The following is a 57671-nucleotide window of genomic DNA, read 5'->3' as shown; positions in this document are numbered from 1 at the left end:
GGCATGAACGAAACGGGACTTGAACAGGGCCAGAAAACCAGGGGCAGCCGGCTCCGGCCGGCCAGCCCCTGGGCCGCCCTGCTCTGGCTGGTCCTGGCCTGGCCGGCCGCCGCCCAGGACGACATCATCCGGGTAGGCGGCGATCTCAACTATCCGCCCTACGAGTTCATCAACGAGCGGGGGGAGCCCGACGGCTACAACACCGAGCTGACCCTGGCCATCGCCGAGGTGATGGGCATGCAGGTGGAGCTCGAGCTCGGCCACTGGCAGCAGGTGCGCCGGCGCCTGCTCGACGGCGAGCTGGACGTGCTGCAGGGCGCCGTCTTCTCCCCGGAGCGGACCCGGCAGTTCGCCTTCTCCCCGCCCCATGCGCTGATCAACCACTCCCTGTTCGCCCGCCGGGGCGAGGCGGCCGAGGTCACCCTGGCCGAGCTGGCCGGGCGGGAGGTGATAGTGCAGCGCGACAGCATCATGCACGAGCAACTCAGCCAGCTCGCGCCCGATGCCCTGGCCGTGCCGGTCGATACCCATTCCGACGCCCTGCGCCTGCTGGCCTCCGGCCGACACGACTTCGCCCTGGTGGCCAACCTGCCCGGCCTCTATCTCGGCCGGGAGCTGGAGCTGTCCAACCTGGAGCCGGTGGGCCACCCCTTCCCGCCCCACCGCTACGGCTACATGGTGACCAAGGGCAACGAGGCGCTGCTGGCCCGTTTCAGCGAGGGGCTGGCCATCCTCAAGAACACCGGCCGCCAGCAGGCCCTGTACGACAAGTGGCTGGGCCCGCTGGAAAGCCCCGGCCTGCCCTGGAAGAAGATCGGCCTGGCCGCCGCCCTGGTTTCCCTGCTGCTGCTGCTGGGCCTGGCCGCCATCATGATCTGGAACCGGACCCTGCGCCGGGAAGTGGACCGCCGCAGCCGGGCGCTGGAGCGCCAGCAGCAGCAGTTGCTGCAGGCCGACAAGATGGCCTCCCTCGGCATACTGGTGTCGGGGGTGGCTCACGAGATCAACAATCCCAGCGGCCTGCTGCTGCTCAACCTGCCGGTGCTGAAGGAGACCTACCTGGACGCGGAGGAGATCCTGGAAGCGCACTACCACCGCCACGGTGATTTCTACTTGGGCGGCCTGCCCTACAGCCGCATGCGCGACGAGATCCCGGCCATGCTGGAGGACATGCTCACCAGTGCCGATCGCATCCGCCGCATCGTCGACGATCTGCGCGACTTCGCCCGCCAGGGACCGGGCGAGCTCAACGAAACCGTGGATCTCAACGCCGTGGTGGCCACCGCCATCCGCTTGGTCGACACCAGCATCCGCCAGGCCAGCCACCACTTCGAGGTGAGCTACGGCGAGGGGCTGCCGCCCTTTCGCGGCAACGGCCAGCGCATCGAGCAGGTGGTGATCAACCTGATCGTCAATGCCTGCCAGGCGCTCACCAATCCCGAGCAGGGCATAACGGTGAGCACCCGCTACCTGGCCGGCGCCCATGAACTCGGCCTGGAAGTCCGCGACCAGGGCCGGGGCATCGCCCCGGAGCACCTGTCCCGGCTGCGGGATCCCTTTTTCACCACCAAACGCGAGCAGGGCGGCATCGGCCTGGGCCTGGCGGTGTCCACCGGCATAGTGCAGGAGCACGGCGGCCGGCTGGAATACGACTCCACCCCCGGCCAGGGCACCACCGCCACCCTTACCCTGCCCGCGCTCAAAGGAAACCAGAGTGATCACCAATAACCGCTATCCCAGCTTCGGGGTGCTGCTGGTGGACGACGAAGCCCCCTTCCTGCGCAGCCTGAGCATCGCCCTGGAGCGCCAGGGCATCAACCACCTCTACCGCTGCACCGACAGCCGCGAGGTGATGGCCACCATCGCCCGGGAGCCCATCGGCCTGGTGCTGCTCGACCTGACCATGCCGCACCTGTCCGGCGAGGAGCTGCTGGCGCGCATCAAGGAAGAGCATCCCGACATCGGCGCCATCATCATCAGCGGCCTGAACCAGCTGGAAACGGCGGTGAGCTGCATCCGCCTCGGCGCCTACGACTACTTCGTGAAAACCATGGAGGAAGACCGGCTGATCGGCGGTATCCAGCGCGCCATCCAGGCCCAGGAAATGCGTCTGGAGAACCAGGAGATGCGCCGCCGCTTCCTCACCGACACCCTGGAAAAGCCCGAGGCCTTCGCCGACATCGTCACCCAGGACAAGAGCATGAGATCCGTGTTCCAGTACCTGGAGGCCATCGCCGCCAGCCGCCAGCCGGTGCTGATCTGCGGCGAGAGCGGGGTCGGCAAGGAGCTGATCGCCCGGGCCATCCACCGCCTCGGCAGTGCCGAAGGGCCCATGGTCAGCGTCAACGTCGCCGGGCTGGATGACAACGTCTTCGCCGACACCCTGTTCGGCCACCATCGCGGCGCCTTTACCGGCGCCGACCGGGCCCGGGCCGGCATGATCGAACAGGCCGCCGGCGGCACCCTGTTCCTGGACGAAATCGGCGATCTCAGCCAGGCCTCCCAGGTCAAGCTGCTGCGCCTGCTGCAGGAAGGCGAGTATTACCCCCTCGGCAGCGACAGGCCCAAGCGGCTGCGGGCCCGCATCCTGGTGGCCACCCATCAGGATCTGGCCAAAAAGCAGCAGGACGGCGGCTTTCGCAAGGATCTCTACTACCGGCTGCGCATCCACCAGGTGGAGATACCGCCCCTGCGCCGGCGCAAGGCCGACCTGCCCCTGCTGCTGGCCCACTTCCTGGCCGAAGCCGCCGAGGAGCTGGGCAAGGCGGTGCCGACCCTGCCCAGGGAGCTGCAGGTGCTGCTGGCCAACTACGCCTTTCCCGGCAACGTGCGCGAGCTGCGCGCCCTGGTGTTCGACGCCATGAGCCGGCACCGCAGCCATATGCTGTCGATGGAGGTGTTCCGCCAGGCGCTGGGCCAGGACAGCCCCACCCCGGCGGCGGATACGGCCGAGCAGCCGCTGTTCACCGAGGTACAGCCCCTGCCCACCCTGCAGCAGGCGGGCGAGCTGCTGGTGGCCGAGGCCATGCGCCGGGCCCAGGGCAACCAGTCTTTGGCCGCCCGCCTGCTCGGCATCTCCCAGCCGGCCCTGAGCAAGCGGCTGAAGAAAAGCGGCGGGGAGGACTGACTCTCCCAAACCCCTATAACCAGGGTTAAGGCTATAACCAGGGAATGACTATTATCTTATTGATAAAAAACGGATTTCATAAAAACCCCTGGTAATGCATAACCCTGGTTATACCCCCTGGCTCCCCATGCCACCTCCCGCCTCTATAAATTTAATCCTTTGGTAACAGATAGTTAGACAGAAAAACAAAACTTGGCATCCTACTTGCCTATACCCGGGATGCGGTACCGACCGTCCGCCTCCGGGCCTTCCGGCCATGGCGGCCCCAGTTCAGGCATCGACGAAGATGCCGTTTTGCTCTTCCACATCGGATATGGAGAATCCACCTGATGACAACCGACAAGAAAAAACTGTCCCTCACCAGCCGCGTGCTGCTGGGCATGGGCCTGGGCATCCTGGCCGGCTTTATCTTCCGCACCCTGCTGGCGGACGTGGCCCTGGTGCACGACTACCTGGTCAACGGCCTGCTGCACGTGGGCGGCAAGATCTTTATCGCCAGCCTGAGCATGCTGGTGGTGCCGCTGATCTTCGTGTCCCTGGTGTGCGGCACCAGCTCGCTGAAGGATCTGTCCACCCTGGGCCGCCTGGGCGGCAAGACCCTGAGCTTCTACCTGGCCACCACCGCCATCGCCATCACCCTGGCGCTGCTGCTGGGCAGCCTGTTCCAGCCGGGCCAGGGCGTGGACCTGACCACCGCCAGCACCTTTACCGCCAAGGAAGCCCCGTCCCTGGGCGAGGTGTTCATCGGCATGTTCCCCACCAACCCCATCAACTCCATGGCCCAGGGCAACACCCTGCAGATCATCGTGTTCGCGGTGCTGTTCGGCATCGCCATCAGCCTGGCGGGCAAGCCGGGCGAGCGTATCGCCGCCCTGTTCAACGACTTCAACGAAGTGATCATGAAGCTGGTGACCCTGCTGATGAACATCGCCCCCTACGGCGTGTTCTGCCTGATGGCCCAGCTGTTCACCACCCTGGGGCTGGACGCCATCCTCAACCTGGCGGAGTACTTCCTGGTGGTGGCCGGCACCCTGGTGCTGCACGGCGTGGTCGTCTACGGCCTGCTGCTCAAGACCTTTACCGGCCTGAGCCCGGTGACCTTCCTGAAGAAGATGGAAGACGCCATCATGTTCGCCTTTTCCACCGCCTCTTCCAACGCCACCATACCGGTGACCATGGAAACCGCCACCCGCCGCATGGGTGTGGACAACAAGGTCGCCTCCTTCACCGTGCCGCTGGGCGCCACCATCAACATGGACGGCACCGCCATCATGCAGGGGGTGGCCACCGCCTTTATCGCCCAGGCCTTCAACATCGACCTGACCTTCGGCGACTACCTGATGGTGATCCTGACCGCCACCCTGGCCTCCGTCGGCACCGCCGGCGTGCCCGGCGTGGGCCTGGTGATGCTGGCCATGGTGCTGAACCAGGTCGGCCTGCCGGTGGAAGGCATCGCCCTGATCATCGGGGTGGATCGCCTGCTCGACATGATCCGTACCGCGGTCAACATCACCGGCGACTCGGTGGTGACCTGCATCGTGGGCAAGAGCGAGGGCGCCATGGACCTAGCCCGTTTCAACGACCCCCACTCCGGCGAGAAGGAAGAGGAAATCCGCTTCCCCCGTCGCGACCGCGACACCGCCGAGGCTTCGGCCGGCAAGGCCTGATCGACCTCCCCCGCAAAAAACCGGCGCCCCAGGGCGCCGGTTTTTTAAAAAGGCAGGAAAACACCACCGTTTGCAGATGTGCACCTTGCCGGTGGAGCGCGGGCGGCCCGCCTGCCTTCTCGCGTAGCGCGAACCCTCGGATTGGCATATCACACCACCGATTTAAAAAGGCGCGGGGCAGAATAGACATCGCGGGTTGAGCCGTTCCTTCGCCCACCTCTGTGCCACCATCAGGCCGGCGGCCCGGTTGCAGTCCGGGGGAATAGCGGTCAGACTAACTCGTGGATGAAAATGTTGGCAGTGCCATCCGGAGCAGGATCGGCATTGCCGTCACCGGGCGGGCAAACCGGCCCGGCCCCTGCCAGCTTACCGATCTGACATGTTCTTAAGGAGAGTCTTATGGCCACAACACAGAACAATCAACAAGAGCTGCAAGAGCAACTGGATGCATTGCGCAAGGATTTTGCCGAACTGACCAGCACCCTGAAGGAAATGACCGCCAATTACGCCAGGGAAGGTGAAGAAAACGTCAAGGCGGCGGCGGGGCAGGCCCAGCAACAGCTCAAGCAATCCCTCTGCAAAGCCCAGCAGGAAGTGGAAAGCCGCCCCTATACCAGCATGGCCGTGGCCTTCGGTATCGGCCTGCTGCTGGGGAAACTCCTGGATCGCTGACCACCGAGCAGACCTTGATACCGGATAACAGGAGACGAGCATGGGCTGGCGTTCAAGAGTAAAGATCAATACCGCAGCGCTGATCATCGCGTTTTTATTGGGCATGCTTTCACTCGGGTTCGCCGGCGTTGCCATCTACTTCACCCTGCTCGACCACTACCCGGCGCATATCGCCGCCCTGATCACCGCCAGCATGCATGCCCTGGCGGCCTTGCTGGTGATCCTGGTGACCCGGCTCGTCACCACCAGGAGCAGGGCGGCACCGGTGTCCCCCCCGAAGCAACCGCAGGGCATCGATGATCTGGAAAACCTGCTGGCGGCCCTGGTCAGCCCGGAGCTCGGCAGGCTGATAAAGCAGCACCCGGGCAAGTCCGTGCTGATCACCCTGCTCGCGGGCCTGGCCGTGGGCTGCAATGACGAGACCCGCAGCGCCGCCAAAAAAATGTACCGGCGGTTCTTCGAGGAACAGGAATAACCGTCGCCCGTCCGGCTGTCCGCTCCCGACTTCTCGATGAGCCGCCCCCGGCTAGTCTTCATCCAGCTCGGCAAAGCGGCGGGCCAGGTGATCGAGCAGGGCCCGGACCGAGGGCAGCTGTCCCCGGCGGGACGGAAACACCGCGTGGATGATCTCCCGCCGGGGCTGCCACCGGGGCAGCAGCCGGACCAGGGCACCGCTCGCCAGATGATCGCTCACCATCATCACCGGCAGTTGCACCACCCCCACCCCGGCCAGGGCCGCGGTGCGCAGCACCATCATGTCGGTGGTCACCAGCCTGGGCTGGTGATGGAGCTGCACCTGGGCATCATCCGGCCCGAACAGTTCCCAGGCGTAGAGCTCTCGCGGATCGCTCAGGGCCAGGCTGGGCAAGGTCGTCAGCTCCTCCGGCAGCGCGGGAGTACCACAGCGAGCCAGCAGCCCGGGGCTGGCCAGCAGGCACTGGGCCCGGTCGGAGAAGGTGCGCAGCACCAGATCGCTGTTCTCGATGGGTGGCGGCCGAACCCGAATGGCCACATCGATGGCCTCGCCCACCGGGTCGACCCGCCGGTTGGTCGCCTCCAGATGCACGCTGACCTGGGGGTAACACTGCATGAAATCCGCCAGCATGGTCGCCACATGGGCGTAGAGAATGCCGAGCGGGCAGGTCAGCCGGACCACGCCGCGCGGCTCGGCCTGGGTCAGCGCCACCGACTCCTGCGCCGCCTCCGCCTCCACCAGCATCGCCTTGCAGTGCTGATAAAAGCTTCGTCCCACCTCGGTCACCGAAAAGTGGCGACTGGAACGATGCAACAGCCGGGCACCGAGCCGCTCCTCCAGCATGGCGACGCGCCGGCTCAGCTTCGACTTGGGCACGCCGAGGGCCCGCCCCGCCGGGGCGAAACCGCCGTGCTCCACCACCGCCGCGTAGTAATAGAAGTCGTTAAGATCCTGCATGCTTTGCCCTCCCTTATCGTTCCATATACAGAACGATGCTTCTTAAATCCGGAGTCTACCCAATTTTCGTCCCACGACTAGAATTCATGCTGACGTTTCGGCCCGGTGGAGAGGCACACCATCCGCCACCGGATCACCGACGACGCGACCGCCAGCGGGCGCCGGCGGCACCGCCCCGGCCCCTGACCACCGGGAAAAAGTGAAACCTGACAAGGAGCAAGACCATGAACAAGCCCTATGTTCGTCTGGATAAAAACGATGCTGCCGTGCTGCTGGTCGACCACCAGGCCGGCCTGCTGTCGCTGGTGCGGGATATCGAGCCGGACCGGTTCAAGAACAACGTACTGGCCCTGGCCGATCTGGCCAAGTACTTCCAACTGCCGACCATCCTCACCACCAGCTTCGAGCAGGGTCCCAACGGCCCCCTGGTGCCGGAACTGAAAGAGGCCTTCCCCGACGCCCCCTACATCGCCCGGCCGGGGCAGATCAACGCCTGGGACAACGAGGACTTCGTCGCGGCCATCAGGGCCACCGGCAAGAAGCAGCTGATCATCGCCGGCGTGGTCACCGAGGTGTGTGTGGCCTTCCCCGCCCTGGCCGCGCTGGAGGAAGGCTATGAGGTGTTCGTGGTCACCGACGCCTCCGGCACCTTCAACGAGCTGACCCGCCATTCCGCCTGGGATCGGATGTCCGCCGCCGGCGCCCAGCTGATGACCTGGTTCGGCGTGGCCTGCGAGCTGCATCGGGACTGGCGCAACGACATCGAGGGGCTGGGAACCCTGTTCTCCAACCATATCCCCGATTATCGCAACCTGATCACCAGCTACAACACCCTGAACTCAGGTAAATAAGCGGTCGCCCGTCCGCCGGGGCGCTACCCTTATCGGACGGGCGACAACATCTTTTGCCTCATCCCAATCAGGAGGTTCCATGAGCAATATCCAATGGTCGGCGAGCTTCGGCTCGTCCCGCGAATGCCCGCTGGTGAACGGGCAACGCCAGATCCAGCGGCTGGCCCCACGCATCGCCGACGTGGGCGGCATACCGGTGGCCCGCGCCGTTCCTTCCAAACAGCGGCGGCTGATCGGCGCCTGGTGCTTTCTCGACCACGCCGGCCCCGCCGAGTTCGCCCCCGGCGAGCCCGGCATGCGGGTGGGCCCGCACCCGCATATCGGCCTGCAGACCTTCACCTGGATGCTCGCCGGCGAGGTGCTGCACCGGGACAGCCTGGGCTACGAGCAGGTGATCCGCCCCGGCCAGGTCAACCTGATGACCGCCGGCCACGGCATCGCCCACACCGAGGAATCCCTGCCCGGCCAGCGGCAGCTGCACGCCGCCCAGCTATGGATCGCTCTGCCGGAGGCCGACAAGGACACCCCGCCGCGTTTCGATCATTACCCCCGGCTGCCCGCCTGGTCCGCCAACGGCGTCGACTTCACCCTGCTGGTGGGCGACTACCTCAGCCATAAGGCGCCGACCCTGACCTTCTCCCCGTTGCTGGGCATGGATCTGTACGCCGCCCGGCCGGCGACGGTCCGGCTCACCCTGCGGGAAGACTTCGAATACGGCCTGTTCGTGCTGGAAGGCAGCCTGGAGCTCGACGGCGAGCACTTCGCCGCCAACGAGCTGGCCTACCTCGGCCTGCATCGCACCGGGATCGAGCCGACCCTGGCGGCGGGCGCCCGGGTGCTGCTGGTGGGCGGCGAACCGCTCGATGAAGACATCTTCATCTGGTGGAACTTCGTCGGCCACAGCCAGGCGGAGATCGCCCGGGCCCTGGCGGACTGGAACGCGGGCAGCGAGCGTTTCGGGGAGGTCCACGGCTACGACGGCGCGCCCCTGCAGGCGCCGCCCCTGCCCTGACCCCGGAGGACCGCATCATGACCGAGCAACCCTCCCTCCCGGCAGGCGGCGTGTCGGTGCTGATCCGCCACCGGATACGCCAGGAGGCCATGAGCGACTACGAGCACTGGCTGAGAAAAACCATCGACGTGGCCGCCGGCTTTGCCGGCCATCAGGGCGTCAATATCCTCAAGCCGGCCGGCGGCCACACCCAGTACGATATCGCCGTACGCTTCGCCAGCCGGGCGGAGGCCGAAGCCTGGGTGCACTCCCGGGAGCGCCGGGCCCTGCTCGAAGAGGCAGAAGGCTACCTGGTGTTGCCGGACGAGGTGGACATCGCCACCGGTATCGACAACTGGTTCCAGCCACTCAACCCGCCGGTCAAGCAGCCGACCCGCTGGAAGCAGTGGCTGCTGACCACCCTGGTGATCTGGCTGCTGACCCTGCTGGTGCCGCCGGCCCTGTCGCTGCTGCTGTTCGAGCCGGTGCCGCTGCTGGGGCTGTGGGGCCTGCGCCACGCCATTACCGCCGCCGCCATCGTCGCCCTGGTTATCTATGTGATCATGCCGCGGCTGGTACGCCGGGTGTCCGGCTGGCTGTTCCGCTGAGCGTCGTCCGGGCCCGGTGACCGGGCCCGGACGACGACGGCGGGAGTGGAACGGAGCCCTGTCAACGCATAAAAATTCCCTAAAAATGCTTACACACCCATCTTTAGTCGAAAAATTCCGCTGAATTCGCTCAGACCACTTAAGTCTTGGGGCCCAAGTGTCATACAATGCGTGCCGGAAATTCAATCCAGCGGTTTTGGCCAGCGCCAGTGCCGACCAAAAGTTGGTACCATGCTGGACCGTTGACTCCCCCACCATATCAATCAGGGAAATAGGGAAATAATGACAACTAAAGCATCGACCATTGTATATACCTTGACCGACGAAGCCCCCGCTCTGGCAACCTACTCCTTGTTGCCCATAGTGCGTACCTTCACCAGCGCGGCCGGTATCGACGTTACCCTCAGCGACATCTCCCTGGCCGCCCGTGTGCTGGCCGCCTTTCCCGAGCACCTGACCGAACAACAGCGGGTGGTTGACGGCCTGGCCGAGCTGGGTGAACTGACCAAAGACCCGAAAGCCAACATCATCAAGCTGCCCAATATCAGCGCCTCCGTGCCCCAGCTGCGCGCCTGCGTGGCCGAGCTGCAGGCCCAGGGTTACGACATTCCCGATTTCCCGGAAGAGCCGAAAACCGACGCCGAAAAAGCCATCCGTGAAAGCTATTCCAAGATCCTCGGCAGCGCGGTCAACCCGGTGCTGCGCCAGGGCAACTCCGACCGTCGCGCCCCGGCCGCGGTCAAGGCCTTCGCCCGCAAGTATCCCCACTCCATGGGCGCCTGGAGCAAGGCCTCCCGCTCCCACGCCGACTACATGAACGGCGGTGACTTCTTCTCCAGCGAACAGTCCGTGACCAGCACCAAGGCCCAGACCGTGCGCATCGAGTTCGTCAACAAGGCCGGCCAGGTCGAGCTGAAAAAGGAACTGCCGCTGCAGCAGGGCGAAGTGCTGGACAGCATGTTCATGAGCAGCAAGGCGCTGCGTGATTTCTTTGAAGGCACCCTGCAGGACTGCAAGGAAAGCGGCGTGATGTGGTCGCTGCACGTCAAGGCCACCATGATGAAGGTGTCCCACCCCATCGTGTTCGGCCACGCGGTCAAGGTGTTCTACCGGAACGTGTTCGACAAGTACGGCGAGCTGTTCGACGAGCTGGGCGTCAACCCCAACAACGGCATGAACAGCGTGCTGGAGAAGATCAAGACCCTGCCCCAGTCCACCCAGGACGAGATCGAGCAGGCCATCCACGACTGCTACGAGCACCGCCCGGAAATGGCGATGGTGGACTCGGTCAAGGGCATCACCAACCTGCACGTGCCGAGCGACGTCATCGTCGATGCCTCCATGCCGGCGATGATCCGCAACTCCGGCCAGATGTGGGGCCGCGACGGCAAGCAGAAAGACACCAAGGCGGTGATGCCCGAGAGCACCTACGCCCGCATCTACCAGGAAGTGATCAACTTCTGCAAGACCAACGGCGCCTTCGATCCGCGCACCATGGGCACCGTGCCCAACGTGGGCCTGATGGCGATGAAGGCCGAGGAATACGGCTCCCACGACAAGACCTTCGAACTGACCGAAGACGGCACCATGCGGGTGCTGGACGAAAACGGCCAGGTGCTGATGCAGCACGACGTGGAAAAAGGCGACATCTGGCGCGCCTGCCAGACCAAGGACGCGGCCATCCGCGACTGGGTCAAGCTGGCCGTGACCCGCGCCCGCAACTCCGCCACCCCGGCGGTGTTCTGGCTGGACGCCGAGCGCGCCCACGACAACGAGCTGCGCAAGAAGGTGGAAGCCTACCTGCGGGAGCACGACCTGAGCGGCCTGGACATCCACATCATGTCCTACAACGAAGCCATCCGCTTCTCCATGGAGCGCATGAAGCGTGGCCAGGACACCATCTCCGTCACCGGCAACGTGCTGCGCGACTACCTGACCGACCTGTTCCCGATCATGGAACTGGGCACCTCAGCCAAGATGCTGTCCATCGTGCCCATGCTGGCCGGCGGCGGCATGTACGAGACCGGTGCCGGCGGCTCCGCGCCCAAGCACGTGCAGCAGCTGATGGAAGAAAACCACCTGCGCTGGGACTCCCTGGGTGAATTCCTGGCCCTGGCCGTGTCGCTGGAAGAGCTGGGCATCAAGGAAGGCAACGAACGCGCCAAGATCCTGGCCAAGTGCCTGGACAAGGCCACCGAGCTGCTGCTGGACAACGGCAAGTCGCCGTCCCGCCGCGCCGGCGAGCTGGACAACCGCGGCAGCCACTTCTACCTCGGCCTGTACTGGGCCCGGGAGCTGGCCGCCCAGACCGAGGACGCCGAACTGGCCGCCCACTTCGCCCCCCTGGCCAAGGCCCTCGGCGAGCACGAAGCCAAGATCCTGGAAGAGCTGAACGCGGTCCAGGGCCAGCCCGCCGGGCTGGAAGGCTACTACCACGTCGACCCGGCCGCGGTGGAGAAGGTGATGCGCCCCAGCGCCACCCTCAACCAGGACCTGGCCGCCCTGAACGGCTGAACCCGAGCCCGTCATCCCGGCCCGCAGTGATACCGCGGGCTTGAGACTGCTGACAAACCAGACCGAGCCCGGCACCGCAAGGTGCCGGGCTTTTTGCCGTCTGGCCCGGTCAGCGGCCGAGCCGCAGCAGATCGACCCGCCGGCTTTCCTTCACCCGCTCGTCGTCGGGCCATCTTTCTGGTAACGGATCAGCGCAACGGGCTGGCAGCCACTGTTCCTGTTTTTGCAACGAAGCGTACCGGATCGGGCTGCAGCCGGCGCGGGCGAACCATGAGATAATGAGAATCGTTATTGATACTATTCGGTGTTATTCCGCTCGCCGGGCACCTCATTTCATGGACATCACACGAAGGAGAATCGAATGAATCTGACAAAAACCTTGTCCGCCGCCGGCCTGTTGCTGGCCAGCCAACTGGCGATGGCCGCCGGAGAGCCGGCCCGGGTGGCAAGCTTCGACCACGGCAGCCTGGATACCCTGGACGCCCTCGGCCTGGGCGCCCGGGTGGTGGCGGTGCCCAAGCAGGCGCTGCCCGGTTACCTGGAGCAATACGGCGCCGGCGACTATGCGGATGCGGGCGGCCTGCGTTCACCGGATCTGACGGCGCTGAAGGCGGCCAATCCCTCCCTTATCCTGATCACCGGCCGCCAGGGCGACATGAAAGAACAGCTGGCGGCCATCGCCCCGGTGCAGGACATGAGCCTGCACGGCGACGGCTACTGGGAAAGCTTCAGCCACAAGGTGCGGGCGCTGGCCGAATCCTTTGGTGCCGCCGAGGCGGCCGAGTCCGCGCTGGCGGAGCTGGAGCGGTCCATCACCGCCCTGCGCGCACAGATCGACGGCACCCCGAGCGTGATGGTGGTCACCCACAACGACGGCCGGTACTCGCTGCGCACCGAGCCGGTGGTGGCCGAACTGCTCGGGCTCGCGGCGCCCGCGTTGCCGGCCGGGGTGGAAAGCATCACCAACGGCAACCGCACCTTCACCCCGCTGACCCCGGCCCAGATGGCCCAGGCCGGCCCCGACGCCCTGCTGGTGGTCGACCGCAGCGCGGCCATCGGCGGCGAGGCGCTCGACCCGGCGCAACTGCGCCAGGCGCTGGATGCCGAAGGCGGCGACGCCATCAAGCTGACATACCTGTCGCCGGCGCTCTGGTACCTGTCCGGTGCCGGGCTGCAAAGCGTGCGCCTGCAGGCGCAGGAAGTGGCCGAAGCGCTCTGAAGCCCCGGCCTGGAAGTCAGCAGGGATCATGACCGGAACGGACAGCCTTTGCCGTTTCGGTTAGCGAGATACAGGTAGCAGGGCCGGCGAATCTGCCCACCGAGATCTTCCACCTCAGCCGGCCAAAGCTCGCAAATGCGCATGCCGGATAACAAGTATTCCTTGATGATCCGGCAAGCCTCACATCATGGCACAAGTCATGATGAACACGACTCCCGACAGAGCACGAAAGCACGTCATTTATAGACTCGGGGCAGGAAACATTTCGAGATAATCAAGCGAGCAAGGGTTTCCGGATAAGAACAGAATAATAATTGACCAAGATTTCCTCTATGTATTTTCTTGACACAATCAAAACGGATAGTCTTGCAGCTGGACTAATTGAGGCTTGCTCGTACCGTTCAAAAAATGATCACACGTTAACCCTGCATTCGATGTAAGCACACTTCTTGATTTCTTTTGAATAAAATCTTTCGCCATTTAACTTAACACAACAGCCACAATCCCCCCTGCAATGGAAATCCACCCCTGCTTCATGAATGTGCCTTTCATGCACCAATATGAGTTAAAGCCAATGATAAAGGGCACAAAAAAAACACAACCCATTGATTTTCATGATTTTACGCCATGGCATGATATATGCTTAAATGATATCTCCTTTAGTTAAGTAACCTATATATGTTTTTTGGTAACTACTATAAACAACAGAGATGGAATCATATGAAAAAGACACTCGCTCCCTCATTCATAGCTGCAGCTCTTATGACGACTTCCTTCATCGCTGTTTCTTCGGATACCAAGCCAGGAGTAATTATATACGCCACTGGGGGCACAATCGCGGGAAGCTCAACTAGCAACACCGACACTACCGGCTACAAAGCCGGCTCGTTGGGCGTGGATATTTTAATTGAGGCTGTCCCGGAGCTAAAAGATGTTGCAATTATTTCTGGTGAGCAAATAGCAAACATAGGAAGTTCTAATGTAGATCAAAAAACCCTCCTTAAGTTAGCAAAAGAAATTAATGAAAAGTTAAAAAGTGATGATACTCATGGGGTTGTGGTGACCCATGGGACCGATACCTTAGAAGAAACAGGTTTTTTCCTAGACTTAACAGTAAACAGTGAAAAACCTGTAGTCATGGTTGGGGCCATGAGGCCAGCGACAGCAATTAGTGCCGACGGCCCCATGAATCTGTTGCAAGCTGTATCTTTGGCAGCAAGCGATATGGCGAATGATCGAGGAACCATGATAGTGCTGAATGACAGGATAGGTTCGGCATTCTATACAACAAAAACGAACTCAACCACTCTAGACACATTTATGGCATCCGACCAAGGCTTTTTAGGCACTTTCATTGGCAGCAAGCCGAAGTTCTACTTTGAACCTTCAACCCCTGTTAAAAAGCCGACCTTTGATATATCCAAGTTGGATGAACTACCGAAAGTCGCCATTCTATACAGCCATCAGGATCAGGATGTTGCTTTGCTAGACATGCTTGTTGACAAGGGAGCAAAAGGTATTGTACTGGCAGGAAATGGTAACGGTTCCTTATCTGAAAGTGTAAAAACCAAGGTAAAAGAGCTGATGGAAAACGGAGTACCTGTAGTTAGAAGTACCCGCACTGGCTCCGGATTTGTAACAGATAAAGAGGAAGGAATTGGTTCTGGTTATTATAATCCACAAAAATCTAGAATCCTGCTGACATTAGCTCTTTCAGAGAATGCCAACATGGATCAAATAAGGGAATATTTTAATTCGGAAGTTTGACAATAGTCATCACGTATCCGTGCTATATAGTTTAGCCACAGTCAAGATATAGCCACATTACTACAGCTTCCATAAATACGCCTTTAGAGTAAAAACTACTTTTCCTGCTCTAAAGGCGCCTGAGCTGTTATCAGGAAATTGAGAACAAAGAGGAAAAAGGTTTAGAGAGATCAAAAACACAAGCTCAGCTTCCCCAAGACTCTCCGGACAAAAAGCTACTGTTTTCCTTCTACCTGGCCTCCCGGCCGGTGGCGCGCGCGAGCAGCGACTTGAGCCAACCCTCGCCGCTGACCAGCACCACCCCGGCGATCACCAGTAAGGCCCCGGCCAGAAACTCCGGTTCCAGCGGCTCCCGCAGCAGCCAGGCGCCCAGCGCCACCCCGAACAGCGGCGTCATGAACGACAGCACCACCACCCGCGAGGCCAGGTAATGGCGCAGCAGCCAGAACCAGATCAGGAAGGCGGCGAAGCACACCACCACCGACTGAAAGGCCAGGCTCGCCAGGACCCGGGGGGTGGGCGAAAAGTGCAGCTGATCCAGCACCACCGCGCAGGTCAGCAGCAGCACGAAAGCCGCCACCAGCTGGTAGAGCAGGGTCTGCTTGGCCGACGCCTGCGCCAGCCGCGAGGTGCGGATCACCACGGTGGTGGCGCCCCAGGCGGCGCCGGCCAGCAACGCCAGCAGGTCGCCGGCCAGGCTGCCCTGCCCGCCCCCGGGCCCGAGAAAGGCCAGGGCGATGCCGCCCAGCGCCAGCAGTATGCCCGCCCATTGCAGCGCCGACAGCCGCTCCGACGACACCAGAAAGTGCAGCGCCAGGGCGGTGAACACCGGCGAGGTGTAGAGGAACACCACCGCGTGGGAGGCGGAAGTAAAGCGCAGCGCCTCCCCCAGGAACAGGTATTCCAGGGTGAACAGCATCCCCACCACCAGGCCCGGCTTCCAGCTGCCGTCGGCCAGTTCCAGCCGCTCCTTGCTCCGGCGCATATAAAGGAATACCAGCACGGCGGCGATGCCGGAGCGCAGGGCGAGCTGCAGCACCGGGGAAATATCCCCGGCGGTGGCCTTGATCACCACCTGCTGCAGGCCGAGGCAGAGGCAAAATGCGAGCATCAGGCCGACTGCCTGGGGATCCAGCGGTTTGCGGCTATCCATGGGTGGGCTCCGGGGTATAAAAAGTCAGGCGCCTATTGTGGCACTGTCGGTTTCAATGGATATAGCTAAAATATGACAGACGATAGCGGTAACCCGACAAGGTCGTGGCCCTGTGGCCTCAGGGAAAGATGGTGCAATACGGCTCGTCATGCCCGCAGGCGGGCATCCAGGGCAGAGGTAACAACCAGATGGCAGCAAACGGGAATAATCACGGCGCGGGTCCGTCGCCGGCCGGGCGGCGCCTGCACCAGCCGCCGTTCAGCGAGCAACTGCCCGCGCCCATCTACTTTCGCGCCGCCGCCATGCCGGCGGCGGCCAGCTACCCCCACCACCGCCACCCCTGGGGCGAATTCGTCTATTCCTACAGCGGGGTGATGGAAGTGCGGGTGGGCAATCGCCAGTACCTGGCTCCCTCCCAATACGGGCTCTGGCTGCCGCCCGAGGTGGCGCACCAGGGCTTCAACCGCCAGGAAGCCTGTCACTGCTCGCTCTATGTATCGGCCGGGCTGTGCCGGCGGCTGCCGGCCGTCCCCTGCGCACTCACGGTGACCCCGCTTATCGGCGCCCTGCTGGAGCAGTTGCGACAACGGCCGCCCCGCCAGCCCTATTCGGAGGAAGACGCCCGGCTGCTGCAGGTGCTGGTGGACCAGCTGGCCGCCACCGACTGCGCCGGCAGCTACCTGCCCGGCTCGGACGATCCCCTGCTCGGCCGGGTGCTGGCCATGCTGGAAGCCGAGCCGGGCGACCACCGCCCGCTGGCGGAGCTGGCCCGGGCCGTGCACAGCACCGAACGCACCCTGCTGCGCCGCAGCCAGCAAGAGCTGGGCATGTCGCTCACCGAATGGCGCCAGCGGCTGCGGGTGGTGCGGGCCATGCCATTGCTGGAAGAAGGCCGCAAGGTGGAGAGCATCGCCCTGGAGCTGGGTTACGCCGGCGCCTCGGCCTTTATCGCCATGTTCCGCCGGCTGATGGGCATAACCCCGGACGAATACCGCAGAAGCCGCCAGGCCGGAGGCTGAGACGCCGGGCATCTGACGGCCTTGCTGGCACGGGAGGCCCGGTATACTTCAGTCATTAGCGCCCGGTTTTTTCCGCCTCGGCAGGAGGGTGATGGCATGAACGACAAACCCAGGCTCAAGGTGTATTACAACTCGGCCTGTCCGGTGTGCAAGGCCGGCATCGAAGGGCAGAAAACGAAGGAGAGCCGCTGCGACATCCAGTGGAACGACGTGCACCGGCACCACCGGCTGGCGGCCGAGGTGGGCGCCGATCTCGAGCGGGTGCGCGAACGGCTGCATGTGGTGGACGAACACGGCGAACTGCAGGTCGGTTTCGACGCCTTCCTCGCCCTGTGGCGCAACTCGCCCGCGGAGCGCTGGAAGGCCAGGGTCTTCGGGCTGCCCGGGGTCAGGCAACTCGGCCGCCTGGGCTACAACCTGTTCGCCGCGGCCCTGTACAAATGGAACCGGGCGAACCGGCACTGGTAGGCCGCCGCCGCTTTCCTTTTCGGCGCCCTGCGTTTACTTTGTTAAACGACCGAACAATACACTTAACAAGGAGCCGTTATGTCCAAAAGCCTCGAGGATGTCATCGTCATGGGCCGCCACCCGGTGCCGGCCGAAACCATGGCCCCCAACCCGGATACCCTGGTCGCCGGCCACCCGGTGCAGACCCTGGCCAACCACTACAGCAGCGCCGACAACCGCTTTCACGTGGGCACCTGGGGCAGCGAGCCGGGCCGCTGGCGCATCAACTATACCGAGCACGAATACTGCAAACTGCTGAAGGGCCGGGTGATCCTGCACGACCAGGCCGGCAACCGCCTGACGCTCACCCCCGGCGACGACTTCATCATCCCCGCCGGCTTCCGGGGCGAATGGGAGACGGTGGAGTCCTGCGAAAAAATCTACGTGATCTACCAGCCCTGATGGCCAGGGCGGCGGAGCTGCAAGGGCGGGTGAACAGCTGCAGCCTGCCGTTGCCGCCCGACACCCTGGGTGCCGCCGTTCGGCAAGCGCTGCCGGACAAGCCGGAACTGGCGTAGCGACCGGCCACTACCTGAGCTGGCCGGATGAGGCTCCTTGGCACCGGCACACCTCGGAGCCGAAACGGGGCAACCGGAGAGAAAGCCCCGTTCGAGACTCACCCCTGTCCGGCAAGCGCGCGCCGGCCCCGCCGCCGCTTGTGCCCGGCCTCGAATCGGTCCAAACTGCGGTATCCGGGCGTCATCCAGGCAATGGACGCCACGCGCTTGTGCCAACATCCACCAAAGGACGTAACCCATGGATGAACGCTCTCTTCCCGCCGGGCAGACAGGCGGGGCTGCCGAGGCCCCTCCGGCCGGATGTGACGCGGCCCCGATGAACACCATGCCCCATATTTCCCTGAACAACTTCACCGACCTGCTGGTGGATGCCATCTGTGTGGTGGACGCCCGGGGCCACTTTCTCTACGTGAGCGCCGCCGGAGAACAGATCTTCGGTTACCGGCCCGATGAAATGATCGGCAGGAACATGCTCGACTTCATCCATCCCGGCGACAGGGAAAGGACCCTGAACGCCGTGGACGACATCATGGCCGGCCAGCCCAAGCCCCATTTCGAGAACCGCTACCTGCGCAAGGACGGCAGCACAGTCCACATCATGTGGTCCGCCCGCTGGTCGGAGTCGGATCGGATCCGGGTGGCCGTGGCCCGGGACATCACCGAACGAAAGCGCGCCGAGTCGCGGCAGGCGGCCATCTACGCCATTGCCGACGCGGCCAACATCCTGGGCGATCTGGACGGGCTGTTCCGGCGCATCCACCAGGTGGTGGACGACCTGCTCTGTGCCAGCAACTTTGCCGTCGCCCTTTACCACGCCGACACCCGGCAGCTGGACTTTCCCTACCGGGCCCATCCCGACGGCGCGGCACCCGATGTGACCGCCCTGATCAGCCGGGTGCTCAAAGAACGGGTGATAGAGCGCGGCCAGAGCCTGCTGCTGAGCGCCGACGAGCTCCGCTCCCAGTTTCAGGTGCCCGTCGGCCCGGACATCGCCCACTGGCTCGCCGCCCCCATCAAGTCGAACAACGAGGTGCTGGGGGCGCTGCTGGTGCTGGGGCCGGCCGGACATGCCCGCTTCAGCGAGCAGGACAGGGAGCTGCTCCAGTTTGTGGCGGTGCAGGTGGCCACGGCGATGGAGCGCAAAAACATCCTGCTCCGGCTGGAGCGCATGGCCCGGTACGACCCGCTGACCGACCTGCCCAACCGCACGCTCTTTCTCGATCGCCTGCAAACGGCGCTGAAAAAGGCGCACCGGGAGCAACGCCGTCTGGCGCTGCTGTACCTGGATCTCGACAAGTTCAAGCAGGTGAACGACACCCATGGCCATCTGGCCGGCGACCGGCTGCTGCAGGAAGTGGCGCGCCGCCTCACCGGCTGCGTGCGGGAGTCGGATACCGTGGCCCGCCTGGGCGGCGATGAATTCGTGGTGCTGCTGGAAAACATTCAGCAGCCCGAAGAGGCGGAGCCGGTGGCCCGCAAGATTGAACAGGCCCTGGCGGCCCGCTACGAGCTGGCCGAGGCGGTGCTGCATATCAGGCCCAGCATCGGCATGGCCATCTATCCGGACCATGGCGACTCGGAGCTGGAGCTGATGGACCATGCGGACAACGCCATGTACCAGACCAAGAAACTGTCGCTCGCCGCCGTGCCGCGGCCCCGCTTTTCACCGAATACCTGAGCCAGGACCACGCCCAGCCCCATACAGGACCACAACGGTGAATCCCGCCCCGATACACGACGCCATCACGGCCCGCGCCACCCGATATTCAGCCCGACACTAACCAGGAGATGTTTTTGCCGCGCCGCGACACCCTCGAAAAATACCAGCTGCTGGCCTATCTGGCGGCCATCGCCACCGGCCTGCTGGCCGGCCAGTTGCTGCCCACGGCGGCCACCCTGGGCGAGCGGGCGCTGTGGCCGCTGCTGGCCTTGCTGCTGTACAGCACTTTTACCCAAGTGCCGCTGGTGGAGCTGCGCCGCGCCCTGGCCGACCGCCGCTTTATCGGCGCCGCCGTGCTGGGCAACTTTGTGCTGCTGCCGCTCATCTTGTGGGCGGGGCTGCCGCTGCTGCCGGACGAGCCGGCGCTGCGGCTGGGCATTTTGCTGGTGCTGCTGGTGCCCTGCACCGACTGGTTTATCACCTTCAGCCAGCTGGGCGGCGGCGATGCCCGCCGGGCGCTAGCCTTTTCGCCGGTGAGCCTGCTGCTGCAACTGGCCCTGCTGCCGCCCTACCTCTGGCTGCTGCTGGGCGAGCCGGTGGCCACCGCCGCCGCCCGGCAGGAGATGCTGCTGGCCTTCGGCGGCCTGATTTTGCTGCCGCTGCTGGCCGCCTTTATCACCGAACGGTGGGTGGCCGGGGCCTCGCCCCGCCAGCGCCTTATCGACCGGCTGGCCTGGTGCCCCGTTCCCCTGCTGGCCCTGGTGCTGCTGGTGATCGCCGCCGGCCAGGTGCAGCTGGTGAGCGCCTCGCTCGGCCTGTTGCCGCCGCTGGCGGGCATCTATATCACCTTTCTGCTGCTGGCGGCCGGGCTGGCCCGCGCCCTGGCCGGTGCCTTCCGGCTGCCCGTCGCCCAGGGCCGGACCCTCGCCTTCAGCCTGGGCACCCGCAACTCCTTCGTGGTGCTGCCGCTGGCCCTGGCCCTGCCCCCCGGCCAGGAGCTGGCGGTGGTCGCCATCGTGTTCCAGTCCCTGATCGAGCTGCTGGGCATGGTCGCCTTTCTGTGGTGGATACCGAAGCAGCTGTTTCCCGCATCGGCTGCGCGGTGAGCCGGCCTCCGGAGGACGGTCGCCCGGATTTCCTGGAGCACCGATCCGTTTTAAAACTTAGGCAGTGACGACTCCTGGGGCGCGGACGCCCTGCCCGCATGAGGGTGGCACCGAGGTGGGTGAAGGCAGGCGGGCCGCCTGCGCTCCACCAGCAAGGCGCACATCTGGCAAACGGCGGTGTTTTCCTGCTGGCGAGAGTTGCAGGGGTAACACATGCTCAGTCCACGACCGGCAGGGTGTTATGCAATGCATCAATGCGCTCCTTGACGGCCATAGCCTCCTCGATGCGTTGAAAGAAGTGACTAATGGCCATCGTATAGCCACTGACCATGGAGAGGGAGTAGTGGGTTACACCGCCGGAACTCGAGCGCGCGTTGATGTCCATTAACAGGCTGCAGCCCCAGGCGCCGAGATCGTGCTTGTTGGCGGGCGTCGACAAGCTGGTGACGCGGCCGTTTGCATCCTGGTGTAACCAATATCCGAGAGTTTCGGCACAAGGACCCGCCCCACCCTCTGGCTTGGTGAGCATCCCCTCGAGATCGTAGAACCAGTACCACTGCATGCCGTCGGCAGCTTCCGCACTCGGTGGACCATACTGCTCGAACAACGCGTCCTGCAGGCCTTCCAGCGGAACCGTCGCCTCGTACTCGCGATAATAATGGGCCGAGTAGAGTACGTCCCAAGGCCAGCCGGTAATCTCTGCCGGTGCCGCACGACCCTGAACATTGCGGCGCTTCCCGGCTTCCACACCAACGTCACGGCGAAAGTTCCGATAGACATACGCATTCGGGTGGCTGGCGGGTCGCAGCGGTCCGAGATCTTCGCGACTCAGCAGCGGACCCAGCCGGACGCCTTTGACGTCATGACGCCGGAAATGGGGCGCGCCGAAATCCACTGACACCAACGGCACCCGCGCGAGAACACGGTGACGCCGGCTGTAGCGCGGCTCGGCTTCGACCCTCACACCGTCACTCTCCAGAGTCAGAGCGAACCGTGGGCACAACGTATCGAGGCCATGACGGCGTGCGTCCAACGGTGCATCGACACCGAACGTAATCGACCGGCCCGTGTAGCTTCCGGGCACAGCGGTAGCCAGGCAGCCACGCCCTCTGCCGGCAACCGCGGCATAACTGCCGCGGGAAGAGACGAACGTGACGATGTGATCACCCCCCGGCAACGCATCCTGCCCCCCAGCGAACTCGATAATTGTGATCCCGTCCATGGATTCGGTCGCGGCTGCCGGGGCAGTCCACACCGTCCCGCAGGCGACGGCCACGGCTCCCAGGAATCGTCCCTTTTGTCGCTGCATCCCCCTTCCTCCTCTTTCCGCACCACCGTTTCTAGAGGTCCACTTTTCGCGCTTCAGTGCCGCGAATCTGGTCACGCAACGCTTGCACCTGCTCCAGGCGCCAAGTGAAGTGATTCAGCGCGGCGGCGTAGCCGTTCATCACCTCGAACTCATACCGGCTTACCGTGCCCTGTACGCTGGCGTCATCGCGCAGGCGGGCGACCAGGACGCAGTTCCATGGACCCACGTCCACCTTGATCCGCGACAGCGGCTCGGTGATACCGTCCAGGGAGCCGACCTGGCTTTGGGTGGTACCTAGCGCCGTTGCGAGCAACGTGAGTATCATGAGAGCCAACCGCAGCATTGTATCTGCACTCCTTTTGAGGATTTGTTAGCAGCGGGTTCAGAGGTCAAGACCGGCTTCCACCTTTGCGGCCTGTTCCGTGCGGTCTTCGACGTAGGTCTGGTAATCCCGTTCGGCTGACTGCGCAGCGACCGCGTGATCGAACAGCCACAGGCGCATGGGCTCGCCCCAGGCATGCGCGACCACCACCGGTCCACAGGCTGACCAATCATCTGCCGGACGATGCTTATCCGTACCACCCCCCGTGACCTGTACCTTGCTCGACAAGCCGAAATCGATCTGCGCCAGCAGCAAACGGTCCATGTGGCTAGCTGTGCCCGCGCGGAGCGTACTCTCGCTGGTACCGAGGTCACTGGTACGGAACGCGGTACAGGGGCTGAGATCATCCGCAGCCCCCCACCTGAGGTAATAGGAAGATCTGTCGGCGCCCACCCCGTATTTGGCTGTTAGAGCCCGATAGACCGGATCGGCATCGGTATAGAGAGCGTTGCTTTCCACGCTGTTCGCACGATTCATGCGGGTGCGGCGGAATACAGCCTGAACCTGGTCCGCATTACCCGCAGCGGTGAAAAGAGCGACGACCTCATCGTCGTCAGTGCCGATAAAAACACGGGAAACCGCGTAGCCGTGGCCGAGTGTCGCCTCCTGCTTGATCCTGTCGTAGACTCGTGCCACCTGCATACGCTGACGCAGAACGACCTCTGCTTCATCCATGGTCATTCCCAAGCGCACACCGAGCACATCCCACTCCACGTTTTCTCCCACCGCCAGTGGCGCGACGTCGTATTTCTGTTCATGCAGGGTGGTCAATTTCCATGAGCCCGCTTGCTCGGTATTCGGGATCCGACCTAGGATTCGCAACGTACTGGGCTCAAGATGTAACACAACAGCATCAGAGACGGCTGCAGTACCATAGGTACCGGCCTGCTGGCCAAGTTCAACGATCTCTGTCTTCCGTACGACCACGTCCAGTTCCACCGGCCAACTCCAACGCTGCCCCTCGGAAATGGTGGTGAGTTGGTCCAGGGTCACGTCGGGCAGGTACTTCCCGAGTAAGTTGGGAAACACCAGCAGCGGTATTCGACGCCGATTTACCCCGGCAAGATAATCAGAGCTCTTATCGAGTTCCGGCAACGCGATCTGTTCCTGTCTGTAACCCCGGGAAACCAAAGGTTGCAGCACGCTGCGACCGCTATAATCCGACTGACGGAAGCGAAGCTCGGCGCGGTCCGGATCGTTGCCGCCGTCCACCCGCACCAGGTCCCCCTGCAACACGAATCGGGCCGGCAGTGCCTTCGCCCTTGCCAGGCTCCAGGCCTTAAACAATTCGAGCTGCTGGGGCGTCAGCTTCTGGTTTTGGCTGAGGGTCACGCCCGGCGGGAAGAACGGCACATAGAGCGGATCATAAGATGCTAGCTTAGTAACATCCGTGCCACGGCTCGACATCCGGTTCTTGTCGTAGTAGCGCAAGTCAGCCAGGGAGTGATGACGGGCCAGCACGTTCCAGGCTTCGGCACTCAGCGTATCGCCATTCGCCTTCAACAGCAGCAGGGCAACGGTGTCCACGTTCAGCATCGCCACCTCGGGCATCGGAATCCTCTCGGGCAATCCGGCGAGCAGCACGGACGGCGCGGGCGCGTCCACGGCGAAGGTATACAGGTGCCGTTCGAGATCCGGATCTTCGTACAGGGCCACAGACTCCACATCGAGCTTGATGGGGACCAGAGGCTCGTCCTCCAGCTTGCCGTGAATCGGGCTCTCGCGAGCACCGGATAAGGTGAGTTCCACCGCGACGAACACCTTGCGCAGCGCCCCAAGTCCCTGGGGGAAATCCGGGTCCACCGGGATCCGCTGGATCAACTCCTCCGCCGCCAGCGGATCCATTGGCCACAAAGACGGAAGGTCTGCCGCCACCGGCAGGTAGTCATTGCCGATGCGAAAGCAATCGGACTGCGGCAGGTCGAGCTCAATCGGCCGAAGGAACGGGAAACCACCTTGGTTCGAGTCGAAGGCCCGCAGCATGAGACGATCGACGAAGATGAACTTCATGGGCAGCCGTGGCGCCGCGGTCACCAGTCCGGTCAAGAGCCCGTTAAAGTGCTGTTTGGCGCGCAAGCGCTCGAACTCATTAGTACCTGTGCCCTTCCAGTCACGGAACTCCTTGGTGGTTTCAGGTTGCAGGATCTCATCCCGGGCCGCACCGGATAGCAATCGATTGGCGACGCACAGGGCACGAGCGTCGGCGCTATAACTCCCCGAGGGCCCCGTGCTATCCGATGCGCGCGCAATGCCCGGATTGAGACCTATGCGGATATGGTCGAGAAAATGGCCAAGAGTGGCAATCTCTTCGGCGCTGGCGATGCCCTCCCGCTCGATGGTGCCACTCCACCCCCCCTTGACCAGCAACGGCCGGCCGCGAACGACCCGGACCCCGGCCTGCTGCGCGGCAACAGTCGCCGCGGATGCCGGAGCCTCTACTTCCATCTCTTGGGTCGCATACGCTTGTCCCGCTCCTGCCACCGGCACGGCGCCAGCGGGAGCCGGGGCAACCAGGGATCCGACAGGGTTGGCCAGGGTCGGAGCCTTGGCCGCCTCGGGAGACGAAGGTGGCGAGGTCTCTGTCCGTGTTGTTGCCGTGCGGGCCTGGAACGAAGCCTTCAGTTGGGACATGAGCTCAGCAGAGGGAACCCCGGTCTGTACCAGCCCGTGGTCGGCCTGGTAGCGCTTGATCGCATCGACAGTGTGGGAGCCAAACGCTCCGTCCACGGGGCCTGGCCGGTAGCCGAGTTCGGTCAGCAGATATTGCACGCGCTTTACCCGCTGCGGTGGGTAGTTCGAGGCAGTAGAGGGAACGGGCGCCGATGTCGCCACGGGTGGCCCGGACACGAGTCGCCAGCCGTCGGCCTTCATCGCCACGCCGTTGTACACCCGCCTGCCGGCCACCACACCGGTCATTTCAATGGCCGAAAGGGTGGGACACTCGAAACCCAGGGCGGCCCGAGCGAGGCCGAGCAGCCGCTGCAGTCGCACCTGATCCTCGGTGAACAGCGACGGGTCGGGCGCCGTGACCGTCACCGGTGCCGTCGTATCGCAGCGGTACTGTGCAGGGAGGCTTAAAGTCACATCGCCGTCGGAGCCCAATTGCCGCTCCTGGGCCGCAGGGGTTCCCGTTAGGAATAGGTAGGTAAGCAGTACCGCTCCGATACCAGGACGGATCCGCATCACAACACGTCCTCCCTCGATCAGGTCTGTTGATATTCCCAGCCGTTAGGCGTTTGGCAGGCGGTCACCGTGTCTGTCCTCTCGGTCCCGTCGGAGAGGACCACCACCTGTTCGATTGTTCGACAGGTGCTCTCGGCCTGGATGCTTGCCGTTTCCACCGCGCCCCCGGGCCGTGCGTCCACCTTTCCGGCAGCCATTTGTGTGGATGTAGCCGGCGCGAGAAAGTTGCCATGAACAAAGCCGGTGGCCACGCCGCCCTGAGAGATCATGTGCCAATCGCTGCCCTTGACCCTGCCCTGAACCATAATCACCTCGCCCCGACGCAAGCTGCCCACCCGCTTGTAGTCCGTCCCCGGGCCTCCGCGGACATTGACCGGGGAGGTGGCGGCATAGTCTTCCCCTATGAGTTCGAGCGGAGGGACCGTTTCGACCCGCTCCTTAAGCACGGGGACCTGAACGAATTCGGTAGCGGATCGGGAATCCACTACCCGGGTGGAGCCCGATGCGCCTGTTTGGGGGTTGCTCCAGGTCGATGAACTGCCGGTGCGTACGGTGTTGTGTGTCGCCTCAGCAAGTTGCCTTTGTTCCCGTTCATCCAGGTAGCGTCCCAGCTCCCTGCCAACAAGCGCACCGGCGGCAACGCCGCCGAGGATCGCCAGCGTCCGCCCCCGGCCACTGCCAATCTGGGAACCGAGCAGCCCGCCAGTCACGCCCCCGATAACGGCTCCCATGTCCTGTCTGGTTGTTTCGCATCCCGTCAAAGTCAGCGAAGTTGTCAGTGATGCAGCCAACAACACGGCGATCTTGCTCATCATGCTCTCCCTCTCACGACATGCGGACGTCCCCCGCCAATGCTTGTCAGTATAGGCCGCATGAACCACCTTTTCCCTTCCACCGCCTCGTCTTCCATGAAAGCACTGGCGTCTCTGCACAATGAATTGCACCGCTAACTGCCCGCCGTTGCCGGAATGTCTGCCCGATTATGTATCCTCCACCCGCGCCGGAGAACCGCCGGCAACAGGTGCTGTCTGGCATGGCCGTTTTCCATCATAATCACCACCTGGCTTTCATTTTCACTTCAAAGAGCAGTTGTTCCCGTGGATGATTTGGTTCAAATGATCAGCAATCCGGCATTGATGTGGACACTGGGCATTGTCAGCCTGGTGTGCTTTATCGGCTCGCTGCTGGTGATCCCCTGGCTGGTGCTGCGGATCCCGGTGGATTATTTTTCCGGCGAATACCGCCACCCGGTGCCCTGGGCCGAGCAGCATCCGGTGATCCGCTGGCTGCTGCTGATCCTGAAGAACCTGCTGGGCCTGGTGTTTCTGCTGCTGGGCATCGCCATGCTGGTATTACCCGGGCAGGGGTTGCTGACCATACTGATCGCCCTGGTGTTGTTGAACTTTCCCGGCAAGTACCGGCTGGAGCGCCGGATCTTCATGATGCCTTCGGTGCGCCAGGGCGTGGACTGGCTGCGCCGCCGGGCCGGACGGCCGCCGCTGGTTTTTAAGGATTAGCCATCAGCGACTGCGGCCTTCACCTTCAGCGCCCTCCCGTCCCCCGCCTTGTCCCCACCCCGTCGCCCGGCGGCCGAGCGCTGCCTGCCGGGCCTTATCGCTCCGCCGCGGCCAGCCGCAGGCACTGGATCAACTGGGTGCTGGCCGGGGTGCGGATACGCCCGCGCAGGGTGATGATGCCGACCGGTGGCAGCTCGATCGGCAGATCGAGATCCAGGACTTTCAGAAAACCCTCCTTTTCGAAATGACGGCCGACGTCCCGGGCCAGATAGCCGATGGCCGGCCGCTGGCGGACGAAATTTAGCGTGGCGAGAAAAGAAGCGGTTTCTATCAGATCGACCGGCGGGTTCAGGCCGTGCCGGTAGAACATCTGGTTCAGCTTAACGCGCGAGGAGGCCCAGGGCGGCGGCACCACCCAGGGCAAGGTTGCCAGGTCCGCCCAGGTCGGCTTTGGTTCAGCGGCGATGGGGTGGTCGGGACGGGACACCACGCACATGGGTTCGTTGTACAGCGCCTGGGTGTCCAGATCCGGCGCCGCGTAGCCGGGTTCCAGGCGGCCGACCAGCAGGTCCAGCTCGCCCATGCGCAGCCGTGGCAGCAGCCGCTTCAGGTCGCCCTCCTCGATCAGCACCGTCGTCAGCGACGAGCGAGCCTTCAGCTTTTCTACCGCCAGTGTCAGCCAGACCGGCGTCGCCACCACCATGGCGCCCACGCTGACCCGGCCGGCGGCACCGCTGGCCACCGCCTCGATTTCGTCCCGGGTGCGGCTGAAATCCGCCAGCACCGAACGGGCGAAGCGAATCACCGTTTCTCCGTAAGCGGTGGGTTCGGTGCCGCGGGTCGAGCGGCTGAACAGCTCGAGCTCGAACATGCGCTCAATCTCGGCGACCATCTTGGAGATGGCGGGTTGTGTCAGCGCCATAAATTCGGCCACCCGGCCGATATGGCGAAATTCATCAAGTGCGACGAGCAGTTGCAGGTGGCGCAGCTTGAGATTGGATCGAAGAACCCGGTCGATGTCACTCATCTTGTTACATTACTGTTTGGTTATGAAGGGAGTCCATTGTTTTATTTTATCCTTATGTAGGGAGGGAGCATACTGCAAACCAGTTTCCGATTAACAAAAAGCAAACATTATGGACAAGTCCGCTACCCCGTCGTTACTACTGAGGCTTCATGCCAACGACAACGTGCTGATCGCCCGCAACCAGATCCCGCTCGGGCAGGCGTTGCCCGAGCTGGGGCTGCGGGTCCGCGCCCAGGTGCCGCCCGGGCACAAGATCGCCGCCCGTGGCATCGCCGCCGGCGAACAGGTGAAAAAATACGATACCGTGATCGGCGTGGCGTCACGCGATATCGAGGCCGGCGAACATGTCCACACCCACAACCTGAAGCTCGCCGAGTTCGGCCGTGACCCGGGGTTCTGCCGTGACGTGCGCCCCGTCGATTATGTGCCTGAAGCGGAACGGGCGACCTTTATGGGCATAGTGCGCCCGGACGGCCGGGTCGCGACCCGTAACTTCATCGGCATCCTGTCGTCGGTCAACTGCTCGGCGACGGTGATCAACCATATCGCCGCCCACTTCACGCCGGAGCGGCTGGCCCGCTATCCCAACGTCGATGGGGTCGTCGCCTTCGCCCAGACCAGCGGCTGCGGCATGTCGTCACCGAGCTACCACTTCGACGTACTGCGCCGCACCCTGGCCGGCTACGCCCGCCATCCCAACCTGGCCGGAGTGCTGATCGTCGGCCTCGGCTGCGAGCGCAACCAGGTGGCCGAGCTGGTGGCGTCCCAGGGGCTGGGCACCGAGGTACAGACGCTGGTGATGCAGGACGCCGGCGGCACCCGCGAGTCGATAGCGGCGGGGATCGCCAGGATTGAGGCGATGCTGCCGGCGGCCAACCGCGTCGCACGCACGAAGGTTTCCGCCAGTCATCTCAAGATTGGTCTGGAGTGCGGCGGTTCCGATGGCTTTTCCGGGATCTCGGCAAACCCGGCGCTGGGTGCGGCGATGGATATACTGGTGCGCCATGGCGGCACCGCCATCCTGTCGGAAACGCCGGAAATCCACGGTGTCGAATTTATGCTGACCCGCCGCGCGGTGACGCCGGAAGTCGGGCAGAAGCTGCTGGACCGCCTGGCCTGGTGGGAAGAATATACCCGCGGCCACAGCGCCCAGTTCAACGGCGTGGTGGGGCCGGGCAACCAGGCCGGGGGCCTGGCGAACATTGTTGAGAAATCCCTCGGCTCGGCGATGAAGGGAGGCACCACGCCATTGCAGGCCGTCTACGAGTACGCCGAGCCGATCGACCAGGCCGGCTTCGTGTTCATGGACTCGCCGGGCTACGACCCGGTGGCGGTGACCGGCCAGATAGCCAGCGGCGCCAACCTGATCTGCTTCACCACCGGCCGCGGCTCGATGTTTGGCTCCAAGCCCGCGCCCACCATCAAGCTGGCATCCAACACCCCGATGTACCGGCGCCTGAGCGAGGACATGGACATCAACTGCGGCCAGGTGATTGACGGCATTCTGGGGATCGAGGAGATGGGACAGCAGATTTTCGAGCATATATTGCGGGTCGCCTCGGGGGAACGGACCTGTAGCGAACTGCTGGGGCTCGGCGATCACGAATTCATCCCCTGGCACGTCGGTATCGTCAGTTGAGCCCCCAAGGAGAACAGAACATGAGTTTTAACCTGACACGCGACGATCTGATCCGTTCGCAGAATTACATTGCCGGCCGCTGGGTCGACGCCGCCGCCGGCGAGCTCTTCGAGGTCGGCAATCCGGCCGACATGAGCCTGATCACCCGAGTGCCGGACAGCACCGCCGCCGAGGCGCGGGCCGCGGTTGACGCGGCGCACTCGGCGTTCGCCGAGTGGCGGGCGCTGCCGGCCAGGGCCCGGGGCCAGCTGCTCAAGCGATGGCACGCCCTGATCCTGGAACACCGAGAGGATCTCGGCCGGCTGGTGTCGCTGGAACAGGGCAAGCCATTGGCCGAGGGCCGCGGCGAGGTGCTCTACGCCGCCAGCTACGTCGAGTGGTTTGCCGAAGAGGCGGCCCGCATCGAGGGAGACATCATCGCGCCGGCGGTGCCGGGGCGGCGCATGATGGCGGTGCGCGAGCCGGTCGGCGTGGTCGCGGTGATCACCCCCTGGAATTTCCCGGCGGCGATGATCGCGCGCAAGATAGCCCCGGCCCTGGCGGCAGGCTGCACCGTCGTGGCCAAGCCGGCGGAGGACACGCCGCTGACCTCGCTGGCGCTGATCCGCCTGGCCGAGGAGGCCGGCGTACCGGCCGGAGTGATCAATATCGTCTGTGCCTCGCGCGAGCGGACCCCGGCGGTGGTGGATGCCTGGCTGGCAGAGCGCCGGGTGCGCAAGATCAGCTTTACCGGCTCGACGCCGGTGGGCAAGCACCTGGCGCGCGCCTCGGCCGACACCCTGAAGAAGCTGTCGCTGGAGCTGGGCGGCAACGCGCCCTTCATCGTGTTCGACGACGCCGACCTCGATGCCGCCGTCGAGGGGCTGATGGCGGCCAAGTTTCGCAACGGCGGCCAGACCTGCGTCTGCCCGAACCGGGTCTATGTGCACGAGGCCGTGTTCGACGTCTTCGCGGACAAGCTGGTGGCCCGCGTCGCGGCGCTGAAGGTGGCGCCGGCGACGGACCCCGAGGCGCAGATCGGGCCCATGATCAACGCCCGCGCGGTCGACAAGATTCTCCAGCACATCGACGACGCGGTCGCCAGGGGCGCCCGGGTGCTGACCGGCGGCACCCGGGTGCGGGAAGAGCTGGGTCCGAACTATATCTCGCCGGCGGTGCTCGCCGATGTCGGACGCGACGCGCGGCTCTGTGGCGAGGAAACATTCGGCCCCGTGGTGCCGCTGTTCCGCTTCGGCTCCGAGGCCGAGGTTCTCGAACTGGCCAACGACACGCCGTTCGGCCTCGCCGGCTACTTCTACTCCGAAAATGCCAGCCGCATCTGGCGCGTGGCCGATGCGCTGGAAACCGGTATCGTCGGCATCAACGAAGGCGCGGTGGCCTCGGAGGCGGCGCCGTTCGGCGGCGTCAAGGAGTCGGGCTACGGCCGGGAAGGATCGAAGTACGGCCTCGATGACTACATGCACCTCAAGTACCTCTGCCAGGGCAACCTGCGCTGAGGCCGAACGGACTAACCGGAGCTATATCCATGCAGGATTTCCAACCCCCCGGATTACAGCCGGGCAATCCCTTCAAACAGGCGCTCGCCGACGGCCAGCCGCAGATTGGTTTCTGGCTGTCGATGGGCGACGGCTACTGTGCCGAAATGTGCGCGACCGCGGGCTTCCAGTGGCTGCTGATTGACGGTGAGCACGCGCCCAACGATTTGCGCAGCACCCTGGCCCAGCTGCAGGCGGTGGCGCCCTACGGCGGCCAGGCCGTGGTACGGGCGGTGCAGGGCGAGCCGGCGCTGATCAAGCAGCTGCTGGATATCGGTGCCAAAACGCTGCTGGTGCCGATGGTGGACACGCCGGAACAGGCGGCCGCGATGGTGGCGGCGATGCGCTACCCGCCCCAGGGCATCCGGGGGGTGGGCGCCGCCGTGGCCCGGGCCTCGCGCTGGAACGGCCGCCCCGACTACGTGCACCGGGCCAATGACGAGGTCTGCCTGCTGGTACAGGCGGAGACCGTCAGGGCGCTCGACAACCTCGAGGCGATCTGCGCGGTCGAGGGGGTGGATGGCGTCTTCATCGGGCCGGCGGATCTGGCCGCCTCGATGGGCTACCTGGGCAATCCGGGGCATCCGGCGGTGCAGGCCGCGATCGATGATGCCATCAGGCGGATCGTGGCCAGCGGCAAGGCCGCCGGCACCCTGACCGGCGACGTGGAACAGGCCCGTCGCTTCCTGTCCCTCGGTGCCACTTTCGTGGCGGTGGGGCTGGACGTCAACCTGCTGATGCAGGCGGTACGCCGGCGCGCGGCGGAATTCGGGTTGCGGGATGCCGCGCCCGCGAGCCCGAATCCGGGACCTTACTGAAAGCCGGATGCTGCCATCTTGCCTTCGCTCCCGCGCGGGCAAGATGAGCAATATGGGGGGCGAAACGCTTCGGACGAAAATACCGTTGCCGCCCGCCCCTTCAAGACCCTAAGGAAATGGCCAATAACGATTAAGGAACCATGATGAAAAAACTAGCCCAAACCTCTGTTCTCTTCGCCGGCCTGCTGAGCGCCGGCATGGCGTTTGCCGAATATCCGACCAAGCCGATCACCATGGTGATCCCCTACAGCGCCGGCGGCGGCACCGATGTGCTGGCGCGTGCGCTGCAGCCGGCGCTGGAGAAGTCCCTCGGCCAGACCATCGTGGTCTCGAACCTGCCCGGCGGTGGCGGTATCCTCGGCTTCACCAAGGTCGCCAATGCCAGGCCGGACGGATACACGGTGACCATTCCCAACAACGTGATCTTCGCCACCGAAGGCATGGGCAACGCGACCTATAAATCCACCGACTTCTCCTACCTGGGCAATGTGCTGACCGAGGACTACCTGGTGGCGGTGCGCGCCGACGGCCCCTGGCAAAGCTGGGACGAGCTGGTGGCAGACATGAAGGCGAACCCCGGCAAGGTCAAGTTCGGTTTCTCCGGCTTCGGCGGCTCCACCCATGTGGTCAGTGCGCTACTTGCCGATATCGCCGGCTATGAAGCCAAGCAGATACCCCACGACGGCTCCGGCAACGCGGTACTTGCCGCCATGGGGGGCCATATCGATGCCCTGATGCTCAACCTCGTGGACCTGGCCTCGGGCCTCGAATCGGGCAAGCTGCGGCCGCTGGTGAGCCTGGGTGAACAGCGCCTGGAAGATTATCCGGATGTGCCAACGCTGAAGGAGTCGGGGCATGACCTCTCGCTGACCAACTGGCGCGGCGTCGCGGCACCGGCCGGCGTCGACGACGAGGTCAAGCAGGCCTGGGCCAAGGCACTGGGCGAGGCGACCCGGGACCCCGAGTTCCAGCAGCTGATCAAGTCGCAGGGCGGCGTGGTGGATTACGTGGCACCGGGCGAGGCGCTCGACCAGCGCATGAGCCTGTTGGCCGAGTCCTTCATCGAAACCGCCCAGAAACTCAAGCAATAACGAGTGTGCCGGCCCCGGCGAACCGGGGCCGGCCACCCAGTCAGCCATACAGGTATCGCTATGTTCCGGATAAACGAACGACAAATTTTTTACTTACTGCTGATCCTCGGGGCGGGATTTTTCCTGAGCATGGCTCATGAAATTCCGTCGGCGATGGGAGTGGCCGGCGATCCCGGTGCCGGTTTCCTGCCGTTCTGGATCAGCGTCATCATCATGCTGCTGGTCGGCTACCTGCTGGTGACCGAAACCTTCTTCAAACCAGAGGCCGGCGAAACGGGGCGCATGACGCGACAGGAAGTGGTTACCCTGCTGGTGACCCTCGGCTCCATCGTCGTCTACCTGCTGTTGCTGTCCTTCGCCGGATTCTTCATCAGCACCCTGTTTTTCCTGTTCGCCTTCCGGCAGATAGTCGACCTTCTGCTCAAGAAAGCCCGGCCGACGACCCGGTCATTCATCGCCTCGGCCGTCTTTTCGGCCGTGGCGACCAGCTTCATCTATCTGGTGTTCTCGGTTCTGTTTGAACTGTCGATGCCCTGAGCAGGAGAGCCTGTATGCTTGCCAATTTCGCCGACGCTGCGAGTCTGTTTCTCAATATCAACATTTACCTGGCCATTGCCTTCGGCACCATACTGGGCCTGGTGTTCGGCGCCCTGCCCGGCCTGACCGCGACCATGGGCATTGCGCTGCTGCTGCCACTGACCTTCGGCATGGACCCGGTCACCGGCATGGGCATGCTGCTGGGGGTTTACTGCGGCGCCATCTCCGGTGGCTCCATTCCGGCCGCGCTACTGAATATTCCCGGCACGCCGTCGTCGGTGGCGACCACCCTCGATGCCTTTCCGATGGCGCGCAACGGCGAACCCGGCCGGGCACTGGGGCTGTGCATTACGGCCTCGATGATCGGCGGAATGATCAGCGTCGTTATCTTTGCCTTCATGTCGCCGCTGATCGCCGATGTGGCGCTCAAGTTCAGTGCCATCGAGTATTTCGCCCTCGGCCTGTTCGGGCTGACGATCATCGCCTCGGTGTCGGACAAGTCGATCATCAAGGGCATTGTCGCCGGCCTGATCGGCGTGCTGATCTCGTTGATCGGCATCGACTCGCTGACCGGCGTGGTGCGCCTGACCGCCGGCATTCCCGAGCTGATCGGCGGCGTCGACTTCATGCCGGCGCTGATCGGCCTGTTCGCGCTGTCGCAGATCATCAGCGATGTCACCACCCTGTCGCCACAGAGCAAGGTCGAGGCCAGGGTGCGCGTCAACAATGCCTATCCGCGCATCCGCGAGACCTTCGGCCTGTGGAAGATCTGGTCCAGCAGCTCGCTGATCGGCGCGCTGGTCGGCGCCATACCGGGAGCCGGCGGCAGCATCGCCTCCTTCCTGGCCTACGACCAGGCCAAGCGGATCTCGAAAACGCCGGAAAAGTTCCGCAGCGGCCATAACGAGGGGATCGTCTCCTGCGAATCCGCCAACAACGGCATGACCGGCGGCGCCCTGATCCCGATGATGACACTGGGCATCCCCGGCGACGCCTCGGCCGCGATCCTGATGGGTGGCCTGCTCATTCACGGCCTGCAGCCGGGCCCGATGCTGTTCGAGGATCAGGCCAACATCGCCTACGGCATCATCATCGCCTTCCTGATCGCCAACCTCTTTATGTTCTGCTTCCAGTCGATCGGCATCAAACTGTTTGTACGGGTGCTGCAGATACCCCGCTCCTACCTGCTGCCGTTCATCCTGGTGATGTGCATCCTCGGTTCCTACGGCATCAGCGGCACCCTGAGCTCGGCCTGGGTACTGCTGTTCTTCGGCGTTTTCGGCTACTTCCTCAACCGCTACGGCTTCAGCTCGGCGCCGGTGGTGCTGGGGATGATCCTCGGTTATATGGTGGAGTCGAACTTCCGCCGCGGCATGACCATGCACGAGGGCGACTGGTCGGTGTTTTTCACCCGCCCGATCAGCCTCTGCTTCATCCTGTTGTCGGTGGTCTCGATCGCGCTGCCGATCTACCGCCAGTACCGCCTGGCGCGCCAGAAGCGGCTGCCGGACAGCCAGGCGCCGGGCGAAAACGTGCCCTGATGCGGGCGTGCCGGCCGGTCATTTGGCCGTGACCGGCACGCCTCCCTGCCCTATTGAACACACTTGTCGAGTCGGCCCCGGCGCCAGCGCCCGGGTTGACGCTGACCTTGCAAACCACAGGAAGACACCATGAAAAACTACCGTATCGCGCTGCTGCCGGGGGATGGCATTGGCTCAGAAGTGATGGAAGCCGCCTGGCCGGTGCTGCAGACCGTTGCCGAGCGACAGGGCTTTTCGCTCGAGGGCGACTGGCTGCCCTGGTCCTGCGACTACTACCTCAAGCACGGCACCATGATGCCGGCCGACGGCGTGGAGCAGTTGCGCGCCTTCGATGCCATCTACCTCGGGGCCGTGGGGCTGCCGGCGACGGTGCCGGACCATGTTTCGCTGCGCGAACTGCTGCTGGCCATTCGCCAGGGGCTGGACCTTTCGGTTAACGCCCGCCCGCACCGGCTGCTGGCCGGCGTGAAGGGCCCGCTGCGTACCGACAGGCCGTTCGACATCCTCTGCATTCGCGAGAACACCGAAGGCGAATATGCCGGGGCCGGCGGACGGGTGCACCGGGGCGGCGAGCTGGAGGTGGCGGTGGAAACCGCTATTTTTACCCGCGCCGGCGTTGAACGCGTGCTGCGCCACGGATTCGAGCAGGCCCGGCTGCGTGGCGGAAAGCTGGCCTCGGTGACCAAGTCCAACGCCCAGCGCCACAGCATGGTGTTCTGGGACGAGATGACCGACCGCGTTGCCGCGGACTACCCGGACGTGGCGGTGACCCGCTACCACGTCGATGCCATCGCCGCGCGCATGATCACCCACCCCGAAACGCTGGACGTGGTGGTTGCGTCCAACCTGTTCGGCGACATCCTCACCGATATCGGTGCCGCCATCCAGGGCGGGCTGGGCTTTGCCGCCTCGGCCAACATCAACCCGGCCGGCGGCGTGCCCGGCATGTTCGAACCGGTGCACGGCTCGGCGCCCGACATCATGGGCCTGGGGCTGGCCAACCCGCTGGCGACGCTGTGGGCCGGCGCCCTGATGCTGCGGCACCTGGGTGAGATTGCCGCCGCCGAGGCCCTGATGGCCGCCATTGAAAAGGTGACCGCCACCGGTGCCGGCACCCCGGACATGGGCGGCGACCTCAGCACCACCCAGCTGGCGGCGGCCGTGACGGCGGCGCTCTGAAGCCGAGCCGTTAAACGGTATTCGTTGCGACCCGATCCGAGGTTCATCCCGAAGGCCAGGGCCAGACCCTGGCCTTCGGCCGTTACTCCCTGCTCCCCCCGCCACGTTAGCCGGCAGGGAAACGCCGCCGAACTCCAGTATCCGATCGAGCTGCTGGCCATGGCCGCCTTTCTGTGGTGGATACCGAAGAAGCTGTTTCCCGCATCGGCTGGGCGCTGATCTTGCCGGTGGAGCGCAGGCGGCCCGCCTTCCTTCGCGCCTGGCGCGAACCTTCGGACTGGCCGCCCGCGCCGGATAGCCGCCGGCAACAGGTGCTGTCTGGCATGGCCGTTTTCCATCATAATCACCACTTGGCTTTCATGTTCACTTCAACGAGCAGCTTGTTCCCGTGGATGATTTGGTTCAAGTGATCAGCGACTGCAGCCTTCACCGCCACCACCCAAGGCAAAGGGACTATTTTGCATTGCCTTTTGCAGCACGGGCGGTTAACAATAAGAGCCAAACGGGGAAGCAGGGATGCGCTTATGCCAGGAGCAGCGACGGGCGGTAGCATGGAAATTTTTAACAACTTATACAGTGTTAATGGCAGAAAATACTGTACCCGTCTCGATTACACTCATCGGATGTCTCGTTTTCTCCATCACGATTTATAAAACCCATTTGAGATCATAAGCTTATAATTTAGCCTTACACGTAAATGCGCCTGATGATGGAGTTATTGAGCCGTCCCGATTCTTGCAGCAGACTGGATATAAACAACCTATGCTTCTACTTTAATATCAACATATTAGGATTATTTGGAAAAACTGGACCGATGAGTGAAATCGAGACAGGTCAATATACAATTGTTATGGCGAGTAAGCGCTGTCGAAAGCCTTACAGGTAACTGAAGGATGCAGGGACACTAATAGCGAGAATGATATGCCTGATTTGAACTACCAAAAACAAGCGCAGGAATTCTATGGAAAGGCGCCTGTCATAATTATGGGCAGCGGGGCCTCGGCTGCGCACGGCATGTCAGGGATGGGGGCGCTTGCAAAGCACCTCGTAGCGCAAACTGACGTTTTCGATCTCTCAGCTCCTGAGCTGGAAGTCTGGGAAAAGTTCTGCCAGGTTTTGGGCGACGGCGTAGACCTAGAGTCTGCACTACACCAGGTAGCAGCTTCTGAAGAACTAACGTCCAGAATCGTTAAAGCCACCTGGACGCTAATTAACTCTGAAGACATAGAAATCTTTCAGAAGAGTCTTCAGGATAATGCGATGTTTCCATTGAGTCGCCTTCTTGAGCATATGTTCAGAAGCAGCCTCAAAAGGATAAATATTATCACTACAAATTATGATCGCCTAGCGGAGTATGCCTGCGATCAGAGGCGCATTCATCATTACACCGGGTTTACGCACGGCTTCTTCCGCCAACTCGCGGCCCCTACAGAAATCACCTCTGCTCGCAGGGTTAATATCTGGAAGGTCCATGGATCTCTAGATTGGTTTCAGACCCCGCTGGAAGATACTGTGGCCCTCTCAAATATCCAAGGGATACCAAATAACTACCAACCGCAAATCGTGACCCCTGGCACCCAAAAATACCAAAAAACACATCTGGAGCCGTTCCGTTCCATTATCAATAACGCTGATCTAGCTATCAATGAAGCTGGTTCGTACCTTTGCATTGGCTACGGTTTTAATGACGAACATATTCAACCTAAGCTGATGGTGAAGTGCCTTAGACAGAAGACACCTGTAACCATTATTACTTATGCGCTTTCTGACTCAGCAAAAAAGCTTATTCTTGATGGTAAAGCACAGAACTACCTAGCAATCGAGCGGGGTGAAACAGACGACCAATCTATCGTCTATTCCTCTCTGGATAAGGCTCCGATTAAGGTAGAAATGAATATCTGGAGCCTTGAAGGCTACCTGTCACTAATCATATAGGAAGAAGAGATGCCGATTTTTGCATTTGAGGATGAAGAAGCGCTTGGAAAGGTTGCCTCAGTCGATACTACAAATGTGATCGTAGAGGTGGAGAACATCGACCAGCTCAAAAGGTTGCAGGTTAACCATCTCGCTGTGTTACAAAGCAGCAAACCCGGGCAACACCTCATTGGCCTCATTACGCAGGTGACCCGGAAGCGTGGCATCGAAGACATTATCAATGACGGTATCAATGACCACGCGCCAGAGTTAAATCTGTGCCGTATCTCCCTGATTGGCACCATGCTGGATCGTGACGGCGAAAAGGAAAACGTATTCCGTCGTACCCTAGAAAGTGTTCCCGAAATTGACGCGAACTGCTTCTCGCTCGAAGGTGATAACCTCACGGGTTTCATGCGTACCCTTTCAAGTGTATCAGCCGACGGGAATGCTCTGACTCTCGGTAAATACACGCTGGATGAACATGCTGTTGCCTACCTAAACGGCAACAAATTTTTCCAACGTCACGCCTTTATTGGTGGCAGTACCGGTTCTGGTAAATCGTGGACGACTGCCAAAATTATCGAGCAGATGGCGGGACTCGCGACCGCTAACGCTGTCGTCTTTGACCTCCATGGCGAATATGCTCCTTTGGTGGGAGAAGGCATTCAGCACTTCAAGGTTGCCGGTCCTGCAGACGTTGAAGCCAAACGTACCATTGATGATGATGTGATTTACCTTCCTTACTGGCTGCTTTCTTATGAAGCACTCGTGTCTATGTTCGTCGATCGTAGTGACCAAAATGCTCCCAATCAGGCCATGATTATGGCGCGCGAAATAAACCGAGCGAAGCAAAAGTACTTAGAGGAAAATGGTCAGCAAGAAGTGTTGAAGCATTTCACCGTAGATAGCCCAGTTCCGTTTGATTTAGATGTCCTTATGGAGCGGCTGAATGAGATCAACGTTGAAATGGTTCCTGGAGCTGGTGGCAGAGAGAAACAAGGTGATTTCTTCGGAAAACTCGCCCGCATGATTTCCCGTCTTGAGAACAAAATCTCCGATAGGCGTCTTGGTTTTATGTTCAATGGCGGTGGCGGCCTGCTCGATTTCACTTGGCTAGAAAAATTCACTACTGCGGTGCTCGGGAGCACAGGTGAGAATGGCAAGGCCGGGATTAAAATCATTAACTTTTCGGAAGTTCCTTCGGACGTTCTCCCCCTGATTGTATCTCTGGTAGCAAGGGTTACGTTCTCTATCCAACAATGGACGCCATCGCAGCTACGTCATCCTATTGCGTTGCTGTGTGATGAGGCGCACCTTTACATGCCACAGCGCAACATGGCTGATTCTGCCGACGACATCTCGCTTGATATTTTCGAGCGCATCGCGAAGGAGGGCCGTAAATACGGCGTCAGCTTGGTGGTGATAAGTCAACGCCCGTCCGAAGTAAATAAGACGATGCTTAGCCAGTGCAGCAATTTTGTATCCATGAGGTTAACCAACGCCGAGGATCAGGGGGTTATCAAACGTCTACTTCCAGATAGTCTTGGCGGGTTTAGCGACATTTTGCCGACACTCGATACTGGTGAAGCACTTGTTGTTGGCGATGCTAGTCTATTACCAAGCAGGATCAGAATTGATGAGCCTCAGAATAAGCCAAACAGTGGCACGGTTGATTTTTGGGATGAATGGCAAAAACCAGTTAAAGATAAGCGTTTATCAATTGCGGTTGATAACTGGCGTAAGCAGAACATTCAATAGAATGGAATTTATCGAGCCACTAAGCCCTAACAAACGCATGTTGCCGGACTGGTTTTCCGCTGCGCTTCAAACCAGCCGAAAATGCGGGCGTTAGCCGTCAAAGGGGGATATATGAAACGATCTGCAAGCATTAAAGCTTTGTTGGCTAGAGCCGAAGCTGATTTTTCAAGCTTAAAGGCAGACTACGACGCTTCACTGCACGAAAAGCACGTGCGTGAAGATTTGAAAGTGGGAATCAAGAATATATTTGAGAACTTACGGTCATGCCTCGATTACATGGCTCACGACATCTTTGAATCACACTGTGGTGGATCGAAGAAGCCAAGTCGGCTGTATTTTCCGATACGTCAGTCGCAGAAAGAATTTGATAGCGCCATAGCTTCTGGTTTTCCTGGGCTACTGGTAGCTTCCCCGCAGACAGTCCAGATTCTTGATGCCATTCAACCATTTCATGACGTATGGCTAGGCCACTTCAACAAGCTGAATAATCACAACAAACACCAAGACCTCGTCGAGCAAACACGAACTGAGCAGCGTCAGGTTACGGTGTCGAGAGGTGGCGGCTCTGTTTCTTGGGGGCCGGGCGTTACGTTTGGTTCTGGCGTGAGTGTGATGGGTGTTCCAATCGACCCCAACACGCAAATGCCTGTGCCCAACAATGTTGCCACTACAGAGGTGGTCACATGGGTCAATTTTAAGTTTGCCGAAATCGAGCAGCAAGTCTTGCCTTTCATTGAAAAATCAATCGGAAATATACAAAAGCTATTCAAGGATTTATCGCTGTGCGTATGACGGCTAACAAATCGTTGCACCGGACATTTGACCCTCTGCCCATTTTTGCTACCGCAAAAACAGGCATTGCATTAAATGCCGGTGAACTCAGGCGTTAGGGAAATTAAATGGACTATCTGACAATCTTCCGGGATCAAGCAAAATTGCGCTCGGCGGAAAATCAAAAAGCATTTGAAGTACTGATAAACAATGGATGCTATGGAGTTGCTGCTGGTTTGCTTCGGCAAGAGCTTGATACTCTTATCCGCGTAACATATTTATGCTATGAGGATCTTGATATAGAGTACGGTAGACAATTAATAAAAGATTCTGTTGAAGGGCGACGATGGAAAAAGATTAACCTCAAGGGTAAAAGCGTGCCGATAACAGACAGGGAAATGGTAAATTTGGCCAAGCATCTGGGGGGATGGGAGGGTTACGTATATGATTTCGGCTGCAAGTTTATTCATTTATCGGATGCTCACTATTATGAGTTCGTAGATCCGATAGAAAAAATATCTACAGAAGATAAAGAGCTGATAATAAGTTACTTAAAAGAAAAGCACGAGTACCCACATGAAGAACTCACATTTGAACTTGTAAAGCCATTCCTTCCAAGCGTAATGGAAAAAATAGCTAATAGTATTGAATTTTTTTCTGAAGAATTTCTGGATCTGTATGGTAATCAAGAATAGGTTCCCTAACAATCGTAAGCACTTGACCCCAAAAAACTACGCTTTTTCGGTCAAGTGTTACAGCCGTTAGGGTAACTCATGGATAGTAGAGATTCTTACCTAAAAGATGAATTAAGAGAAACATTCAGAGTAATCGATACATGTCTAGCATGCGTCTATTCGGGAGAGCCTCATATGTATCGCGCATTGGCATCGCAATTGAGAATATTGTTGTGCGATACAAGGTACAAAAAGGATAACTCATTATTGGTGGCTGTTTACCCAAAGTTAGAGGTCTCAGGTTTAGAGTCAATAAATTGGTCTAGTGAAAAGTCTGGCCATATATCTATAACTCAAACTGAATCTGGCTCTAATCGTGTTGCTCAAATGCCATTTGAAATTACTCAGTTTTCGAATGGACTTTCGGTCGCTGATTTACAACTAACAAAATCAACACTTGTTCCTATTGGGCAATGGTGTGAGCAAATAGTAACTTATAGCCCTACTACATTAACAATTAAAGAGGTCATCCGCTCTGTAGCTGATAAAGGTGGCGGTGCACATATCGATGCAACAATGTCACCAGCTTTAAGATACATGCGCCAGAAAACACCAGTCGGTGAAACATATGCTCATCTTTTTATCGTAGCTCTCGGTAGGTTTCTTCAGGCGCTGGGAGAAAAACTTTTTTCCTACAGTGGCTGTAGAGTTTCTGAAGACCTTTTAAAAAAAGAGCATCACAAGTATAACCTAGGGATTGTGGCTCATCATGAGTGGTCAGATGCGCTGCAACCCTAACAAGCGGCTCAAATACGTTTTCACTCCGCCGGACGCTCACTACGTTCGCGCCGTTTAGCCGAGCGTTAGGCGAACAGTCGAGCACAAGGATACAAATAAGAATGAGCGATGAATTAAGTGAATTGGGGTTTGATGCAGTAGAGGACTGGTCTGTCGAAGATTTCTACACATTTTTCCATCAAGTTAACATTCTCTACAATCGGCTATCAGTTCTCGAAGACATCAAACTGAAGCAACGACAAGTACAATTGAAGTCAGCACTATATGGTTCACTTTCTAGAATATCACCAGAAGAACGATTAAAAGTTAAATCCATTGAAATACATTCACCTGGTGATTTTAATCTACTCGGCGTAGATAAAATAATCGGCCAAGTTAGGGAGCTGATCAAAGATCTCACATATCGCAATAAGCTGGATCGCCAAGAGAAAGAAGAAGCTTTAAGCCACCAAAAAGAGATGAATAGCCTTAAAACTATGGCAGGTAAGCAAAAAGTTCTCGCCAATCAAATACAGCTGATGAAAAGTCTTGGGTATGATCAAGAGCAGATAGAAATTGGCATTAAAGCCCTGGCTGACCCACTTGCCCAAATTGAGGAAATATCTAGCCGAAAAAACGTCACAGTAAAATCGCCTAACAAGCAAAGCAAGGCATAAATGCGCCGCTTCTTTGGGCGTTAGGGCTCCGAGTTACCCACGAACAGTAACCCCTTCACACCAACACCACACCAATTCATCCCCCACCCCGCCGTCCCCCAACAGCGGGGCTCTCTCCTAAAATCCCCCTCACTTCATCCCCAATCGTTTCGCCAGTTTATGCAGGTTGCTGGGGTCTATTTCCAGCAGGCGGGCGGCGGCGGCCCAGTTGTGGTTGCTGGCGTTCAGCGCCTGCTCTATGGCCTGGCGCTGGGCCTGGTTGGTCGCCTGCTGCAGGCTGGCCGGGGGCCGGGTCGGTGCCTGGCCGGCCGGGGCCGTCGCCGGCGTGGTGCCGTTGCTCTCCGGTTGGTGCAGGTCGCCGGAAAGGTCGAGCAGCTCCGGCTCCAGGGTGATGATGTCTTCCCGCGCCGCGCCCCGGCCCAGGGCCTTGATGGCGGCGCGGCTTATTACATGCTCCAGCTCGCGCACGTTGCCGGGCCAGCCGTACTGGCACAGGGCCTGCTCGGCGGCGGGGGATAGACGCAAACTGCGCACCCCCAGCCGGCCCCGGTTCAGCTCCAGGAAGTGGCCGGCCAGCACCAGCACGTCACTGCCCCGCTCGCGCAGCGGCGGTATCGGCACCGGATACACCGACAGCCGGTGATACAGGTCGGCACGAAAGTGGCCGTCGCGCACGCTGTCGTGCAGCTGGCGGTTGGTGGCGGCAATCACCCGCACGTTCACCTTGCGCGGGGCGTCCTCCCCCAGCCGCTGGATCTCGCCGTTCTGCAGGGTGCGCAGCAGCTTGGCCTGGATGCCGAGCGGCAGCTCGCCCACCTCGTCCAGGAACAGGGTGCCGCCGTCGGCGGCCTCGAACCGGCCGGGCCGGGCGTTGCCGGCGCCGGAAAAGGCGCCCTTCACATGGCCGAACAGCTCGCTCTCGGCCAGGGATTCGGGCAGCGCGGCGCAGTTCACCTGCACCAGGGGCCGGTTGCGCCGGCGCGAGCGCTGGTGCAGCCGGCGGGCGAACAAGTCCTTGCCCACCCCGGTTTCGCCGGTGAGCAGCACCGGCAGCTCCGAGTCCGCCACCACGTCCAGCTCCTGCAACAGCCGCTTCAACTGGCTGCTCTGGCCCAGTATCTCCCCTTCCATCCGCTCGCTCTGCAATGCCGGCGCGTCCTGGCGCGCCAGCCGCAGGCCGCGGATGTCCTGCTCCAGCCGGGTCACCCGCACCGCCGCCTCCACCGTCAGCGCCAGCCGCTGTAACTGCTCGCGGGCGTCCCGGTCGAAGGTGCCCGCCTCCAGCGCGTCCAGGGTCAGGGCGCCCCACAAATCCCCTTCCAGATACAGGCTGATGCCCATGCAGTCGTGCACCGGCAGCGCCTCGCCCACATGGTGCTCCAGCAGGCCGTCGTAGGGGTCCGGCAGGGTGGAATCGGGCGGAAAGGCCACGGTGCCCCGGCTGGCGAGGATGGCCGCCAGCCGGGGGTGCTGGGCCACCACAAAGCGCCGGCCCAGGGCCTCGCGCACCAGGCCCTCCACCGCCACCGGGCTCAGCACCTCTTCCTGCAGTTTGAGCAGGCACACGGCGCCGCAGCGAAAGTGTTCGCGCAGGGTGCGCACCAGGCTTTGCAGGCGCACGGCGCTGGGCAGTTCGGTGGTGAGATCGGCGAGCAGGATGTCGTAGAACATAGGGTATTTTTTACCTTTAAAGGGTTTAATTTACCTTAACCAATCAGGGTATAAATCACCATTAATTTATTAATTTCATATAAATCAATAAATTAAAAACTGGCATATAGGTTGCAACATAAGGCCCATAGTACCTCAATCAAGGAGCAATACCATGAGCCTGTTAGACCACTCCCTCGGCTCAATCGCCAGGGATCTTCCCGGCGCCACCCGCGTCTTCCACCAGCACCGGCTGGATTTCTGCTGCGGCGGCCACACCCTGCTGCGCGACGCCCTGGCCGAGCGCGGGCTGGACGCCGCCGAGCTGCTGGCCCAACTGGAGGCGCTGCCGGCGCACCAGGCCGGCGAGTGCAACTGGGCCGAGGCCGACACCGATGCGCTGATCGACCACATCCTGGCCCGCTACCACGATGTGCACCGGGAGCAGCTGGTCGAGCTGCTGCGCCTGGCCCGCCGGGTGGAGTCGGTGCACGGCGACAGCCCCGACTGCCCCAATGGCCTGGCCGACCACCTGGACGCCATGCGCCAGGAGCTGGAAAGCCACATGCAGAAGGAAGAACAGATCCTGTTCCCCATGCTGCGCCGGGGCCTGTTCGATCCGGCCCGCGGCCCCATCACCGTGATGCGCATGGAGCACGACGATCACGGCCAGGCCCTGGCCCGGCTGCTGGCGCTGACCAACGACCTCAGCCTGCCGCCGGACGCCTGCAACACCTGGCAGGCGCTCTATGCCGGCATCGGCGAGCTGCACACCGATTTAATGCAACACATCCATCTGGAAAACAACATTCTGTTCCAACCATCCCCGCGCCAGGAGGTGCACCATGGCTAACTATCGTCGCCTGTGGACGATACTGCTCGTCGTTCTCGGCATTACCTTTGCTGTACTCGGCTATTTCGGCCGGGAAGTTTACCGGGTGGCACCGCCCATCCCCGCCCAGGTGGTCACCGAAAGTGGCACCCTGCTCACCACCAAGGACGGCATCCTCGATGGCCAGACCGCCTGGCAATCGGTGGGCGGCATGCAGCTCGGCTCGGTATGGGGCCACGGCGCCTACCAGGCGCCGGACTGGACCGCCGACTGGCTGCACCGTGAGCTGATGGCCTGGCTGGAGCTGGCCGCCGAGCAAGACTTCGGCACCGCCTACGGCAACCTGGACGACGAACAGCAGGCGCTGCTGCAACACCGGCTGAAGCAGGAATACCGCACCAACAGCTATGATGCCGACGCCGACCTGCTGGTGATCTCCGAGCGCCGGGCCCAGGCCATGGCCGACACCGCCGCCTATTACGACAAGCTGTTCAGCGACGAGCCCTCCATGCAGGGCACCCGCCAGAGCTTCGCCATGAAGGAGAACACCCTGCCGAGCGCCGAACGCCGTGCCGATCTCAGCAACTTCTTCTTCTGGACCGCCTGGGCCGCCGCCACCGAACGCCCCGGCGGTGAGGCCACCTACACCAACAACTGGCCCCACGAGCCGCTGATCGACAACAAGCCCACCGCCGAGAACATCATCTGGTCCATCGTCAGCGTGGTGCTGCTGATCGCCGGCGTGGGCGGGCTGATCTGGGCCTGGGCCTTCCTGCGCAAGGAAGAGGAGCACGAGCCGGCCGCCCCGGCGCGGGATCCGCTCACCAGCTTCAAGCTCACCCCCTCGCAGAAGGCGCTGGGCAAGTACGTGTTCCTGGTGGTGGCCCTGTTCACCTTCCAGGTGCTGATGGGTGGCGCCACCGCCCACTACACGGTGGAAGGCCAGCATTTCTACGGCATCGAGCTGTCGAAATGGCTGCCCTACTCGCTGGTGCGTACCTGGCACCTGCAGAGCGCCCTGTTCTGGATTGCCACCGGCTTCCTCGCCGCCGGCCTGTTCCTCGCCCCCATCATCAACGGCGGCAAAGACCCTAAGTTCCAGAAACTGGGGGTAGACGTGCTGTTCTGGGCGCTGGTCGCCGTGGTGGTGGGCAGCTTCGCCGGCAACTACCTGGCCATTGCCCAGCTCATGCCCGCCAACCTCAACTTCTGGCTCGGTCACCAGGGCTATGAATACGTGGATCTGGGCCGCCTGTGGCAAATTGGCAAGTTCGTGGGCATCGTGCTGTGGCTGGTGCTGATGCTGCGCGGCGTGGTGCCCGCCCTGCGCCAGCCGGGCGACAAGCACCTGCTGGCCCTGCTCACCGCCTCCTGCGCCGCCATCGGCCTGTTCTACGGCGCCGGCTTCTTCTACGGCGAGCGCACCCACATTTCCGTCATGGAATACTGGCGCTGGTGGATAGTGCACCTGTGGGTAGAGGGCTTCTTCGAGGTGTTCGCCACTACCGCCCTGTCCTTCATCTTCTGCAGCATGGGCCTGGTGTCCAAGAAGATGGCCACCACCGCCAGCCTGGCTTCCGCCTCGCTGTTTATGCTGGGCGGCATTCCCGGTACCTTCCACCACCTGTACTTCTCCGGTACCACCACCCCCATCATGGCGGTCGGGGCCACCTTCAGCGCGCTGGAAGTGGTGCCGCTGGTGGTGCTGGGTTATGAAGCCTGGGAAAACTGGAGCCTGAAAAACCGCGCCCCCTGGATGGCCAACATTAAATGGCCGCTGATGTTCTTCGTGGCCGTGGCCTTCTGGAACATGCTCGGCGCCGGCGTACTGGGCTTTATGATCAACCCGCCCATCGCGCTCTACTACATCCAGGGCCTGAACACCACGCCCACCCACGCCCACGCGGCGCTGTTCGGGGTGTATGGCTTCCTGGCCCTGGGCTTCAGCCTGCTGGTGCTGCGCTACATCCGCCCCAACATGGTGTTCAACGAGTCGCTGATGAAAACCGCCTTCTGGTGGCTGAACGGCGGCCTGGTGCTGATGCTGTTCACCAGCGTGCTGCCGGTGGGGGTCATCCAGTTCATGGCCAGCGCCAGCGAAGGCCTGTGGTATGCCCGCAGCGAGAGCTTTATGCAGCAGGGCCTGCTGCAAACCCTACGCTGGGTGCGCACCTTCGGTGACATCGTGTTTATCATCGGTGCCCTGGCGGTCAGCTGGCAGGTGGTTATCGGCCTCTGGCCCCGCGGCAAGCAGGCGGAAGACGGCGTGGTTGAGCTGGTCAAATAAGTAAATGGAGGTCGACTGACGCCGACCCTGCAAAGACATAACCCCAAGCCCCGGCGCCCATGGCGCCGGGGCTTTTTTATGTTTCCGGCCGAATGGCGGGCCTGGGAGGCAGCTCAGTCTCCTGGCTCGTCACCGCATCAGTCGACACGGTCCTCAAAGGCGCTCATTGCCCGCACCCGCTCTTCATCCACTCGGATGCCGAGCCCGGGGGCACCGGACAACTCGATATGGGTCTCGCTGCCGGGCATGTCGGCAACATCGCGGGAGATCATCGCCGGTCCCACCAGATCGTTGGCCACGATGTTGCTGTGGGCCAGCGCCAGGTGCGCTCCCGCCAGGGTGGCCACCGACGATTCCACCATGGAGCCAATCTGGCAGGGTATGTCGGCGGCAAGACCGAGCTCGGCCATGGCCCGGGCGGCGTGCAGGCCCCCGGATTTCATCAGCTTGATATTGACCATGTCCGCCGCCTGGCGGCGGACCACCTCGAGCATGTCGCGCACGCCGTGGATGGGCTCATCGGCCATGATCAGCGCCTCGGTGGCCTGGGTAACCCGCGTCAGCGCATCCAGGTTTTCAATGGAGACCGGTTGCTCGAACCACTCTACCCGGTAGGGTGCGGCCTGCCGAATCACCTGCAGGGCCTGCTTGGCACTCCAGCCCTGGTTGGCGTCCACCCGCAGGGCCACACCCGGTGCCATCGCCTCCCGGACGCGGGCGATGCGTTCTATATCCTGCTCCGGAGCATCGCCGAGCTTGATCTTGATGGAGCCATAGCCGCGCGCGCAGGCTTCCCGCGCCTGGCGCGCCATTTCCTCCGGTGCCAGCATGCTGATCACACAGGGCAGCTCGAGCCGGGCATGGCAACGTCCGCCAAGCAGGCTATAGAGCGGCACCTTGCAGTGCCGGGCCAGCAGGTCGTGCAGGGCAATATCCAGGGCGGCCTTGGCGGAAGGGCTGTGGCGGATACGGGCTTCGGCCGCCTTGTGGAAAGGAGCGATTCCGTCGAGGGTGCGTCCCAGCAACAGCGGGGCCAGCTCCCGGGTAATGATCTGGCGGGCCGACTGCCAGGTTTCTCCGGACACATGCTGGTCGACGACCGCCTCTCCCCAACCGGTTTCGCCCGAGGTGGATTGAATCCTCACCAGGATACTTTCAATATCCTCGTAGGTATCGTAGGCAATCTTGAAGGGCTGTTTGAGTGGCAAGCGCACACCATAGACGGTGATCTGTTTAATCTGCATAAGAGAACTTCCTTTCAAGACCAGGAAAGATAATAGGCAAGGGTGACCATGCCCGCGGCCAGCGTCAGCTGGATCATAAACAGCGGCAGGATCCACTTGATCCATTTGCTCCAGGACACCCCGGCCACCGACAGCCCGGCCATGAAATAGCCGGAAGTGGGCGTAACGATATTGGTGATGCCGTCGCCCAGCTGGAAGGCCAGCACCGCGGTCTGGCGGGTCACCCCCACCAAGTCGGCCAGCGGCACCATCAGCGGCATGGTCAGGGCGGCCTGTCCGCTGCCGGAGGGTACCAGGCAGTTAAGCAGCAACTGCACCAGGAACATGCCGACCGCCGTCAGCACCGGCGGCATGCCACCAAGCAACTGCTCGAGGTGATAGAGGATGGTATCGAGGATGCTGCCATTCTTGAGCACGATCAGGATGCCGAAGGCAAACCCCACCACCAGCGCGCCCATGGCGATCTCCTTGAGCCCGTTGACGAAATGTTCGGCGATCTCGTTGGGGCTCATGCGGGCGAAAGCACCGACCAGCATGCACATCAGCAGGAACACCCCGGACATCTCACCGATATACCAGCCATGGCGGATCACGCCGTAGGCAATCAGCAGTATGGCGCCGGCGAAAGCCGACAGGATCAGGCGGTCGGCGTGGGTCAGCGGGCTTTCGCTGATCGCGTCCTGGCTCCCTGCGGCCCCCGGGACCGGGGGCGATTTCACCTTGGCGGCGTAACGGGTCACGAAGCCGATGCTCACACTGACAAACACCAGCCAGTAAACGACCCGCAGGCCCATGCCCGAAAACATGGGCAACTGGGCAATGTCCTGGGCCACACCGACGGTAAAGGGATTCATGAAAGCGGCGGAGAACCCGGCACCGGCCCCCACCAGCGGCACGGCGGCAGCCACCATGGCGCTATAGCCCAGCATCCTCATCATGGGCGCTAGGATGATGATGAAGGCGATGGTTTCCTCGGCGAGGCCAAAGGTCGCGCCCCCGATGGCGAACAGCAGCATCAGCAGCGGGATCAGGATGATGTCGTGGCCCGACAGGCTGCGACTGATACTGGCCACCAGCTTCTGCAATACTCCCGTGGCCTTGAGCACCCCGAAGGCGCCCCCGGAGATAAAAATGAAAAAGATGATGCTGCTGCCTTCCTTCATGCCCTCGAACACCGCGATGAATGGCGTGAGCAGGGTCGCTTTCTGGCCATCAATGGTGGCGTAACTGCCGGGCACCACCGCGGTTTTCCCTTGTTCGGAGATCACCCGTTCATAGCTGCCCGCATCGATGAGATAGGTCATCACGGCCGCGACGCAGATAAAGGTGAACAAGACCACGAAGATGTGCGGAAAACCGAGCTGCCGGCGTGGTACGGCCTCGAGCTCTGCCGTTCTTTCTAGATGATTCATATTACCCCCTGAACTCACCGGTTGCCGTCGAGAAAACGTCGAGCGGCGTGGGAAAGAAAGCGGCTTCCTTTCTCCAGTATGTCGTCGTTGAAGTCATAATCCGGCTGGTGCAGCTGCGGAGCCGAACCACCGCAACCATTACCAATCCAGACATAGGCGCCAGGCACTTTTTCAAGGAAAGCGCCCATGTCGTCGGCGCCCATGCTGATCGGATGATCCACCAGCGAGGACTGACCCCACAGTGCTTCAACCACGCTGCGAGACAGGGCCACACAAGCGGGATCGTTGGCCACCGGCGGGGTCGAGGGTCGGTAATCAATGGTCGGGGAACACCCCGTCACCAGGCCGATCCCATCAACGATCTCGCGGATACGTTTCTCGATCTGCCGCCTTACGCCGGGTGTGAAGCTGCGGGCTGTGCCCTTGAGCCTGGCCGTGGCGGGAATAATGTTGCTGGCATGTCCGCTCTGGAGGCTGCCGACGCTGACCACGGCAATATCTTCGGGGTTGGTGTTGCGGCTGACGATTTGTTGCAATGCGGTCACGAACAGTCCGGCGGCAAAAACCGGATCCGTGGTCAGGTGGGGCATGGCACCATGGCCGCCTTCGGAGTGGAACAACACGTCGAAATCGTCGCTCGAGGCCATGTGCGGCCGGTCGTGAACCACGAAGCGGCCGGCCTCCACGCCGGGCCAGTTGTGCAGCCCAAAAATCGCCTCGATGGGAAAGCGATCCAGCAAGCCGTCTTCCAACATGGCGGGCGCCCCGGTGCCGAGCTCCTCGGCCGGCTGGAAGATAAGCACCACGCGCCCGGAAGCGGGCCGCTGCTGCAGCAGGTCCAGCGCGGCGCCCATCAGCATCGCCGTATGGCCGTCGTGGCCACAGGCGTGCATCACCCCCCGGTGGCTGGAACAGTACGCCATGCTGTTCTCTTCCACCAACGGCAGAGCATCCATGTCGGCCCTCAGCCCTACGCTGCGCCCGGCGGACAGGCCGTTGATGATGCCGACCACACCGTGGCCGCCAATGCCCTGGTGTATTTCGTCGACGCCGATGTCGCGCAACATGCCGAGCACCCGCTCGGCGGTCTGCCGCTCGTCACAGGAAAGCTCCGGAAACCGATGAAGCTCACGCCGAAAGGCAATCATGCGCTCTATATCGCATTCTTTCATGGGGTAGATCCCTCTATTATCGTTGCCAAATTCTGGCTTTCTCCTCCGAGAGCAGCGCTCGTGCTTCCGACGAGAAGCGTTCCCTCAGGGGAAAGAGTCCATTCAACTGCCTCCCCGTGATATTGCACTGAAAGGCGTTTTTCATCATATTCAACGGGTTAATGGCCGGAAAATACTTCTTCTCGATAGGGACATGCCTTTTTGATATGCCACAAACGGATTAGGGCGAGATAACACCATGGATATAAAAAAACTGAAGTACTTTCTGGCGGTCGTCGATGAGGGTTCCATCACCTCGGCGGCGAAAAAGATCCCCATTGCCCAGCCGGCGTTAACCCGGCAAATTAGGCTGCTCGAAGAAGGGCTGGGTACCCGGCTGCTCGACAGAAACCACAAGGGAGTGGTCCTGACCCGGGCGGGGACATTCTTGTATGACAATGCCGTGCGTCTGGTGGCCGACGTTGACAACGTCGCCAGGAAGACGAAAGCCATCTCGGATGGCCATATCGACAGCCTGTCTATCGGCATCACCACCATACATCCGTACATTCCCAGCATTTCGGAGTTGATCAGCCGCTTTCGTACGCAACATCCGAATACTCGGCTGTCGCTCGAGTCCATGCTGTCCGGCCCCCAGACGACGGCAATCCTGCAGGGAAACATCGATGCCGGCATCCTGTTTATTGAACCTGACGATGAACCGCAGCTGGATACGCTGCCCATCGGGACTTTCCGCATGGCGGTGATTACCCGTCGCCACCCCGGCCTGCTGGATAACCCTCCGACCTCACTGCGCGATTTTGCCGGGGCGCCCTTTATCTGCTTTCACCGCAGTTCAACTCCGGGTAGCTACGATCGCATCGACCAATATTTTCATAATGCGGGCATCACACCGCATATCGTGCAGGAATGTCATGACGACATTACCATCCGCGGCCTGGTGGCGACAGGCATGGGCTACGCCATCATGCCGAGCATACTGGCAAAGGGAGATGATAACTTGGTCGCCTATGAGCTGGATGATCTCCCCATTTACTCCCCACTGATGCTAGCCTGGCGCAAGGGCGACAAGTCGGCCGGGATTGAGTCACTGTGCCATGTTGCCATGAGTGTAAATCTATTGACGAACAACCTGGCGTAGCGTTACAGCGTTTCCTGGTGTATTGGCTGTCGGCACTCAGCCTCGGGGAATAAGGCGAGATCCCCGGAGCGCAGGCGGCTCGCCTGCATTCCCGCCAAGCGGGAACCACCGGGCCCGCATCCCGATGCGGTCGACTGAAGCCGTCCCGGCCAGCCCTGCGTCGGCGGGATCAATCGATTAAATGATTAGTATCGAAACCATAGCGACCTTGAATTCCGGTACCAACATCCACCAACATCGCCACCAGAGCTCCATACGGCAATGGTTGCCAACATGCTCCCATCTCATTGTCCTAGTCCGCAAAAAAGCAATAAACAGCCTATAATTTCAAGAAATTGAAACAAAAAAAAACATTGAAACCCCGTCCATGCAGGTCGATCTTCGCTTGCGCGGATCCTTTTATTTTGTCAGTCTTTAATTACACCCGGAAAGTTACAACTCGAAAAAATGAAAAAATGGAGGTTACGCGATGACCAGCTTCAGTAAACTCGGCAAACGAGCCGGCCTGCCGGTAGTGGCCCTGGCGGCCCTCACCGCCGCCAGTTCGGTGTCCGCCGCCAACTGGCGCTACGCCCACGAAGAGTACGAAGGTGATGTTCAGGACGTCTACGCCTACAAGTTCAAGGAATACATCGAGGAGCACTCGGATCACACCCTGCAGGTTTACCGTTTCGGCGAGCTGGGCGAGTCCGACGACATCATGGAGCAAACCCAGGACGGCATCCTCAACTTCGTCAATCAGTCCCCCGGTTTTACCGGCTCGCTGATCCCCGAAGCCCAGATCTTCTTCATCCCCTACCTGATGCCCACCGACATGGACACGGTGATCAGCTTTTTCCGCAACAGCGAAGCCATCAACGAAGACTTCCCCGCGCTGTACGCCGAGAAGGGGCTGGAACTGCTGAAGATGTATCCGGAAGGGGAAATGGTGGTCACCCTCGACGAGCCGATCACCACGCCCGAGCAGCTCAGCAACAAGAAAGTCCGGGTCATGACCAACCCGCTGCTGTCGGAAACCTACTCCGCCTTCGGCGCCACCCCGACCCCGCTGCCCTGGGGCGAGGTGTACGGCGCCCTGCAGACCAACATGATCCAGGGCCAGGAAAACCCGATTTTCTGGATTGAATCCGGCGGTCTGTACGAGGTTTCCCCCAACCTGATCTTCACCGGCCACGGCTGGTTCACCACCGCCATGATGGCCAACCAGGACTTCTACAACGGCCTGTCCGACGAAGACAAAAAGCTGGTGAAGGATGCCGCCGACTATGCTTTTGAAGAGATCATCGAGCATATCGACGGCCTGGCCGATCGTTCACTGGAAAAGATCACCAGCAGCAACGACAAGGTGACCGTGACCCGCCTGGACGAGCAGCAAATCGCGGCGTTCAAGGCGCGCGCCCCGCAGGTGGAACAGAAATTCATCGAGATGACCGGCGAGCGCGGCCAGGAACTGCTGGATCAATTCAAGCAAGACCTGCAAGAAATACAGCAAAACTGAGTGAAGCAGGCTCCCGCCGGGAGCCTGCTGTTCTGGAGTAGAACCCCGATGCCCGAGCATTCACCCGAAGTAGAAGACGACACCGGCTCTTACCGGTCGGGCCTGCCCGGCTTTCTGGGCACCATCGATGAATGGATTGCCAGGCTGGAGGCCGTGGTGCTGGCCGCCGGGGTGATCCTGATGGCAGTCAACACCTGTGTCAGCGTGGTTGCCCGCTTCGTATTCGGAGAAGGCCTGTTTTTCTCCGGCGAGATCAACCGGATACTTATTATCTTCATCACCTTCGCCGGCCTCGGTTACGCGGCCCGCCATGGCCGCCATATCCGCATGTCGGCGTTGTACGATGCGTTTCCCCCCCGGGTGCGCAAGGTACTGATGATTATCATCGCCCTCTTTACCTCGGTGGTGATGTTTTTCCTCTGCTATCACGCCTATGACTACATAAAAATCCTGTACGGCCGCGGCCGGATCCTGCCGGCGCTGGGTATTGAAATCTGGTGGATCTATGTCTGGGCCCCGGTCGGCTTCGCCATTACCGGCATCCAGTATCTGCTGACGGCCATCAAGAATTTCACCGGTGATCAGGTGTACCTCTCCACCCAGGTAGTGGACAGCTACGCCGATACCGAAACGAAGCGCTAGCCCCCACGCGCTTTCAGACCAGACGACACAAGGCATTCAACATGGCAACGATATTGATGCTCATCATGATCGGGCTCCTGCTGCTGGGCTTTCCGATGATGATCCCGTTGACGACGGCGGCCGTCGTCGGCTTTGTAATGATGTTCGACGGCTTCGGCCAGATGGGCACCTTCATCCAGCAGATGATGGCCGGCATCCGCCCCGCCTCCCTGATCGCCGTGCCCATGTTCATCCTGGCCGCGGACATCATGACCCGCGGCCATTCGGCGGACCGGCTGATCAACATGGTGATGGCCTTTATCGGCCATATCAAGGGCGGGCTGGCGATCAGTACCGCCACCTCCTGCACCCTGTTCGGTTCCGTGTCGGGCTCCACCCAGGCCACGGTGGTGGCGGTCGGCTCCCCGCTGCGTCCGAAAATGCTCAAGGCCGGTTATTCCGACTCCTTTACCCTGGCGCTGATCATCAACGCCAGCGACATCGCCTTCCTGATCCCGCCGAGCATCGGCATGATCATCTACGGCGTGATCTCCGGCACCTCCATTGCCGAGCTGTTTATCGCCGGCATCGGTCCGGGCCTGCTGATCCTGATGATGTTCTCGCTCTATTGCCTGTATTACGCCCATAAACACCAGGTTCCCACCGAACCCAAGGCCAGTTGGAGCGAGAGAGGGCGCTCGGTGCGGGATGCCCTGTGGCCGCTGTTTTTCCCGGTGATCGTGGTGGGCGGTATTTATGGCGGCATCTTCAGCCCCACCGAGGCGGCGGCGGTGTGTGTGCTCTACGCGTTCGTGCTGGAGTTTCTGATCTTCCGCTCGCTCAAGTCCATCGACATCTATCGTATCGCCAAGTCCACCGGCCTGATCACCGCCGTGGTGTTTATCCTGGTGGCCGTGGGCAACGGCTTTTCCTGGATCATCTCCTTCGCCCAGATCCCCCAGACCATCCTGGATGCGGTGGGCGTGAGCCAGGCCGGTCCGGTGGGCGTGCTGATCGCCATCTGCGTGGCCTTCTTTATCGCCTGCATGTTCGTCGATCCCATCGTGGTGATCCTGGTGCTCACCCCCATCTTCGCCCCGGCGATCCAGGCCACGGGGCTGGATCCGGTACTGGTCGGCGTGCTGATCACCCTGCAGGTGGCCATCGGCTCGGCCACCCCGCCCTTCGGGTGCGACATTTTCACCGCCATCGCCATCTTCAGGCGGCCCTATATTGAGGTCATTCGCGGCACCCCGCCCTTTATCTTCATGCTGGTTGCCGCGGCCGGGCTGATCATCGCCTTCCCGCAGATTGCGCTGTTCCTGCGGGATCTGGCCTTCGCCGAGTGACCCCGGGTCCCAAGGGACGACCTCGGTCGACCATACCACGGCGGCGGTGGCGGTGGCGGAATGGTCCATTGATATGGATCTACGGCGGGGCTTGTAGGGTCGAATTTATTCGACCGAACCCGGCGCCGTCGGCCGTTAGTGGATTGGTCCACTGAAGTGGACCCTACAAACCCGGCGCCGGTGGCGGAACGGTCCGTGGAAACGGACCCGACATCGGACCAAACCACGACGGCGGCTGCACAATGGTCCACTGAAGTGGACCCGACATCGGACCAAACCACGACGCCGGCTGCACAATGGTCCACTGAAACGGACCCGACATCGGACCAAACCCGGCGCCGGTGGCGGAACGGCCCGTTGAAACGGACCCTACATCGGACCCAACCACGGCGTCGGCTGCACAATGGTCCGTTGCAACGGCCCCTACAAACGAGGCCGTCTCCCCCGCGCAGGCGGGAGCCCATTAATGCCGGATGAGGCCAAGCCGGTTCGGCTCCGTACCACCCGCCCCTGGATGCCCGCCTTCGCGGGCATGACGAATGAAGGCGATGCGGTGAGGTCTGCTTCAGACCGGCACTCTTCACCGGGCCCAGTAGGCTTCTTCCAGCGAGTCTTCCCGTTCCGGCAGGCCACGGGACAGCCGGGGCGAGTGCTGTACCAGCACCTCGAAGCTGACCCGGTTGGCGTACTTGCTCACCTGGGACAGGGAGGAATAGGTCAGGTGCCGGGCCCGGTGCTTCACGCTGCCGGGCACGTTGTGGCGGTGGTGGTCATTGGCCGCCATGTCGTGCAGCAGGGCGGCCAGGGCCGCGTCGCCGGCGCCGTTGGTGTTCTTGATGCGCTCGGGCCCGCCCATGTAGGGCGAGATATGGGTGTAAATCTTCAGCGGCGTCGCGCAGTCGGCCTGGCGCATGGGGCGGGAATATTCATAACGATTGAACTCGGGGATGGCGCCGGGCAGCAACAGCCGGCTGGTTTCCCGCTTGTGCTCGTCATCCACGTAACCGGCCAGGTAGAGGCCAGCGGCTCCGGCGGTGCACAGCACCAGGTCGGCCCACTCCAGCACCCGTTCGCAGGCCAGCAGCGGGTCGGCAATACCGGTCAGGGCCAGGGCCTCGTCTTCGTTCATCGCCACCAGGGTGACATGGTCGCGGATAAACTGCTGCCACCAGTCCTTGCGGTCTTCCACGATAAAACGGGTGCCCATGGTCAGCACCACCGGCACCCCGGCTTCCCGCGCCCATTCGGCCGCCTGCAGGGCGCTCTGCCGCATGGGTTCGTGCTCTTCGCAACGCATCAGGTAGGCGGTCAGCACCAGGGCC

At 61.6% G+C, this 57671-nt stretch carries 49 protein-coding genes (1 of these 49 running past the window's edge); 37 read left to right on the top strand and 12 right to left on the bottom strand.

The features are described 5' to 3' along the window. Nucleotides 1-3 precede the first annotated feature (3 nt). From C7H85_RS16310 to C7H85_RS16290, 5 genes are all read left to right on the top strand, one after another. Nucleotides 4-1728 (top strand): transporter substrate-binding domain-containing protein, encoded by a 1725-nt coding sequence (locus C7H85_RS16310; RefSeq protein ID WP_106730761.1) that lies wholly within the window; start codon nucleotides 4-6, stop codon nucleotides 1726-1728. Beyond that, on the top strand, nucleotides 1715-3127 hold the full coding sequence (locus C7H85_RS16305; protein ID WP_210433679.1) for a sigma-54-dependent transcriptional regulator: 1413 nt from the start codon (nucleotides 1715-1717) through the stop codon (nucleotides 3125-3127). Before C7H85_RS16310 ends, C7H85_RS16305 begins: the two co-directional genes overlap by 14 nt. A gap of 329 nt (nucleotides 3128-3456) precedes the next feature. Further along, entirely contained in the window at nucleotides 3457-4794 is a 1338-nt protein-coding gene (locus tag C7H85_RS16300) for a dicarboxylate/amino acid:cation symporter (protein ID WP_106730760.1), read from the top strand. A 399-nt stretch (nucleotides 4795-5193) separates the two neighbouring features. Further along, nucleotides 5194-5466 (top strand): DUF883 family protein, encoded by a 273-nt coding sequence (locus C7H85_RS16295; RefSeq protein ID WP_106730759.1) that lies wholly within the window; start codon nucleotides 5194-5196, stop codon nucleotides 5464-5466. Nucleotides 5467-5506: 40 nt separating this feature from the next. Further along, nucleotides 5507-5941: a hypothetical protein gene (locus C7H85_RS16290; protein ID WP_106730758.1), complete on the top strand. Its 435-nt coding sequence runs from the start codon at nucleotides 5507-5509 to the stop codon at nucleotides 5939-5941. Nucleotides 5942-5992: 51 nt separating this feature from the next. On the opposite strand, the gene C7H85_RS16285 is transcribed toward C7H85_RS16290, so the two are convergent. Further along, the gene (locus C7H85_RS16285) at nucleotides 5993-6898 is read right to left on the bottom strand and encodes a LysR family transcriptional regulator (RefSeq protein WP_106730757.1); all 906 of its coding nucleotides are present in this window, start codon (nucleotides 6896-6898) and stop codon (nucleotides 5993-5995) included. Between the two features lie 224 nt (nucleotides 6899-7122). Between C7H85_RS16285 and ycaC the strand changes: the two genes are divergently transcribed. From ycaC to C7H85_RS16255, 6 genes are all read left to right on the top strand, one after another. Beyond that, a complete protein-coding gene (gene ycaC, locus C7H85_RS16280; protein WP_106730756.1) occupies nucleotides 7123-7749 on the top strand; it encodes an isochorismate family cysteine hydrolase YcaC in 627 nt (208 codons plus the stop codon). A gap of 79 nt (nucleotides 7750-7828) precedes the next feature. Next, nucleotides 7829-8761, top strand: a complete 933-nt coding sequence (locus C7H85_RS16275) for a pirin family protein (protein ID WP_106730755.1) — start codon at nucleotides 7829-7831, stop codon at nucleotides 8759-8761. Between the two features lie 17 nt (nucleotides 8762-8778). Continuing rightward, nucleotides 8779-9348, top strand: a complete 570-nt coding sequence (locus C7H85_RS16270) for a putative antibiotic biosynthesis monooxygenase (protein WP_106730754.1) — start codon at nucleotides 8779-8781, stop codon at nucleotides 9346-9348. A gap of 282 nt (nucleotides 9349-9630) precedes the next feature. After that, on the top strand, nucleotides 9631-11862 hold the full coding sequence (locus C7H85_RS16265) for an NADP-dependent isocitrate dehydrogenase (protein ID WP_106730753.1): 2232 nt from the start codon (nucleotides 9631-9633) through the stop codon (nucleotides 11860-11862). A 361-nt stretch (nucleotides 11863-12223) separates the two neighbouring features. Further along, the gene (locus C7H85_RS16260) at nucleotides 12224-13081 is read left to right on the top strand and encodes an ABC transporter substrate-binding protein (protein ID WP_106730752.1); all 858 of its coding nucleotides are present in this window, start codon (nucleotides 12224-12226) and stop codon (nucleotides 13079-13081) included. A gap of 720 nt (nucleotides 13082-13801) precedes the next feature. Beyond that, complete coding sequence (locus C7H85_RS16255; protein ID WP_106730751.1) at nucleotides 13802-14848, top strand: type II asparaginase; 1047 nt, start codon at nucleotides 13802-13804, stop codon at nucleotides 14846-14848. A 229-nt stretch (nucleotides 14849-15077) separates the two neighbouring features. Here the strand turns inward: C7H85_RS16255 and C7H85_RS16250 are convergent, their stop codons facing one another. After that, entirely contained in the window at nucleotides 15078-16001 is a 924-nt protein-coding gene (locus C7H85_RS16250; RefSeq protein WP_106730750.1) for a DMT family transporter, read from the bottom strand. A gap of 188 nt (nucleotides 16002-16189) precedes the next feature. On the opposite strand from C7H85_RS16250, the gene C7H85_RS16245 reads away from it, so the two are divergent. The 5 genes from C7H85_RS16245 to C7H85_RS16225 all read left to right on the top strand — a co-directional run bounded on the left by C7H85_RS16245 (nucleotide 16190) and on the right by C7H85_RS16225 (nucleotide 20811). Beyond that, the gene (locus C7H85_RS16245) at nucleotides 16190-17020 is read left to right on the top strand and encodes an AraC family transcriptional regulator (RefSeq protein WP_106730749.1); all 831 of its coding nucleotides are present in this window, start codon (nucleotides 16190-16192) and stop codon (nucleotides 17018-17020) included. A gap of 96 nt (nucleotides 17021-17116) precedes the next feature. Next, nucleotides 17117-17488: a thiol-disulfide oxidoreductase DCC family protein gene (locus tag C7H85_RS16240; protein ID WP_106730748.1), complete on the top strand. Its 372-nt coding sequence runs from the start codon at nucleotides 17117-17119 to the stop codon at nucleotides 17486-17488. Nucleotides 17489-17566: 78 nt separating this feature from the next. Continuing rightward, nucleotides 17567-17929, top strand: a complete 363-nt coding sequence (locus C7H85_RS16235) for a cupin domain-containing protein (protein ID WP_106730747.1) — start codon at nucleotides 17567-17569, stop codon at nucleotides 17927-17929. A 441-nt stretch (nucleotides 17930-18370) separates the two neighbouring features. Next, nucleotides 18371-19723 carry a diguanylate cyclase domain-containing protein gene (locus C7H85_RS16230; RefSeq protein ID WP_245879695.1) on the top strand — a complete coding sequence of 451 codons (1353 nt, stop codon included), beginning with the start codon at nucleotides 18371-18373 and terminating at the stop codon, nucleotides 19721-19723. A gap of 116 nt (nucleotides 19724-19839) precedes the next feature. Next, nucleotides 19840-20811, top strand: coding sequence for an arsenic resistance protein (locus C7H85_RS16225; RefSeq protein ID WP_245879694.1), 972 nt, complete (start codon nucleotides 19840-19842; stop codon nucleotides 20809-20811). Between the two features lie 217 nt (nucleotides 20812-21028). Here the strand turns inward: C7H85_RS16225 and C7H85_RS16220 are convergent, their stop codons facing one another. From C7H85_RS16220 to C7H85_RS16205, 4 genes are all read right to left on the bottom strand, one after another. After that, complete coding sequence (locus C7H85_RS16220) at nucleotides 21029-22120, bottom strand: hypothetical protein (protein ID WP_106730744.1); 1092 nt, start codon at nucleotides 22118-22120, stop codon at nucleotides 21029-21031. 31 nt (nucleotides 22121-22151) lie between these two features. Beyond that, nucleotides 22152-22463 carry a hypothetical protein gene (locus C7H85_RS16215; protein ID WP_106730743.1) on the bottom strand — a complete coding sequence of 104 codons (312 nt, stop codon included), beginning with the start codon at nucleotides 22461-22463 and terminating at the stop codon, nucleotides 22152-22154. 39 nt (nucleotides 22464-22502) lie between these two features. After that, nucleotides 22503-25604 (bottom strand): peptidoglycan-binding domain-containing protein, encoded by a 3102-nt coding sequence (locus tag C7H85_RS16210; RefSeq protein ID WP_158260112.1) that lies wholly within the window; start codon nucleotides 25602-25604, stop codon nucleotides 22503-22505. Between the two features lie 101 nt (nucleotides 25605-25705). After that, nucleotides 25706-26497: an SH3 domain-containing protein gene (locus C7H85_RS16205; protein ID WP_158260111.1), complete on the bottom strand. Its 792-nt coding sequence runs from the start codon at nucleotides 26495-26497 to the stop codon at nucleotides 25706-25708. Nucleotides 26498-26782: 285 nt separating this feature from the next. Here C7H85_RS16205 and C7H85_RS16200 point away from each other — a divergent pair, with 285 nt between their 5' ends. Then, nucleotides 26783-27202: a PGPGW domain-containing protein gene (locus C7H85_RS16200; RefSeq protein ID WP_106730740.1), complete on the top strand. Its 420-nt coding sequence runs from the start codon at nucleotides 26783-26785 to the stop codon at nucleotides 27200-27202. 94 nt (nucleotides 27203-27296) lie between these two features. Here C7H85_RS16200 and C7H85_RS16195 read toward each other — a convergent pair whose 3' ends face one another. Beyond that, nucleotides 27297-28229, bottom strand: coding sequence for a LysR family transcriptional regulator (locus tag C7H85_RS16195; protein ID WP_106730739.1), 933 nt, complete (start codon nucleotides 28227-28229; stop codon nucleotides 27297-27299). 109 nt (nucleotides 28230-28338) lie between these two features. Between C7H85_RS16195 and C7H85_RS16190 the strand changes: the two genes are divergently transcribed. From C7H85_RS16190 to C7H85_RS16140, 14 genes are all read left to right on the top strand, one after another. Further along, a complete protein-coding gene (locus tag C7H85_RS16190; protein ID WP_106730738.1) occupies nucleotides 28339-29868 on the top strand; it encodes a UxaA family hydrolase in 1530 nt (509 codons plus the stop codon). Nucleotides 29869-29888: 20 nt separating this feature from the next. Further along, nucleotides 29889-31364, top strand: coding sequence for an NAD-dependent succinate-semialdehyde dehydrogenase (locus C7H85_RS16185; protein WP_106730737.1), 1476 nt, complete (start codon nucleotides 29889-29891; stop codon nucleotides 31362-31364). A 29-nt stretch (nucleotides 31365-31393) separates the two neighbouring features. Further along, nucleotides 31394-32221 carry a 4-hydroxy-2-oxoheptanedioate aldolase gene (gene hpaI / locus C7H85_RS16180; protein ID WP_106730736.1) on the top strand — a complete coding sequence of 276 codons (828 nt, stop codon included), beginning with the start codon at nucleotides 31394-31396 and terminating at the stop codon, nucleotides 32219-32221. Nucleotides 32222-32364: 143 nt separating this feature from the next. Further along, the gene (locus tag C7H85_RS16175; RefSeq protein ID WP_210433678.1) at nucleotides 32365-33312 is read left to right on the top strand and encodes a tripartite tricarboxylate transporter substrate binding protein; all 948 of its coding nucleotides are present in this window, start codon (nucleotides 32365-32367) and stop codon (nucleotides 33310-33312) included. A gap of 60 nt (nucleotides 33313-33372) precedes the next feature. Beyond that, on the top strand, nucleotides 33373-33849 hold the full coding sequence (locus tag C7H85_RS16170; RefSeq protein ID WP_106730734.1) for a tripartite tricarboxylate transporter TctB family protein: 477 nt from the start codon (nucleotides 33373-33375) through the stop codon (nucleotides 33847-33849). Nucleotides 33850-33863: 14 nt separating this feature from the next. After that, entirely contained in the window at nucleotides 33864-35390 is a 1527-nt protein-coding gene (locus C7H85_RS16165) for a tripartite tricarboxylate transporter permease (protein ID WP_106730733.1), read from the top strand. A gap of 129 nt (nucleotides 35391-35519) precedes the next feature. After that, complete coding sequence (locus C7H85_RS16160) at nucleotides 35520-36569, top strand: tartrate dehydrogenase (protein ID WP_106730732.1); 1050 nt, start codon at nucleotides 35520-35522, stop codon at nucleotides 36567-36569. A gap of 173 nt (nucleotides 36570-36742) precedes the next feature. Next, on the top strand, nucleotides 36743-36979 hold the full coding sequence (locus C7H85_RS19645; RefSeq protein ID WP_146140473.1) for a hypothetical protein: 237 nt from the start codon (nucleotides 36743-36745) through the stop codon (nucleotides 36977-36979). Nucleotides 36980-37490: 511 nt separating this feature from the next. Then, a complete protein-coding gene (locus C7H85_RS16155) occupies nucleotides 37491-38504 on the top strand; it encodes an SIR2 family protein (protein ID WP_106730731.1) in 1014 nt (337 codons plus the stop codon). 9 nt (nucleotides 38505-38513) lie between these two features. Continuing rightward, nucleotides 38514-40244 carry an ATP-binding protein gene (locus C7H85_RS16150; protein WP_106730730.1) on the top strand — a complete coding sequence of 577 codons (1731 nt, stop codon included), beginning with the start codon at nucleotides 38514-38516 and terminating at the stop codon, nucleotides 40242-40244. A gap of 111 nt (nucleotides 40245-40355) precedes the next feature. Then, nucleotides 40356-41036 (top strand): hypothetical protein, encoded by a 681-nt coding sequence (locus C7H85_RS19640; protein WP_146140472.1) that lies wholly within the window; start codon nucleotides 40356-40358, stop codon nucleotides 41034-41036. Nucleotides 41037-41143: 107 nt separating this feature from the next. Beyond that, nucleotides 41144-41710 carry a hypothetical protein gene (locus C7H85_RS19635; protein WP_146140471.1) on the top strand — a complete coding sequence of 189 codons (567 nt, stop codon included), beginning with the start codon at nucleotides 41144-41146 and terminating at the stop codon, nucleotides 41708-41710. Nucleotides 41711-41884: 174 nt separating this feature from the next. Further along, nucleotides 41885-42487 (top strand): hypothetical protein, encoded by a 603-nt coding sequence (locus tag C7H85_RS19630; RefSeq protein WP_146140470.1) that lies wholly within the window; start codon nucleotides 41885-41887, stop codon nucleotides 42485-42487. A 101-nt stretch (nucleotides 42488-42588) separates the two neighbouring features. Beyond that, nucleotides 42589-43143, top strand: a complete 555-nt coding sequence (locus C7H85_RS16140) for a hypothetical protein (RefSeq protein ID WP_106730728.1) — start codon at nucleotides 42589-42591, stop codon at nucleotides 43141-43143. 129 nt (nucleotides 43144-43272) lie between these two features. On the opposite strand, the gene norR is transcribed toward C7H85_RS16140, so the two are convergent. After that, nucleotides 43273-44814, bottom strand: coding sequence for a nitric oxide reductase transcriptional regulator NorR (norR, locus tag C7H85_RS16135; RefSeq protein WP_106730727.1), 1542 nt, complete (start codon nucleotides 44812-44814; stop codon nucleotides 43273-43275). Nucleotides 44815-44968: 154 nt separating this feature from the next. On the opposite strand from norR, the gene ytfE reads away from it, so the two are divergent. Beyond that, nucleotides 44969-45646 (top strand): iron-sulfur cluster repair protein YtfE, encoded by a 678-nt coding sequence (gene ytfE, locus C7H85_RS16130; protein WP_106730726.1) that lies wholly within the window; start codon nucleotides 44969-44971, stop codon nucleotides 45644-45646. Continuing rightward, nucleotides 45639-47912 (top strand): nitric-oxide reductase large subunit, encoded by a 2274-nt coding sequence (locus tag C7H85_RS16125; RefSeq protein WP_106730725.1) that lies wholly within the window; start codon nucleotides 45639-45641, stop codon nucleotides 47910-47912. The genes ytfE and C7H85_RS16125 overlap by 8 nt, the downstream gene beginning before the upstream one ends. A gap of 137 nt (nucleotides 47913-48049) precedes the next feature. Here the strand turns inward: C7H85_RS16125 and C7H85_RS16120 are convergent, their stop codons facing one another. From C7H85_RS16120 to C7H85_RS16110, 3 genes are read right to left on the bottom strand one after another with little or no spacing between them, the layout of a single operon-like run. Beyond that, on the bottom strand, nucleotides 48050-49156 hold the full coding sequence (locus C7H85_RS16120; RefSeq protein ID WP_158260109.1) for a mandelate racemase/muconate lactonizing enzyme family protein: 1107 nt from the start codon (nucleotides 49154-49156) through the stop codon (nucleotides 48050-48052). 14 nt (nucleotides 49157-49170) lie between these two features. Beyond that, on the bottom strand, nucleotides 49171-50568 hold the full coding sequence (locus C7H85_RS16115; protein ID WP_106730723.1) for a YfcC family protein: 1398 nt from the start codon (nucleotides 50566-50568) through the stop codon (nucleotides 49171-49173). 14 nt (nucleotides 50569-50582) lie between these two features. Beyond that, a complete protein-coding gene (locus C7H85_RS16110) occupies nucleotides 50583-51740 on the bottom strand; it encodes a M20 metallopeptidase family protein (protein ID WP_106730722.1) in 1158 nt (385 codons plus the stop codon). Between the two features lie 238 nt (nucleotides 51741-51978). Between C7H85_RS16110 and C7H85_RS16105 the strand changes: the two genes are divergently transcribed. The 4 genes from C7H85_RS16105 (at nucleotide 51979) to C7H85_RS16090 (ending at nucleotide 56349) form a co-directional block, all read left to right on the top strand. Next, nucleotides 51979-52881, top strand: a complete 903-nt coding sequence (locus tag C7H85_RS16105) for a LysR family transcriptional regulator (protein ID WP_106730721.1) — start codon at nucleotides 51979-51981, stop codon at nucleotides 52879-52881. Nucleotides 52882-53350: 469 nt separating this feature from the next. Further along, nucleotides 53351-54379, top strand: coding sequence for a TRAP transporter substrate-binding protein (locus C7H85_RS16100; protein WP_106730720.1), 1029 nt, complete (start codon nucleotides 53351-53353; stop codon nucleotides 54377-54379). Nucleotides 54380-54427: 48 nt separating this feature from the next. After that, entirely contained in the window at nucleotides 54428-55021 is a 594-nt protein-coding gene (locus C7H85_RS16095; RefSeq protein WP_106730719.1) for a TRAP transporter small permease, read from the top strand. Between the two features lie 41 nt (nucleotides 55022-55062). Continuing rightward, on the top strand, nucleotides 55063-56349 hold the full coding sequence (locus C7H85_RS16090) for a TRAP transporter large permease (RefSeq protein ID WP_106730718.1): 1287 nt from the start codon (nucleotides 55063-55065) through the stop codon (nucleotides 56347-56349). Between the two features lie 580 nt (nucleotides 56350-56929). Here C7H85_RS16090 and C7H85_RS16085 read toward each other — a convergent pair. Then, nucleotides 56930-57671, bottom strand: the 3' portion of a protein-coding gene (locus tag C7H85_RS16085) for an inosine/guanosine kinase (RefSeq protein ID WP_106730717.1). It continues 563 nt past the right edge of the window; 742 of the gene's 1305 nt are visible here — the last part of the coding sequence; its start codon lies beyond the right edge, outside the window; the stop codon is at nucleotides 56930-56932.

Source organism: Zobellella endophytica, from assembly GCF_003012775.1.
GTDB lineage: Bacteria > Pseudomonadota > Gammaproteobacteria > Enterobacterales > Aeromonadaceae > Oceanimonas > Oceanimonas endophytica.
Note: the sequence above shows the minus strand (reverse complement) of the source record. Positions and strands in the feature narration are given on the sequence as shown.

Coding starts and splice junctions, on each gene's coding strand:
- C7H85_RS16235 (WP_106730747.1), top strand. CDS start 17,567: ATGTCCAAAAGCCTCGAGGATGTCATCGTCATGGGCCGCCACCCGGTG.
- C7H85_RS16110 (WP_106730722.1), bottom strand. CDS start 51,740: ATGAAAGAATGCGATATAGAGCGCATGATTGCCTTTCGGCGTGAGCTT.
- C7H85_RS16245 (WP_106730749.1), top strand. CDS start 16,190: ATGGCAGCAAACGGGAATAATCACGGCGCGGGTCCGTCGCCGGCCGGG.
- C7H85_RS16295 (WP_106730759.1), top strand. CDS start 5,194: ATGGCCACAACACAGAACAATCAACAAGAGCTGCAAGAGCAACTGGAT.
- C7H85_RS19640 (WP_146140472.1), top strand. CDS start 40,356: ATGAAACGATCTGCAAGCATTAAAGCTTTGTTGGCTAGAGCCGAAGCT.
- C7H85_RS16155 (WP_106730731.1), top strand. CDS start 37,491: ATGCCTGATTTGAACTACCAAAAACAAGCGCAGGAATTCTATGGAAAG.
- C7H85_RS16240 (WP_106730748.1), top strand. CDS start 17,117: ATGAACGACAAACCCAGGCTCAAGGTGTATTACAACTCGGCCTGTCCG.
- hpaI (WP_106730736.1), top strand. CDS start 31,394: ATGCAGGATTTCCAACCCCCCGGATTACAGCCGGGCAATCCCTTCAAA.
- C7H85_RS16100 (WP_106730720.1), top strand. CDS start 53,351: ATGACCAGCTTCAGTAAACTCGGCAAACGAGCCGGCCTGCCGGTAGTG.
- C7H85_RS16275 (WP_106730755.1), top strand. CDS start 7,829: ATGAGCAATATCCAATGGTCGGCGAGCTTCGGCTCGTCCCGCGAATGC.
- C7H85_RS16115 (WP_106730723.1), bottom strand. CDS start 50,568: ATGAATCATCTAGAAAGAACGGCAGAGCTCGAGGCCGTACCACGCCGG.
- C7H85_RS16270 (WP_106730754.1), top strand. CDS start 8,779: ATGACCGAGCAACCCTCCCTCCCGGCAGGCGGCGTGTCGGTGCTGATC.
- C7H85_RS16265 (WP_106730753.1), top strand. CDS start 9,631: ATGACAACTAAAGCATCGACCATTGTATATACCTTGACCGACGAAGCC.
- C7H85_RS16260 (WP_106730752.1), top strand. CDS start 12,224: ATGAATCTGACAAAAACCTTGTCCGCCGCCGGCCTGTTGCTGGCCAGC.
- C7H85_RS16220 (WP_106730744.1), bottom strand. CDS start 22,120: ATGCAGCGACAAAAGGGACGATTCCTGGGAGCCGTGGCCGTCGCCTGC.
- C7H85_RS16165 (WP_106730733.1), top strand. CDS start 33,864: ATGCTTGCCAATTTCGCCGACGCTGCGAGTCTGTTTCTCAATATCAAC.
- norR (WP_106730727.1), bottom strand. CDS start 44,814: ATGTTCTACGACATCCTGCTCGCCGATCTCACCACCGAACTGCCCAGC.
- C7H85_RS16300 (WP_106730760.1), top strand. CDS start 3,457: ATGACAACCGACAAGAAAAAACTGTCCCTCACCAGCCGCGTGCTGCTG.
- C7H85_RS16125 (WP_106730725.1), top strand. CDS start 45,639: ATGGCTAACTATCGTCGCCTGTGGACGATACTGCTCGTCGTTCTCGGC.
- C7H85_RS19630 (WP_146140470.1), top strand. CDS start 41,885: ATGTATCGCGCATTGGCATCGCAATTGAGAATATTGTTGTGCGATACA.
- C7H85_RS16185 (WP_106730737.1), top strand. CDS start 29,889: ATGAGTTTTAACCTGACACGCGACGATCTGATCCGTTCGCAGAATTAC.
- C7H85_RS16250 (WP_106730750.1), bottom strand. CDS start 16,001: ATGGATAGCCGCAAACCGCTGGATCCCCAGGCAGTCGGCCTGATGCTC.
- C7H85_RS16285 (WP_106730757.1), bottom strand. CDS start 6,898: ATGCAGGATCTTAACGACTTCTATTACTACGCGGCGGTGGTGGAGCAC.
- C7H85_RS16095 (WP_106730719.1), top strand. CDS start 54,428: ATGCCCGAGCATTCACCCGAAGTAGAAGACGACACCGGCTCTTACCGG.
- C7H85_RS16205 (WP_158260111.1), bottom strand. CDS start 26,497: ATGAGCAAGATCGCCGTGTTGTTGGCTGCATCACTGACAACTTCGCTG.
- C7H85_RS16105 (WP_106730721.1), top strand. CDS start 51,979: ATGGATATAAAAAAACTGAAGTACTTTCTGGCGGTCGTCGATGAGGGT.
- ytfE (WP_106730726.1), top strand. CDS start 44,969: ATGAGCCTGTTAGACCACTCCCTCGGCTCAATCGCCAGGGATCTTCCC.
- C7H85_RS16120 (WP_158260109.1), bottom strand. CDS start 49,156: ATGCAGATTAAACAGATCACCGTCTATGGTGTGCGCTTGCCACTCAAA.
- C7H85_RS16150 (WP_106730730.1), top strand. CDS start 38,514: ATGCCGATTTTTGCATTTGAGGATGAAGAAGCGCTTGGAAAGGTTGCC.
- C7H85_RS16140 (WP_106730728.1), top strand. CDS start 42,589: ATGAGCGATGAATTAAGTGAATTGGGGTTTGATGCAGTAGAGGACTGG.
- C7H85_RS16190 (WP_106730738.1), top strand. CDS start 28,339: ATGGACAAGTCCGCTACCCCGTCGTTACTACTGAGGCTTCATGCCAAC.
- C7H85_RS16160 (WP_106730732.1), top strand. CDS start 35,520: ATGAAAAACTACCGTATCGCGCTGCTGCCGGGGGATGGCATTGGCTCA.
- C7H85_RS16090 (WP_106730718.1), top strand. CDS start 55,063: ATGGCAACGATATTGATGCTCATCATGATCGGGCTCCTGCTGCTGGGC.
- C7H85_RS16310 (WP_106730761.1), top strand. CDS start 4: ATGAACGAAACGGGACTTGAACAGGGCCAGAAAACCAGGGGCAGCCGG.
- C7H85_RS16255 (WP_106730751.1), top strand. CDS start 13,802: ATGAAAAAGACACTCGCTCCCTCATTCATAGCTGCAGCTCTTATGACG.
- C7H85_RS16290 (WP_106730758.1), top strand. CDS start 5,507: ATGGGCTGGCGTTCAAGAGTAAAGATCAATACCGCAGCGCTGATCATC.
- C7H85_RS16230 (WP_245879695.1), top strand. CDS start 18,371: ATGCCCCATATTTCCCTGAACAACTTCACCGACCTGCTGGTGGATGCC.
- ycaC (WP_106730756.1), top strand. CDS start 7,123: ATGAACAAGCCCTATGTTCGTCTGGATAAAAACGATGCTGCCGTGCTG.
- C7H85_RS19635 (WP_146140471.1), top strand. CDS start 41,144: ATGGACTATCTGACAATCTTCCGGGATCAAGCAAAATTGCGCTCGGCG.
- C7H85_RS16170 (WP_106730734.1), top strand. CDS start 33,373: ATGTTCCGGATAAACGAACGACAAATTTTTTACTTACTGCTGATCCTC.
- C7H85_RS16215 (WP_106730743.1), bottom strand. CDS start 22,463: ATGCTGCGGTTGGCTCTCATGATACTCACGTTGCTCGCAACGGCGCTA.
- C7H85_RS16195 (WP_106730739.1), bottom strand. CDS start 28,229: ATGAGTGACATCGACCGGGTTCTTCGATCCAATCTCAAGCTGCGCCAC.
- C7H85_RS16175 (WP_210433678.1), top strand. CDS start 32,365: ATGAAAAAACTAGCCCAAACCTCTGTTCTCTTCGCCGGCCTGCTGAGC.